Source organism: Streptomyces durocortorensis (assembly GCF_031760065.1).
Lineage (GTDB): Bacteria > Actinomycetota > Actinomycetes > Streptomycetales > Streptomycetaceae > Streptomyces.
On the sequence record NZ_CP134500.1, the window covers coordinates 1,878,527 to 1,936,197 of the forward strand.

At 70.3% G+C, this 57,671-nt stretch carries 47 protein-coding genes and 1 pseudogene (2 of these 48 running past the window's edge); 29 read left to right on the forward strand and 19 right to left on the reverse strand.

The annotated features are described in order from the left end of the window. Positions 1-1,108, reverse strand: the beginning of a protein-coding gene (locus tag RI138_RS08330; protein WP_311119395.1) for an FG-GAP-like repeat-containing protein. It extends 1,961 nt beyond the left edge of the window; the window shows 1,108 of its 3,069 coding nt (coding positions 1-1,108); it begins with the start codon at positions 1,106-1,108; the stop codon falls past the left edge of the window. 586 nt (positions 1,109-1,694) lie between these two features. On the opposite strand from RI138_RS08330, the gene RI138_RS08335 reads away from it, so the two are divergent. The 5 genes and pseudogenes from RI138_RS08335 (at position 1,695) to RI138_RS08355 (ending at position 11,588) form a co-directional block, all read left to right on the forward strand. After that, positions 1,695-7,934: an RHS repeat domain-containing protein gene (locus RI138_RS08335; protein ID WP_311119396.1), complete on the forward strand. Its 6,240-nt coding sequence runs from the start codon at positions 1,695-1,697 to the stop codon at positions 7,932-7,934. Between the two features lie 172 nt (positions 7,935-8,106). Next, on the forward strand, positions 8,107-8,577 hold the full coding sequence (locus RI138_RS08340; protein WP_311119397.1) for a hypothetical protein: 471 nt from the start codon (positions 8,107-8,109) through the stop codon (positions 8,575-8,577). A gap of 160 nt (positions 8,578-8,737) precedes the next feature. After that, a complete protein-coding gene (locus RI138_RS08345; protein WP_311119398.1) occupies positions 8,738-9,058 on the forward strand; it encodes a hypothetical protein in 321 nt (106 codons plus the stop codon). A 114-nt stretch (positions 9,059-9,172) separates the two neighbouring features. Beyond that, a pseudogene (locus RI138_RS08350) lies at positions 9,173-9,861 on the forward strand (serine hydrolase). 197 nt (positions 9,862-10,058) lie between these two features. Continuing rightward, a complete protein-coding gene (locus RI138_RS08355) occupies positions 10,059-11,588 on the forward strand; it encodes an FG-GAP-like repeat-containing protein (protein ID WP_311119399.1) in 1,530 nt (509 codons plus the stop codon). Positions 11,589-11,694: 106 nt separating this feature from the next. Here the strand turns inward: RI138_RS08355 and RI138_RS08360 are convergent, their stop codons facing one another. Further along, entirely contained in the window at positions 11,695-12,156 is a 462-nt protein-coding gene (locus RI138_RS08360; protein WP_311119400.1) for an ATP-binding protein, read from the reverse strand. An 84-nt stretch (positions 12,157-12,240) separates the two neighbouring features. On the opposite strand from RI138_RS08360, the gene RI138_RS08365 reads away from it, so the two are divergent. From RI138_RS08365 to RI138_RS08380, 4 genes are all read left to right on the forward strand, one after another. Then, entirely contained in the window at positions 12,241-13,065 is an 825-nt protein-coding gene (locus tag RI138_RS08365) for a helix-turn-helix domain-containing protein (protein ID WP_311119401.1), read from the forward strand. Further along, positions 13,049-13,318 carry a DUF397 domain-containing protein gene (locus RI138_RS08370; protein WP_311119402.1) on the forward strand — a complete coding sequence of 90 codons (270 nt, stop codon included), beginning with the start codon at positions 13,049-13,051 and terminating at the stop codon, positions 13,316-13,318. Before RI138_RS08365 ends, RI138_RS08370 begins: the two co-directional genes overlap by 17 nt. Positions 13,319-13,388: 70 nt before the next feature. Next, positions 13,389-14,618 carry a hypothetical protein gene (locus RI138_RS08375; protein WP_311119403.1) on the forward strand — a complete coding sequence of 410 codons (1,230 nt, stop codon included), beginning with the start codon at positions 13,389-13,391 and terminating at the stop codon, positions 14,616-14,618. After that, positions 14,602-15,372 (forward strand): hypothetical protein, encoded by a 771-nt coding sequence (locus RI138_RS08380; RefSeq protein WP_311119404.1) that lies wholly within the window; start codon positions 14,602-14,604, stop codon positions 15,370-15,372. Before RI138_RS08375 ends, RI138_RS08380 begins: the two co-directional genes overlap by 17 nt. A 48-nt stretch (positions 15,373-15,420) precedes the next feature. Here RI138_RS08380 and RI138_RS08385 read toward each other — a convergent pair whose 3' ends face one another. Further along, positions 15,421-15,855, reverse strand: a complete 435-nt coding sequence (locus tag RI138_RS08385; protein ID WP_311119405.1) for a VOC family protein — start codon at positions 15,853-15,855, stop codon at positions 15,421-15,423. A gap of 202 nt (positions 15,856-16,057) precedes the next feature. On the opposite strand from RI138_RS08385, the gene RI138_RS08390 reads away from it, so the two are divergent. Then, entirely contained in the window at positions 16,058-16,375 is a 318-nt protein-coding gene (locus tag RI138_RS08390) for a hypothetical protein (RefSeq protein ID WP_311119406.1), read from the forward strand. A gap of 61 nt (positions 16,376-16,436) precedes the next feature. On the opposite strand, the gene RI138_RS08395 is transcribed toward RI138_RS08390, so the two are convergent. Together RI138_RS08395 and RI138_RS08400 are read right to left on the reverse strand one after the other, a co-directional pair. After that, positions 16,437-17,708, reverse strand: a complete 1,272-nt coding sequence (locus RI138_RS08395; RefSeq protein ID WP_096623151.1) for an aminotransferase class I/II-fold pyridoxal phosphate-dependent enzyme — start codon at positions 17,706-17,708, stop codon at positions 16,437-16,439. Between the two features lie 156 nt (positions 17,709-17,864). Further along, a complete protein-coding gene (locus tag RI138_RS08400) occupies positions 17,865-18,521 on the reverse strand; it encodes a pirin family protein (protein WP_311119407.1) in 657 nt (218 codons plus the stop codon). Between the two features lie 188 nt (positions 18,522-18,709). Between RI138_RS08400 and RI138_RS08405 the strand changes: the two genes are divergently transcribed. From RI138_RS08405 to fabF, 5 genes are all read left to right on the forward strand, one after another. Beyond that, entirely contained in the window at positions 18,710-19,909 is a 1,200-nt protein-coding gene (locus RI138_RS08405) for a PucR family transcriptional regulator (protein ID WP_096623153.1), read from the forward strand. 89 nt (positions 19,910-19,998) lie between these two features. Continuing rightward, positions 19,999-20,913: an ACP S-malonyltransferase gene (locus RI138_RS08410; protein ID WP_311119408.1), complete on the forward strand. Its 915-nt coding sequence runs from the start codon at positions 19,999-20,001 to the stop codon at positions 20,911-20,913. 11 nt (positions 20,914-20,924) lie between these two features. After that, positions 20,925-21,956, forward strand: coding sequence for a ketoacyl-ACP synthase III (locus RI138_RS08415; RefSeq protein WP_311119409.1), 1,032 nt, complete (start codon positions 20,925-20,927; stop codon positions 21,954-21,956). Positions 21,957-22,020: 64 nt separating this feature from the next. Next, positions 22,021-22,269 carry an acyl carrier protein gene (locus RI138_RS08420; RefSeq protein ID WP_311119410.1) on the forward strand — a complete coding sequence of 83 codons (249 nt, stop codon included), beginning with the start codon at positions 22,021-22,023 and terminating at the stop codon, positions 22,267-22,269. A 76-nt stretch (positions 22,270-22,345) separates the two neighbouring features. Continuing rightward, positions 22,346-23,611, forward strand: a complete 1,266-nt coding sequence (fabF, locus tag RI138_RS08425) for a beta-ketoacyl-ACP synthase II (RefSeq protein ID WP_096623161.1) — start codon at positions 22,346-22,348, stop codon at positions 23,609-23,611. A gap of 84 nt (positions 23,612-23,695) precedes the next feature. Here fabF and RI138_RS08430 read toward each other — a convergent pair whose 3' ends face one another. After that, positions 23,696-24,190 (reverse strand): DUF3145 domain-containing protein, encoded by a 495-nt coding sequence (locus tag RI138_RS08430; protein WP_015608304.1) that lies wholly within the window; start codon positions 24,188-24,190, stop codon positions 23,696-23,698. A gap of 371 nt (positions 24,191-24,561) precedes the next feature. Here RI138_RS08430 and RI138_RS08435 point away from each other — a divergent pair, with 371 nt between their 5' ends. The 3 genes from RI138_RS08435 (at position 24,562) to RI138_RS08445 (ending at position 26,979) form a co-directional block, all read left to right on the forward strand. Continuing rightward, complete coding sequence (locus RI138_RS08435) at positions 24,562-25,500, forward strand: SGNH/GDSL hydrolase family protein (protein WP_311119411.1); 939 nt, start codon at positions 24,562-24,564, stop codon at positions 25,498-25,500. Positions 25,501-25,621: 121 nt separating this feature from the next. Next, positions 25,622-25,807, forward strand: a complete 186-nt coding sequence (locus RI138_RS08440) for a hypothetical protein (protein WP_311119412.1) — start codon at positions 25,622-25,624, stop codon at positions 25,805-25,807. Positions 25,808-25,809: 2 nt separating this feature from the next. Continuing rightward, positions 25,810-26,979, forward strand: a complete 1,170-nt coding sequence (locus tag RI138_RS08445) for an amidinotransferase (protein ID WP_311119413.1) — start codon at positions 25,810-25,812, stop codon at positions 26,977-26,979. On the opposite strand, the gene RI138_RS08450 is transcribed toward RI138_RS08445, so the two are convergent. Then, positions 26,967-29,450 carry a glycoside hydrolase family 3 protein gene (locus tag RI138_RS08450; RefSeq protein ID WP_311119414.1) on the reverse strand — a complete coding sequence of 828 codons (2,484 nt, stop codon included), beginning with the start codon at positions 29,448-29,450 and terminating at the stop codon, positions 26,967-26,969. The two genes, RI138_RS08445 and RI138_RS08450, sit on opposite strands and share 13 nt — an antisense overlap. A gap of 174 nt (positions 29,451-29,624) precedes the next feature. Between RI138_RS08450 and RI138_RS08455 the strand changes: the two genes are divergently transcribed. After that, positions 29,625-30,245 (forward strand): TetR/AcrR family transcriptional regulator, encoded by a 621-nt coding sequence (locus RI138_RS08455; RefSeq protein WP_311119415.1) that lies wholly within the window; start codon positions 29,625-29,627, stop codon positions 30,243-30,245. A gap of 117 nt (positions 30,246-30,362) precedes the next feature. Next, complete coding sequence (locus tag RI138_RS08460; RefSeq protein ID WP_311119416.1) at positions 30,363-32,285, forward strand: flavin monoamine oxidase family protein; 1,923 nt, start codon at positions 30,363-30,365, stop codon at positions 32,283-32,285. Between the two features lie 59 nt (positions 32,286-32,344). Here the strand turns inward: RI138_RS08460 and RI138_RS08465 are convergent, their stop codons facing one another. From RI138_RS08465 to RI138_RS08475, 3 genes are all read right to left on the reverse strand, one after another. Then, a complete protein-coding gene (locus tag RI138_RS08465; RefSeq protein WP_311119417.1) occupies positions 32,345-33,106 on the reverse strand; it encodes an EI24 domain-containing protein in 762 nt (253 codons plus the stop codon). 84 nt (positions 33,107-33,190) lie between these two features. Further along, positions 33,191-33,619 carry an organic hydroperoxide resistance protein gene (locus RI138_RS08470; RefSeq protein WP_311119418.1) on the reverse strand — a complete coding sequence of 143 codons (429 nt, stop codon included), beginning with the start codon at positions 33,617-33,619 and terminating at the stop codon, positions 33,191-33,193. Between the two features lie 209 nt (positions 33,620-33,828). Next, a complete protein-coding gene (locus RI138_RS08475) occupies positions 33,829-34,848 on the reverse strand; it encodes an NADP-dependent oxidoreductase (RefSeq protein ID WP_311119419.1) in 1,020 nt (339 codons plus the stop codon). 147 nt (positions 34,849-34,995) lie between these two features. On the opposite strand from RI138_RS08475, the gene RI138_RS08480 reads away from it, so the two are divergent. Further along, positions 34,996-35,436, forward strand: a complete 441-nt coding sequence (locus tag RI138_RS08480) for a MarR family winged helix-turn-helix transcriptional regulator (RefSeq protein WP_096623179.1) — start codon at positions 34,996-34,998, stop codon at positions 35,434-35,436. Between the two features lie 46 nt (positions 35,437-35,482). On the opposite strand, the gene RI138_RS08485 is transcribed toward RI138_RS08480, so the two are convergent. Continuing rightward, a complete protein-coding gene (locus tag RI138_RS08485) occupies positions 35,483-36,376 on the reverse strand; it encodes an SCO2400 family protein (protein ID WP_311119420.1) in 894 nt (297 codons plus the stop codon). Between the two features lie 124 nt (positions 36,377-36,500). Between RI138_RS08485 and RI138_RS08490 the strand changes: the two genes are divergently transcribed. From RI138_RS08490 to RI138_RS08500, 3 genes are all read left to right on the forward strand, one after another. Beyond that, positions 36,501-37,067, forward strand: a complete 567-nt coding sequence (locus tag RI138_RS08490; protein ID WP_311119421.1) for a hypothetical protein — start codon at positions 36,501-36,503, stop codon at positions 37,065-37,067. 149 nt (positions 37,068-37,216) lie between these two features. After that, positions 37,217-38,254, forward strand: a complete 1,038-nt coding sequence (locus tag RI138_RS08495; protein WP_096623185.1) for a rod shape-determining protein — start codon at positions 37,217-37,219, stop codon at positions 38,252-38,254. A gap of 40 nt (positions 38,255-38,294) precedes the next feature. Then, positions 38,295-39,896: a GAF domain-containing protein gene (locus RI138_RS08500; RefSeq protein WP_311119422.1), complete on the forward strand. Its 1,602-nt coding sequence runs from the start codon at positions 38,295-38,297 to the stop codon at positions 39,894-39,896. A 17-nt stretch (positions 39,897-39,913) separates the two neighbouring features. Here the strand turns inward: RI138_RS08500 and RI138_RS08505 are convergent, their stop codons facing one another. Continuing rightward, a complete protein-coding gene (locus RI138_RS08505) occupies positions 39,914-40,345 on the reverse strand; it encodes an Lrp/AsnC family transcriptional regulator (protein WP_096623187.1) in 432 nt (143 codons plus the stop codon). A gap of 418 nt (positions 40,346-40,763) precedes the next feature. On the opposite strand from RI138_RS08505, the gene RI138_RS08510 reads away from it, so the two are divergent. Further along, on the forward strand, positions 40,764-42,263 hold the full coding sequence (locus RI138_RS08510) for an acyl-CoA synthetase (protein ID WP_311119423.1): 1,500 nt from the start codon (positions 40,764-40,766) through the stop codon (positions 42,261-42,263). Positions 42,264-42,294: 31 nt separating this feature from the next. Beyond that, positions 42,295-43,716, forward strand: a complete 1,422-nt coding sequence (locus RI138_RS08515; protein ID WP_311122823.1) for a carboxyl transferase domain-containing protein — start codon at positions 42,295-42,297, stop codon at positions 43,714-43,716. Between the two features lie 13 nt (positions 43,717-43,729). Here the strand turns inward: RI138_RS08515 and RI138_RS08520 are convergent, their stop codons facing one another. From RI138_RS08520 to RI138_RS08545, 6 genes are all read right to left on the reverse strand, one after another. Continuing rightward, positions 43,730-44,995 carry an MFS transporter gene (locus tag RI138_RS08520; protein WP_096623193.1) on the reverse strand — a complete coding sequence of 422 codons (1,266 nt, stop codon included), beginning with the start codon at positions 44,993-44,995 and terminating at the stop codon, positions 43,730-43,732. 209 nt (positions 44,996-45,204) lie between these two features. Then, positions 45,205-46,206, reverse strand: a complete 1,002-nt coding sequence (locus RI138_RS08525) for a DUF389 domain-containing protein (RefSeq protein ID WP_311119424.1) — start codon at positions 46,204-46,206, stop codon at positions 45,205-45,207. Between the two features lie 325 nt (positions 46,207-46,531). Continuing rightward, complete coding sequence (locus RI138_RS08530) at positions 46,532-46,669, reverse strand: methionine/alanine import family NSS transporter small subunit (protein ID WP_096623197.1); 138 nt, start codon at positions 46,667-46,669, stop codon at positions 46,532-46,534. Then, entirely contained in the window at positions 46,669-48,201 is a 1,533-nt protein-coding gene (locus RI138_RS08535; RefSeq protein ID WP_311119425.1) for a sodium-dependent transporter, read from the reverse strand. Before RI138_RS08535 ends, RI138_RS08530 begins: the two co-directional genes overlap by 1 nt. Positions 48,202-48,469: 268 nt before the next feature. Further along, positions 48,470-50,593: a choline BCCT transporter BetT gene (gene betT, locus RI138_RS08540; RefSeq protein WP_311119426.1), complete on the reverse strand. Its 2,124-nt coding sequence runs from the start codon at positions 50,591-50,593 to the stop codon at positions 48,470-48,472. Between the two features lie 1,024 nt (positions 50,594-51,617). Continuing rightward, a complete protein-coding gene (locus tag RI138_RS08545; protein ID WP_311119427.1) occupies positions 51,618-53,120 on the reverse strand; it encodes a SulP family inorganic anion transporter in 1,503 nt (500 codons plus the stop codon). 378 nt (positions 53,121-53,498) lie between these two features. Between RI138_RS08545 and RI138_RS08550 the strand changes: the two genes are divergently transcribed. The 3 genes from RI138_RS08550 to RI138_RS08560 all read left to right on the forward strand — a co-directional run bounded on the left by RI138_RS08550 (position 53,499) and on the right by RI138_RS08560 (position 57,038). Continuing rightward, complete coding sequence (locus RI138_RS08550; RefSeq protein ID WP_096623205.1) at positions 53,499-53,900, forward strand: MerR family transcriptional regulator; 402 nt, start codon at positions 53,499-53,501, stop codon at positions 53,898-53,900. Positions 53,901-54,588: 688 nt separating this feature from the next. Then, positions 54,589-56,274, forward strand: a complete 1,686-nt coding sequence (locus RI138_RS08555) for a ribonuclease J (protein ID WP_311119428.1) — start codon at positions 54,589-54,591, stop codon at positions 56,272-56,274. A gap of 32 nt (positions 56,275-56,306) precedes the next feature. Beyond that, positions 56,307-57,038, forward strand: coding sequence for a polyamine aminopropyltransferase (locus RI138_RS08560; protein WP_311119429.1), 732 nt, complete (start codon positions 56,307-56,309; stop codon positions 57,036-57,038). Positions 57,039-57,367: 329 nt separating this feature from the next. Here RI138_RS08560 and RI138_RS08565 read toward each other — a convergent pair whose 3' ends face one another. Beyond that, positions 57,368-57,671: the 3' portion of a DUF3592 domain-containing protein gene (locus tag RI138_RS08565; protein WP_311119430.1), read on the reverse strand. The gene runs 167 nt beyond the window's last position; 304 of the gene's 471 nt are visible here — the last part of the coding sequence; its start codon lies beyond the right edge, outside the window; its stop codon occupies positions 57,368-57,370.

Here is a 57,671-nt window from a genome sequence, read left to right on the forward strand (position 1 = left end):
AGCGGGAAGAGCTGATGACCCGGTTCTTGTCCTGGAGGTTCTTGGTGTTCATGCGGAAGTAGGAGCGGGCCAGGCCGTTGGTGACGTTCTCGTACCCGGCTCGCGCAGTGGTGGTACCGCCGTTGAAGCCCGCACCGTTGAAGAACGAGGCGTTGGGGTGCTTCTTGTAGACGATCCCCCAGGAGTGCCGTGATCCCTGGACGGACGGATCGATGTAGACCGGGTACCGCGTGTCCTCACCCGTCAGCAGTTCCTCGTCCGGGAGGAGTGTGAGGCTGTCGTCCGCCACCTTGACCTCCATGGCGGCGTCGCGGGCTCCGAACCCGGGCTCGAACGCGTCCGCGGCAGGTGGTCCCGTCAGGACCGAGGCCCGGCCGAGGGTGCGGGCCGACGCCTGAGCGAGCGGGGCGGCGCTGTCCCACATCCGGGGCGTGGGTGCGGTGAACACCTCCTGACCCGCGGGGTCCAGCGCCCTGACATTCCCGTGCTCGTCCGCTGTGACCTTCAGCCCCTCGGTACCGAGGGCGAAGTCAAGCCGGTTCAGCTCCGGGTTCCTCGCGGCCTCGGCGGACTTGACGACCAGTACCTGGTTGTAACCGCTGCTGTGGGCCCTGAGCTTCAGGTCGACGTCGTCCAGCACATCCGGATAGGTGACGGTGTCCGCCTCGACGACGGGCTTCGGCAGAGGCCGGGACCAGCCGACCGACATCGACCGGCCGTTCCGTACGACGGTGGCGAGCGGTCCGTCGCCGCCGCCGGAGAAACGGACGCCGATCTCCGTCGCCACGGGGGACAAGGTGCCGTCCTCGTTTTTCATCAGATCGGTGTCGATGGCGACCAGCTTGTTGTCCTTGCGCACCCACTGGGGCACGGCATACGTGTTCTCGGTGAAATCACCATCGGGATTGGCGAACGTCTCTGAGACTTCGGTGCGCTGGGAGAGCACCTCGACCGAATGGCCGGAATCAGCCGCCTCAGCGAGCGCCGCCGTCTGGTCCCCGGTCAGCCCCTCCTCGGTCCTCGGCGGCGCCACGACCGCTGCCTCCGCGTCTGCGGGCAGAGCGGCTACCAGAGGTGCGGCAAGGATGAGCGCAAGGGCGACGCCCATGCATCGGAAAGGCCACCGGAAGGCACTCCGCCTCTCTTCACGAGCTCTCTCCATCGGTCTTCTTTTCACTTTCTCCATGAGGAGATCGTGCCACTAACAACGCGGCATCCGAGTCAATTCAACGACGCCACAGGGAGCTAAGTACGCAAAGTTCACAGATTTTCACTTTTGCAGAGATTAGCCCTCAAGATCACACTTGTCGCGAAGGCGTTCGCACAGCCCAGAGACAGTTCGCACAGAAATTAGACTCCTCTCAAGTCTAAATAGTTCGGTATCCGGCCGTATGTCAAGGCCTGCTCAACAAAAGGGATAACGACTCGAACACTAACGGCCCACCCCCTTTCAAATCCGAAGAGCCTGGTGCTATCTTTACTTTTTCCTTTCCATGTCTTCACTTTATCGAGGGGGATTGGTGTCGGGTTTGCCAGTTTCGGATTTCCGTCGGTCCAGACGTTCGGTCGGCACACGAGCCCGTCCCGTCGCCCTGCTCCTGGCGACCTATCTGGTGGTCGGGCTCCTGGGAGGACCGGTGGCCGCCGCCGCGGAGTTGGATCTGCGAGATCTGAAAAAACCGGACCCCATACCTGTGTCAGAGGTCGCGGGAACCGCCCTCAACAAGACAGATGAGACGGCTTCCAAGACCCGCTCGCCCGACGACGGGACTCGTTGGCCCGAGCCCGGCGTGTCCGTGCTCGATGTGCCCGGGAAGGCGGACGGGCCCAAGTCGGCCGAGGTGGGTTCACTCCCGGTGGCCGTGGGCACGCCGAAGGACGCCAAGCGTGCCGGCACGGTGGCAGATCAGGTGCAGGTACAAGTGCTGGACCGATCGGCCGCCGCGTCAGCCGGAGTCGACGGTCCGCTTCTCGCCGTGCAGGGCCACGGCCAGAAGCAGGGCCGGGGGCGGGTCGGCCTGAAGCTGGACTACTCGGGCTTCTCCGGGCTGTACGGCGGAGACTGGGCCTCCCGGTTGACGTTGCGTGAGGTGCCGGGCTGCGCGCTGGTCACTCCGGACCGGACGGACTGCCAGCCGGGCGAGCAGATCGAAACCGTCAACGACGCCTCGGACTCGATGCTCTCGGCCGAGATTTCCCTCACCGTCACCGATGAGAGCGCCGGAAGCACCGGCCGTCCCGTCAGCGCAACGGCCACCATGGCCCGCTCGGCAACGGGCGTGCAGGCGGCTCCCGCGACGGCACTCTTCGCCGTGACCGCGGCCCCGTCCGGTGCCACCGGCGACTTCACCGCCACCACCCCCTCGGCGTCCGCGAGCTGGGAAGCCGGGGGGGCCTCCGGCGGCTTCTCCTGGTCGTACGACATCGAGACGCCGGGAGTGCCGGGCGGCCTGGAGCCGAGCCTCGGCCTGTCGTACTCTTCCCGCGCGGTCGACGGACGTACAGCCGCGACCAACAACCAGGCCAACTGGATCGGGGACGGCTGGTCCATGTCCCCAGGGTCCATCGAGCGGCGCTACACCTCGTGCGAGAGCGACAGGAAGGATGGCAACAACCCGTCGAACAAAGTGGGCGACCAATGCTGGAAGAAGGACAACGCGACCCTGTCACTCGGCGGATCGTCCAGCCAACTGGTCAAAGACGATGCCACGGGCGAGTGGCGTAAGAAGACCGACGACGGCACGCGGATCGCGCAGTTGAAGAGCACCAGCCGCGCCAACGGCGACGGCGACGGCGAGTACTGGCGTGTCACCGCACCGGACGGTACCCGCTACTACTTCGGCTACAACCGGCTGCCCGGCTGGACCAAGGGCAAGCCCGTGACCAACTCCGTCTGGACGGTTCCGGTCTTCGGCAACCATTCCGGTGAGCCGTGCCACGCCGCCGCGTTCAAGGACTCCTGGTGTCAGCAGGGCTGGCGATGGAACCTGGACTACGCCGTCGACCCGCATGGCAACGCCATGGGCTACTACTGGGCCAAGGAGTCCAACCACTACCAGCGCAACGTCGATGCCTCGTACAACGGCACCCTCACCTCCTACACTCGCGGCGGACACCTCAAACGAATCGACTACGGTCTGCGCCACGGGAACGCGTACACCACAAAGGCTGCCGCCAAGGTCGACTTCACGACGGCCGAACGGTGCCTGAAGACCAGCACCTTCGACTGCGCGGCCGACAAGTTCACCGCGGCCAACGCCGCCAAGTGGCCCGATGTCCCCTTCGACCAAGTGTGCAGCGCGGGCGACGCATGCGCGGGCAAGTCCTCGGCGTCGTACTTCACTCGCAAGCGACTGACCGGCATCACCACGTCCGTGCTGGACGGCGGAGCGTACAAGAAGGCCGATTCCTGGCAGTTGGAGCACCGCTTCCCGTCCACCGGGGATGGCACGGACCCGCCGCTATGGCTCGCATCCATCGAACGCACCGGGCACACTTCCGGTACCCCGGTAACGCTGCCCGCGGTCGAGATGTCCGGGCAACAGCTCCCCAACCGCGTCGCCGGTGCCGTGGACACGATCCCGGCGTACAACCGCTACCGCGTCTACGGCATCAAGAACGAGACCGGCAGCACACTTGGCGTCACCTACTCGGCGCCGGACTGCAAAGCCGGAAGTCTCCCGAACCCGGCGAGCAACACCAAGCGCTGCTACCCGGTGATCTGGTCTCCCCCGGACGCTCCGGCAGCGGGCTACGAGCCGTACCAGGACTGGTTTCACTCCTACGTGGTCACCCAGATCCTGGAGTCCGACAACACCAGCGGCGCACCGGTCAAACGCAACGACTACACCTACCTCGGAGGTCTCGCCTGGGCCAAGGGTGACAACGAGTTCACCGAGGCCAAGCACCGAACCTACGGGCAGTCGAAGGGGTACGGCCGCGTCCAGATGCGCACCGGCGATCCGGCCGAGGGCATGCAGACACTGACCGAGACCCGCTACTTCCGCGGGATAGCCGGGGCGCAGGTCGCCAACGGCGAAGGTATCGAGGTGGCCGACCACGAGGCCTTCGCCGGCATGCCCCGCGAGACGGCCACGTACAACGGTGCGGGCGGAGCCCTGGTCTCCGCCACGAGTTCGGTCCCGTGGCATTCCTCCGCCACGGCCTCCCACTCCCGCTCCCCCGACGGGCTGCCGACCGTGCACGCCTACCGGACGGGGGTGAAGAAGGAGGAGACCCGCACGACCATCACGGGCGGCACACTCCGACGCACCGCCTCGGAGCGCACCTTCGACTCCTATGGCCACGTCCGCACGGAAAGCGAGACCGGAGACACCGCCAAGAGCGGTGACGAGCAGTGCACCACCGTCTCCTACGCCCGGAACACCACCGCCAACATCCTCACCAAAGTCGCCGAGAGCAAGACGGTCGCCACGGCGTGCGATACCACTCCGCAGCTGCCCGCGGACCTGGTTTCCACAGAGCGCCACTACTACGACGGCTCCACCACGCTGGGCGCCGCCCCGGCAAAGGGGAACGAGACCCGCCGTGACGAGAACGACGGTGCAGGCACCGGCTTCATCACCGTGAACACCGCCGAATACGACGTCTACGGACGCCAGACCAGTGCCACCGACGCATCCGGCGCCGAGACCACGGTCGCGTACACTCCGACCACCGGCCAGGCACCCACGAAGACCGTCACCACCAACGCGCTCGGGCACGCCACGACTGTCCACACCGATCCGGTGCGGGGAGCCACCACCACCGCGATCGACCCCAACGGCAAGCGCACCGACATCGAATACGACGCGCTGGGGCGTGTGACCAAGGTCTGGGGTCCCGGCCGCACCAAGGCCGACCACCCCGACGCCCCCGCCACTCAGTACTCCTACAACCTCTCCAGGACCCTGCCCAACGTCGTCACCACCAAGGAACTCAACCATCAGGGTGAGTACGTGACCTCGTACACTTTCTACGACGGTCTCCTGCGACCCCGGCAGACCCAGAGCCCGGCTGTCGGAACTTCCGGACAGGGGCGCGTCGTCACCGAGACGCGCTACGACACCCGGGGGCAGCCCTGGAAGAGCTACGACGCCTACCACGCGACCGGAGCACCGTCAGCAACCTTGGTGGCCGGCGACGACTCGAAAGTGCCGTCCGCAGTGGAATCGGAATTCGACGGCGCCGGGCGTCCGGTAGCCCAGATCTCACTGAAGTACGGCGACGAGACCAAGCGCACCAGCACCGTCCACGGCGGCGACCGGACCACGGTGGTGCCCCCCAAGGGCGGCACCACCGTGACAACCATCGTCAACGCTCAGGGGCAGACGTCCGAGGCCCGCTCCTACACCAACAGCGAGCGCACGGAGTTCCAGGCCACCAGGTACGGGTACAACCAGTACGGCAAGCTGGCCAAGGTGACCGACCCCGCGGGCACGGTCTGGACGTGGACTTACGACAGCCGGGGCAGGCAAACGCGGGCCGACGACCCGGACAAGGGCGTCGGCACCACGACGTACGACGACGCCGACCGCCCCAGCACCGTCACCGACGCCCGGGGCATCACCCTCACCACGCTCTACGACGAGCTGGGACGCCCGGAGAAACTCATGCAGGGCACGACGGTGCGGTCTTCCTGGACCTACGACTCAGTCGCCAAGGGGCAGCCCGCCTCGGACACCCGCCACGTGAACGGCGAGTCCTACACCACGAAAGTCAACGCCTACGACGACCGCTACCAGCCCACTTCCGCAACAACCGTCATTCCCACCTCGGAGCAGGGCCTGGCCGGCACCTACACGTGGACCTACGGCTACAACCAGTACACCGGCGCACAGGAATGGCTGAAGCACCCCGCGATCGGCAACCTTCCCGCCGAGCGGGTCACCACCAACGCCAACTCCTCTGGTCTGCCTGTCTCCACCACGGCGGGCGGAGTGCCCCTCGTCGGCAACGTCTCCTACGACGCCTTGTCCCGGCCCGTGCGGATGGAACTGGGCACGCTGGGACGGAAGGTGTACGACACCCGGGTCCTGGACGAGCACTCCGGGAACCTGGTCCGGCGCACCCTTGACGGCGACCAGGCGCTGAGGATCGAGGACACCCACTACTCCTACGACGCCGCGGGCAACACCGTCCGGATCTCGAGCACATCCGGACAGGACTCGGCCGCCAGCACGGACACCCAGTGCTTCGCCGTCGACGCCCTGCGTCGGATGACGGACGCCTGGACCACCAAGGCCGCCTCGGACGACTGCGCGAACGGCCCTTCGGCCACCGCCGTGGGCGGCCCGGACTCCTACTGGCACTCATACAGCTACGACCTGGCGGGCAACCGCGCCGAAGAGATCCGGCACACCACGGCCCCCGGTGTCCCCGACATCACGCGCACGTACACCCCGGGCAAGAGCGGCGAGCCCAACCCGCACGCACTGCGCTCCATCACCACCACGGGCGGCCCCGACGGCGGCGCCCGGGAAACCTTCGCATACGACCAGGCCGGTAACACGGAGTCCCGCGACGGAGGCTCCCGCGACCAGGGGTACGTCTGGGACCAGGAGGGCAATCTCGCCGAGGTCACGGAGAACGGCAAGTCCACCACGTACCTCTACGATTCGTCCGGCAACCGCATCCTGGCCCGCAACACGAACGCCACCACCGCCTACCTCCCGGGCGGCAACCAGCTGACCGTCGCCACGTCCGGCGCGAGGACCGCGACCCGCTACTACAGCCACGCCGGTGAGACCGTGGCCGTGCGTACAGCGGCGGGCATCAATTTCGTCTTCGCCAACCATCAGGGCACCGGCCTGACGGCCGTCGGATTCACAGACGGCCAAGCCGTAACCCGGCGCAAGCAACTTCCCTTCGGTGAGAGCCGTACCGCCACCGGCACCGAATGGCCAGGCGACCGGGGCTTCGTGGGCGGCACCGCCGACCCGACCGGACTCACCCACCTGGGAGCCCGCGAGTACGACCCCGCCATGGGCCGCTTCCTCTCCGTCGACCCGCTGATACTTCCCGGCGACCCGACCCAGCTCAACCCGTATATCTACGGCAACAACAACGCCGCTACCTTCTCCGACCCGACCGGCGAGGCGTACGAGGAGTGCGTGAGCGGTCAGTACAGCTGCACCTATGGGAAGGGGGGAACCGGCGATCTGAAGAAGGTCGAGTTCGGCAAGAACTACAAAAAGGTGACCAAGACTGTCGGTGGCACCATTTCCCCCAACTACACGATCCAGCAGAACACGGGATATAAGCACGTCTATACGAAGGGAAGCGGAGTATCCGCACCGACCGCAGCCCAACGAGCAGCATCCGCCGAAGTCGAACGCCGCAATCGAATAGAGCGGGAACAAAAAGCAGCCGAGGCTCGACAGAAAAAGAATAACCAGGACGAGGGCTTCTGGTCAGGGCTCAAGAATTCCACAGTAGGCCAATGGGTCGGCGACAACTGGGATGGCATCAAGACCGGGCTGACGGTTGTCGCTTTTGGAGCCTGCATTGTCGCCTCCGCAGGCGCCTGCATCATGGTGGGTGCAGCCGTGGCCACGGCGAAATTTGCCGGTGACGGTTTCAAGACCGGGAACTGGGACGGCCGGGCGTACGCCAAGGACCTGGCCTGGACCGCGGTAGGCGGCGGATCCGCAGCGGCATTCGGACGCGCGTTCGGAGGAGCCAAGACCTGGCGTGAGGCATACCGGGCTTCACCGTGGGCGCGGCATACGGTCATGACGAAAGTCAGACCGTCGTCGGCGACCAAGCACGCGGTCGTACGACCGACCTCCCGGATCGACAAGGGCGCCACGTACGGAAACTTGAGCGTGAACGCCGGATTCAACGCCGGATTCTGCGGTGCAAATACCACGAGCATCGGCTCCTACCCCGGGAACCTCGGCACGAGCTTCGGATCCTATAGTGGAGTCTGCTAGTAGCATGTGAGGCCGACGCGGCAACGGAGTTGCCCTCCGCTGCCGCGTCGGCCTTCCACCTTTTCAGGACGATGCCCCATCAAGAGGTGAAGAGATGAATCAAGCGACTCGGGATTCGATCGTCCTACGTAGAATATCGTTCGTCGTCCTGTCCTGGACCATCGTGACCGCAATGGCTTTCATCGCAGCGGCTGCGGCCGACTTGGCTTCTTCCGGAGACGCTCGCGGCCCGCTCTCCGGAGTCGCCGCAGCCCTGGGGACGATCGCGCTGACCCGACGCATCGGGGCTGCACGGGTTGTGCTCGGGAAATCCGAACTGAAGATCGTGAATCCGATCTTCACCTACCGGGTCCCTTACCGCCTGGTCACGGAAGTGAACACGTCAGAGGACGGCACCCTGACCGTGCACACCTCCGATGGCGTCGAGATCAATGCGACGGCGTTCGGAGGGTCGCTACTGGACCACTACTTCCGAACGTCGGACCGAGCCGTCACGCGCGTACAGGAGATCGTCCGACAGCGCAGGGGCCCCCGCAAGGACGACGACCGCTCGCGACGGGCCATCACCGTGTCGTGGATCGCGGACATCTGCCTTCTGGGCACCGTCTGCGTCGCCGTCGCGGCTCTCCTAACACCCGGCTGAGGCGCGTCCTGCGTCTCAGCCGGGTGCCAGGAGACACGGCCGCGCTCGGGCGCGCTGCTAGATTCATGCGCCACGCGATCACGAGAGTACGACCGCGAATTCCGGGAACAATCCACCCGCATACGCAACTTGCGGGGCCGGTCTGCTGCTCCTGGCGGCATTGCTGTGGAGCTGGTGCGCGATTCCGCTTCTCACGAGCTACTCGGTCGAAACGCGCGGCGGCCACACCGACGAGTGCGCGGCGCGCCTGTTCACCGAGGGCGTCACGGCCAACGAGGCGCTGTGGAAGGGTGATTACTGCGAGGACGAGCGCGAGTGGCCGGAGGCGATTCCCGTCCTGGGGCTCTCCCTTCCCGTATCGCTCGCGGGAACGGCGCTGTTCATGACCGGCGGTGTGAGCCGCCGGATGAGCGGGCACTCCCAGGCGATGCGCGAGCTGGACCTGATCGCGAGTGAGCGCGAGAAGCACTCCGAGACCTGACCGGATCCCCGACCGGCCCCGCCCGTCCGGGAATTCGGTCGCGCCCGGCGAAGCGAGCCATTGGCTTCCCTCCGGGCGCCTGGATCGCGTGGCGCGACGACGAGGGAGCCACGTATGAGCGGCCAGGGTCCGCGGACCGACCGACTGGGCATCCTGATCGAGCAGTTCGATCAGGCGCGGGAGATGGCCCAGGTCCGGCTGTGGGGCCTCGGGGACGAGGAGTACCTGTGGGAGCCGGCGCCCGGCAGCTGGTCGATCCGGCGCCGGGAGGCGGCGGTGACGCCCTGGGCGTACGGGCCGGGCGCGTGGGCACTCGACAAGGGGCGCCGGATATTCCGGCGAGCGAGTTCGCGGAGTACCTGCGCCAGGCGGTCCTGGAGCCGCTGGCCATGACGTCGACAGCGCTGAACGGCTCCCCCGCCCGCGACGGCGTCTCCACCGTCGACGACCTGGTCCGCTTCGCCGCCGAGGTGCAGGCGCCCCGCCTCCTCGACCCGCGTACGGTCCTGGCGGCCCAGAGCGTCGTCCACCCGGGCCTCAAGGGCGTCCTGCCGGGCTACGGCCACCAGAACCCGAACGACTGGGGCCTCGGCTTCGAGATCCGGGACTCCAAGTCCCCGCACTGGACGGGCAACACGTCCTCCCCGGCGACCTTCGGCCACTTCGGCCAGTCGGGTACGTTCCTGTGGATCGACCCGGTGGCGGGGGCCGCCTGTGTCGCGCTGGCGGACCGCGCGTTCGGGCCGTGGGCCGCGGAGGCCTGGACGCCGTTCACGGACGCGGTTCTGGCCGAACTGTCCTGACCGGCTGCCGCCCCTCGGCCCCTTCCGCGTCCTCGCGGAGGGGCAATGGTTGTAGTGACATACTCCACAGAACCTCCGGTGAAGTATGCGCCTTGTGCCCGATCCAGGCGTATCACTGATGATCAAGTCGTGCTTGAATCCCGTAACTTGCGGGCTTTTCAGCCTACAGACGACGAACATCAGTGGGGGAACACAGCATGTCCCGAACGCACAGGCACAGATTCTGGATCAGCGGCGTCGCGGTCGCCGCGACCATGGCGGGGGGCCTTGTCAGCTCGCCCGCCATGGCCTTGCAGGGGGCCCCGGCCGACGCCGCCTCCTTCGGCCACAGCGCGAGGATCGTCATCGGTGAGTCCGACCGCTCCTGCACCGGAACGCTCGTGGACCCGCGGTGGGTCCTCTCGGCCGCGAGCTGTTTCGCGGACGCGACGGGCGTCGTCCAGCCCGGCAAGCCCAAGGCCACGACCACCGTCACGGTCGGCCGCACCGATCTGTCCCAGACCACGGGCGGGGCCGTCCGTACCGCGATCGAGCTGGTCCCGCACCCGGACCGGGACCTGGTCATGGTGAAGCTGAACGTCGGCGTCGCCACCGTGAAGCCGGTGGCCTTGGCGGCCACCCCCACGGCGGCCGACGAGACCGTGAAGGCAGCCGGATTCGGACGGACGAAGACGACCTGGGTGCCCGACCGGCTGCACACCGGCTCGTTCACCGCGAACGGCGACGCCTCGGCGGACATCGCGCTGACGGCCGTCGGCGACGCCGTCATCTGCCACGGGGACTCCGGCGGCCCGGTGCTGCGCGAGACGGACGGCAAGCAGGAACTGGTCGCCGTCGCCAGCAGGTCCTGGATGGGCGGCTGCTTCGGCATGCCGGACACGGAGACCCGTACGGGCGCCGTCGCGACCCGCGTGGACGACGTACGGTCCTGGATCACCGGCACCGCGTTCGCCGCCCCGGGCGACATGACGGGCGACAACAAGCCCGACCTCGTCGCGGTCGACGACACGGGCAAGCTGCGCCTGTACGCCGGCAGGGGCACGGGCGCGATCGACAACCACACCCTCATCGGTACCCGCGGCTGGACGGGGGCGTCCGTGACGCACCGCGGCGACTGGACCGGGGACGCCATGGAGGACGTCGTCGCCCGCGTCGGCAGCGAACTGCGCGTCTACCCCAACCGCGGTAACGGCACGCTCGGCTCCCCGATCAGGATCGGCACCGGCCTGCCCACCGACGCCCAGGTCGTGGGCGCCGGGGACGTCAACCGGGACGGTCACCCCGACCTCGTCGTCCAGCACAGCAACAAGCTGTACCTGTACAAGGGCAAGTCCGCCCCCACCCCGTCCGTCGCAGCGCCCGTGCTCATCGGCACCAGCGGCTGGGACGTCATGAGCGTGACCGCACCGGGCGACGCCGACCGGGACGGCCTGGTGGACCTGCTCGCCCGGGACACCCGCGACGGCGTCCTGTGGCTCTACCGCGGCCGGACCGACGGCACGTTCAGCGGCCGGACCCAGTACGGGAAGTCGTACACCGTCACCAACCGCCCCCTGATCGCCGGGGCTTCCGACGCCAACGGCGACGGCGTGGCCGACATGTGGGCCACGGCGGGCGACCGCACCCTGAAGTTCTACAAGGGCGCCAGCTCGGCGAACGGCCCGGTCGACGGCCCGAGCACGCAGGTCGGCAACAGCGGCTGGCACGGCATCAAGTCCATCAGCTGACCCGCACTCCGCCCCCGCCCGACCCGCGTCGGGCGACGCGGGTCGGGCGGGGGCGGGGCTTTCGCGGCACCAGGCGCCAAGGCTTTCGCGGCAGTCGGTTCCGGCCTCACGGCCCCACGGTCCGAAACCGGCTGCCGCCCTCCTCCAGCGGCGTCAGGCACTCGAACCAGACGGTCTTCCCGCTGCCGTCCCACCGCTTCTCGATGCCCCAGTCGTCGGTCACGGCGTTGACCAGGATCAGCCCCCGCCCCCCGTCGTCCAGCGGGTCGCCTTTGATGGCGAGGGGCACGACCGGACTGCTGTCCACCACCTCCACGCGTACGCCCTCGTGGCGCGGCAGCCGGTAGATGAAGGTCTGGCCGCGCCGGTCGGGCACATGCCGCACGACGTTGGAGACCAGCTCGGTGAGCGCCAGTTCCGCCGCGTCGGCCAGATACGGCAGCTCCCAGGCGACGAGGTAGAGCCGCAGGACGCGGCGCAGATGCCGGGCCGAGTGCTCGCCCAGGGCGAAGTCGGCGCGGTAGACGGGCTCCCCGGGGCCCCTCCGGGGGATGAGTACGTGATTCATGTCACCAGGCTGCGATGCAGTGGCTACGCTCGGCTACGTACGGAAACGAACGCCGCGAGGCGTTGCACACCGGAGGTCCGCGCCGTGGCCAACATCCAGACCCTCGATCCCGACGCCTCCCCACTCGCCTACTACGGCTCCGAGTTACGCCGCCAGCGCGAGGCCCACGGCCTGACACAGCCGCAGTTGGGCACCATCATCTTCTGCACGGGCTCGCTGATCGGCCAGATCGAGACGACGAAGAAGATCCCCACCCGTGACTTCTCGGAGCGCGTGGACGCGGCGCTGGGCACGGACGGGGTGTTCTCCCGCCTGGTGGGCCTGGTGCTGCGGAGCCAGCTGCCGACGTGGTTCCAGCCGTACGCGGACATGGAGGCCAAGGCCGCGTACATCTCCACGTACCAGGCGCAGGTGGTGTACGGGCTGTTGCAGACGGAGGAGTACGCGCGGGCGTTGCTCGCCCCCGGTATGCCCGACGACCCGGACCACTTGGTGGCGGCTCGCATGGAACGCCAGCGCATCCTGGAGCGGGAGAGGCCGCCGCTGGCCTGGGCGATCCTGGACGAGGCGGTGCTGTACCGGACGATCGGCGGCCCTGCGGTGATGCGGGCTCAACTCCAGAAGCTGTTGGATTACTCGGCGCACCGTTGGATGCGGATCCAGGTGCTGCCGTTCGAGGCCGGCGAACACGCCAGTTTGGATGGCTCGTTCAACCTCCTGCGCTTCGAGGACGACCTGGACATCGTCTACACCGAGGACCTCATCTCCGGCCATATGACGGCCAATCCCGAGACGGTCAGGGAGGCCTCGCTCCGATACGCTCACCTGCAAGCCGCCGCCCTCTCCGTGGGGGAATCGGCGGCGCGGATCAGCCGCGTGATGGAGGAGCGTTATGCAGACCAGCACTGACCTGAAGAGCGCGGAATGGCGTAAGTCCAGCTACAGCGGCACCACCGGCGGCGACTGCGTCGAGTGCACCGTGACCGGCGGGGCCGCCTGGCGTACGGCCTCGTACAGCGGGAACACCGGCGGCGAGTGCGTCGAGGTCGCCGCCGCCTCCCCCTGCGGGTCCGTCCCCGTCCGCGACAGCAAGAACCCTGCCGGTCCCGCCATCGTCCTCGGGGCCCCCGCCTGGCAGGCGTTCGTGGACGGGCTGCGCTGACGCACCACGCCGGGTGACCGTCGAGAGGGCGTTCCGAGCCCAGGATCTGCGAAGGGCAGGGCACCGTCCGATGCACAAGACAGAGCCGGAAGAAGCCCGCATCGAGGATGCGGGCAACATCCTGGTCGCGCCGTCGATGCTGCAAGACAAAGACGCGGTCAGGGACTTCTTCGGGTCCACGGTCACGCCGGAGGAGCTGGCTTCCGGTTCGCCCGACCTCGCGCGCAAGACCGTCTACCTGTGTGGCGACATATCCGGGATCAGCGACCGCCAACTGCGTTCGGCTGCCCGGGTATGCGTCATCCGGGAGCTGTCACAGGTCGATCCCGAGGGCATCGCAGAACCGTGGGCCCTCGTCGGCCTCGGCCAAGTCCCTCTCCACGTACACGGCGTGGGCGTGTACTACCGCCGCTTCTTCGAGCTGGATGCCGATCACTTCGGACGGATTCGTACGGAGCATGCGTTTCAGTCCCTGACGGAGTCCACCAAGCCGGGAACAGCTCATCGCAGCGGAATCTATCTGACGCCCGTCACGCGGGACGGGGACGAACTGCATTTCCGCCTGCTCCGGTGTTCGACGAATTTCTCGGGGCCGACCGAGACATTCCGCCCGACCGACACACACATCGTCGAGGCTCTGAACCGTGAGGCCGCCGCCGTCTTCCGGAACCAGGCACCGCTCAATCACGTCCTCGCCCAGATCTACCACAACACCCTTGCCACACCTGAGCGCAAGCAGTCCAAGGCCAGGATCTCGTCCCATGCGGACAAGACCAAGGACATGCCCGTCAACGGCATCATGGCCTTCTGCACCTTCTATGAGGGGCTCGACAAGCTACAGCCCCTGACCGACGACGCCTTCGACTACGGCGTAAAGGGCGTCAGCGGGCTGACCCGACTCCACTTCCGCCTCAAGGAACCGGCCGGGGAAGGCAGCGGGCCCGCTCTGCCCTCCCGGTTCAGCGTGACTCTCCACCCCGGGTCGGTGTTCTTCATGCCACTGTCCACCAACCGTCTGTACACGCACGAGATCCGGCCCTCGTCCCTGGACGCCGCATTGCTCCCGACCCGCCTGGGGTACGTGGTGCGCTGCTCGAACGCCGAAGCGGTTCACAAGAACGGCGACACGTTCCTCAAGGCGGCCGGAGGCCTGGTGAAGTTGGGGCCGCCCACACCGGACGGCATGGACGAGCTGCGCAGGCTGTACGCGGAGGAGAACAAGACCTCGTCCTTCATCGACTACGGCGATGATTTCCGCTTCAGCATGAACTCGGGAGACTATCTTGCCCCCCGCGTCTGAGATCTCGGACGAGATCCTTTCGTACGATCTGCCGGCCCAGGAGAACCTCTTTGCGGAGCTGTCCGCGTCGGCTCGCCTGGAAGACGTGGGGAAAGGCCGGAGGGGTGCCACGCTCACCAGGATCGGTGAAGCGGGCGGGGTGCCTCTCGTGCGTACCACCACTCGGTACAGCAGCCCGGCGCAGCGTTTCCGTGCCGTGCATGAACGGCTGGCGCAGCAGATCCAGGAACGCGCGGCACTTCCCGTCGGCTTCAACAACGCTCTCATCGAGAGCTACACGAACGCCTACCGGACCATGGGCAGCCACTCCGACCAGGCCCTCGATCTGGCCGACGAGTCGTTTATCGCCGTCTTCTCCTGCTACCGGCATCCCGAAGCGGGCCCGCCGAGGAAGCTGATCGTCGAGTCGAAGGAAGCGAATGGCGGGACGTTCGAGGTCCCTCTCGCCCACCACGGAATCGTCGCGTTCTCCGTCGAATCGAACCGGCGGCTCAAGCACAGAATCGTTCTGGACGCGCCCGCTCAAACGGCGGACAACCAGTGGCTGGGCGTCACGTTCCGAACCTCGAAGACCTTCGTCCGGTTTCGCGACGGCCATGCGTACCTCCCGCAGGGGGCGCGCCTCATGGCGGCCGACGATGAGCAGAGGCACGAGTTCTACCGACTGCGGCGCCGCGAGAACACGGAAGTCGACTTCAGCTATCCCCTGCTGACGTACACCGTCAGCGAGAGTGATCTGATGCCGCCCGTCTGACCCCGCCCGTCGGTTTCCTCACGGTCCCGGAAGAGACCCGGAAGAAAGTCAGTCGAGGCAGAACTCGTTGCCCTCAAGGTCCTGCATCACAATGCAGGACTCGTTCTCGCCGTCGGCACGCATCGTTCGCACATGTACCGCGCCGAGCGCGACCAGTCGTGCGCACTCGGCCTCAAGTGTGGCGAGGCGCTCCTCACCCACGAGCCCGATACCGGCCCGCACATCGAGATGCAGCCGGTTCTTGACGACCTTGCCTTCGGGAACTCGCTGGAAGAGAACGCGCGGACCCACACCCGAGGGGTCAGTGCACGCGAAGTAGACCACCTGTTCCTCGGACGGCAGCGAGCGGTGGTACTCCTCCCACGTGGCGAATCCCTCCGGGACCGCCGGCAGGACGTACCCCAGCACCTCACACCAGAAGGCGGCGAGGCGCGCAGGTTCAGCGCAGTCGAAAGTCACTTGAATCTGCTTGATCGTTGGCATCGGCGCACCCTACCAAGAGTGCTCCGCTGCCCCTTTCCCCAGGTGAATCCCCATGCCGTCGAGATGCCGACCCGCCCCCGCCGAGACCTGGTCCCGATCGGACACCAGGTGATCAAACCGAACAGGCCACGCGAACGGCGCAACCCTGGCGCGTGGTTGCGTGCCGAAGGCCGGGTTACGTGGCAGCCCTTAGATTCATCCGATGCGATCACGAGAGTACGACCTCGAATTCCGGGAGCGGTCCGCCCGTATACGTGGCTGGGGGACCGGTCTCCTGCTCCTGGCGACCCTGCTGTGGGGCTGGTGCGCGGTCCTGCTGCTGACCGACGACACGGTCGGGACGCGCACCCCCGAGGCGCTGGCCGCTCTGGTGCTGTCCCTTCCCGTGGCGCTCGTGGGTACGGCGCTGTTCACGACCGGCAGCGTGAGCCGGCGGATGAGCGCGCACTCGCAGGCGATGCGTGAGCTGGACCGGCTGGCGGTCGAGCGGGAGAAGGAGAAGCGGCCGGAACACTCCTGACGGGCTCAGGGAGCCCTGCGGGTCAGGCTGCTGCCCCGCGGGGCAGCAGCCTGACCGGTGGTCAGCTCGCCGTTTCCGTCAGCAGCTTCTCGTAGCCGACGAGGCGCACGCAGGCCGTGACGCCCGCGATGGCCTTCTCCAGCTCCTCGGGGGTGGGGTAGCTGGGCGCGATCCGGATCACCGCGTCGTCCGGGTCCTGGCCGTGGGGGTGGGTGGCGCCCGCGGGCGTGAGGACGATGCCCGCCTCGGCGGCCCGGCGCACCACCTCGCGGGCGCAGCCGTCGAGGACCTTCAGGGTGATGAAGTAGCCGCCCTTGGGCTCGGTCCAGGTGGCGAGGCCGGTGCCGCCCAGTTCGGCTTCGAGGAGGCGCAGGACGGCGTCGAACTTCGGGCGCAGCTTGGCGCGGTGGAGGTCCATGTGGGCGTGTACGCCCGCCTCGTCCTTGAGGAAGAGCGCGTGCCGCAGCTGGTTGACCTTGTCCGGGCCGATGGTGCGCTTGGCGAGGTTGCCGAGCAGCCAGGTGACGTTGTCGGGTGAGGCGCCGAAGAAGCCGACGCCGCTTCCGGCGAAGGTGATCTTGGAGGTGGAGCCGAAGACGAAGGCCCGGTCGGGGTGGCCCTGGTCGGCGCAGGCGGCGAGCAGGTCGGCGATCTCGACCCGCTCGTCGGTCAGGTGGTGCACCGCGTAGGCGTTGTCCCAGAAGATCCTGAAGTCCGGGGCGGCGGTGGGCATGGCGGCGAGCCGGGCGACGACCTCGTCGCTGTAGCTGATCCCGTCCGGGTTGCTGTACTTCGGGACGCACCAGATGCCCTTGACCGAGGCGTCCTCGGCCACGAGCCGCTCCACGGTGTCCATGTCCGGGCCCTGGTCGGTCATCGGGACCGGGATCATCTCGATACCGAGGCGTTCGCACACGCCGAAGTGGCGGTCGTACCCGGGTACGGGACAGAGGAAGGCGATGCGCTCCTCGTCCACCCAGCGCGAGGCGGCCCCCGGCATCACGCTCAGCATCGCGTGCACCAGGCTGTCGTGCATCAGCTCCAGGCTGGAGTTGCCCGCGGCCACCAGCTGCTCGACGGGGACCTGGAGCGGGCCGCTGAAGATCTCCCGCAGTTCGCGCAGGCCGTGGAGACCGCCGTAGTTGCGGGTGTCCACGGAATCGGCGTCGGTGTACGTGTCGCCCGGCAGGGAGAGCAGCGGTCCGGAGAGGTCGAGCTGGTCCGCGGCCGGCTTCCCGCGCGTGAGGTCGAGGGAGAGACCCCGCTTCACCAGCTCGGCATAGTCCTGCTGCGCGCGGTCTCGGTGGGCGGCCAGGGCGTCGGGGCTGGGCACGATGGGATTGATGGGGATCTCCTTCGCAGGCGAATACGCGGCGTACGGAAAGCGACATACGAAAATATGACGTTGCCAGCACCTTACAAAGGTCCCACCGGCGACCCGCCCGCCACCGGGTCGGCCCGCCTCGACTCCCCTTTCGCGGTGGCGCGGTCAGCCCGCCAGCTCCCAGACCAGCAGCTCCGCCGCCGTCACCGCGACCGCTTCCAGGCCCGCCGCGTCGGTGATCCGGGCCGCGTCGCCGGGCCCCAGCTCCTCGCCGCCCAGGGCGACCCGGCCCCGCACCACGTGGACGTAACAGCGCACCGCGTCCGGGACGGCCGTGCGCTCGCCCCCGGTCAGGCGGCGGATGTGGAGCATCGCGCCCGCGGCGGGCAGCGCGTACGGAGTGGAGTCCGCGATACCGGGGACGACGGTGTACGAGGGTTCGCCGCCGGGTTCCAGGGGGGCCAGCCACATCTGGAGGAAGGTCAGCAGGTCCGTGCCGTCGTTGCGTTCGACGTGGCGGACCCCGGAGGCGGCGCTCAGGTGGGCCACGTCCCCGGCACGGACGACCGTGGAGTGACCGGCCGAGTCGCGGTGGGTCAGCTCGCCCTCGACGACCCAGGTGACGATCTCCGTATGGCTGTGCGGGTGCTCCTCGAAGCCCGCGCCCGGGGCGAGGCGCTCCTCGTTGCAGGCCAGGACCGGGCCGAAGCGGAGGTTGTCCGGGTCGTAGAAGGGGCCGAAGGAGAGGGCGTGCCGGGTGTCGATGCCGGCGGCCGCGTCGCCGCCCCGGTAGCGGTCCTCGGACCGGTGCACGGATATCACCCGGCCACGGTAGCCCGGGCAGCGCCCGCGCGGCTCCGGGCGGCGGGATCGGGAGGGCGGCGCGGTGCGGCACGGGGCGCGGGGCACCCTGCCCGGGATGCCCCGCCAGGTGTTCCCCTACCCACCGGTACGGAGCACCCTCGCCCCACCCCACCGATCCACCGGCCCGATAAGGCAGTCTTGTCCTCGTGCCCCGACCCGATCCTGAGCAGTCCGCCGCCCACGACGCCCACCTGCATGCCGCGACCCTGAAACGGCTGGAGCAGTCCTCCGGCCGGCTGGCCGCGAACGCGATTGCCCGTATGGACGAATCGCTGCCGTGGTACCGGGCGATGCCCCCGGAGAACCGGTCCTGGATCGGCCTGGTCGCCCAGGCCGGTATCGCCGCGTTCACCGAGTGGTTCCGGCATCCCGAGACTCCGCAGGCGATCTCGACCGATGTGTTCGGCACCGCCCCGCGCGAGCTGACCCGGGCGATCACGCTGCGGCAGACCGTGGAGATGGTGCGCACCACGATCGAGGTCATGGAGGCCGCGATCGAGGAGGTGGCCGCCCCCGGCGACGAGTCGGTGCTGCGGGAGGCGCTGCTCGTCTACGCGCGGGAGATCGCCTTCGCCACCGCCCAGGTCTACGCCCAGGCCGCCGAGGCCCGGGGCGCGTGGGACGCCCGGCTGGAGTCACTCGTGGTGAACGCGGTGCTGTCCGGCGAGGCCGACGAGGGGGCCGTGTCCCGGGCCGCCGCGCTCGGCTGGAATTCGCCCGAGCACGTCTGCGTCGTCCTCGGCACCGCGCCCGACGGGGACAGCGAGCTGACCGTGGAGGCGATCCGGCGCGCCGCCCGGCACGCCAAGCTCCAGGTCCTCACCGGGGTCCTCGGTAACCGCCTGGTCGTCATCGCGGGCGGCAGCGACAACCCGCTCCAGGTCGCCAAGGGCCTGATCGGCCCGTACGCCGCCGGGCCGGTCGTCGCGGGGCCCGTCGTACCGGACCTGCTGGCGGCCACCCGGTCCGCGCAGGCCGCGGCCGCCGGGCTGAAGGCGTGCTCGGCGTGGCAGGACGCGCCGCGCCCGGTGCTGGCGGACGATCTTCTCCCCGAGCGCGCGATGGCCGGGGACCCGGCCGCGCGGGACCAGTTGGTGGAGGAGATCTACAGACCGCTGGAGGAGGCCGGTTCTGCTCTTCTGGAAACGCTGAGTGTCTATCTGGAGCAGGCGAGCAGTCTGGAGGGGGCGGCACGCATGCTGTTCGTGCACCCCAACACCGTGCGCTACCGGCTGCGACGTGTGACCGACGTCACCGGATGGTCACCTTCCGATGTGCGCTCCGCGTTCACGCTGCGGATCGCCCTGATCCTGGGGCGCTTGGCCGCGGCGGATCCTCAGTCCTAGACTTTTGTCGTACTCCAACAATTCCCCCGACGGTTCTTCGTCCCTGTCCCCACGGGCGTACGGAGCCGTCCACAAGAGAGAGTGTGAGGGTGCTCGTACTCGTCGCTCCCGGCCAAGGCGCTCAGACGCCCGGCTTCCTGACTCCCTGGCTCGACCTCCCCGGTGCCGCCGACCGCATCGCGGCCTGGTCCGATGCCATCGGGCTCGACCTTGCCCACTACGGCACGCGGGCCGACGCGGACGAGATCCGCGACACGGCCGTGGCCCAGCCGCTCCTCGTGGCCGCCGGACTGCTGTCGGCAGCCGCCCTGGACGCCTCCCCGTCCGTCGTCGCGGGCCACAGCGTCGGTGAGATCACCGCCGCCTCGATCGCCGGCGTCATCGAGGCCGAGGCCGCACTCCGCTTCGTCCGCACCCGGGGGCTCGGCATGGCCGAGGCCGCCGCGGTCACCGAGACCGGTATGGCGGCCCTCCTCGGCGGCGACCCCGCCGTGACCGTCCCGCACCTGGAAAAGCTCGGGCTGACCCCCGCCAACGTCAACGGCGGCGGCCAGATCGTCGCCGCGGGCACCGCGGCCCAGATCGCCGCCCTGGAGGCCGACAAGCCCGAGGGCGTGCGCCGGGTCGTCGCGCTGAAGGTGGCCGGTGCCTTCCACACGCACCACATGGCCCCGGCCGTGGAGAAGCTGCGCGCGGCCGTCGGCGACCTCACGGTCTCCGATCCGACCGTGACGTACGTCTCGAACGCCGACGGCCACACCGTGGCCACCGGCACCGAGGTCATCGCCCGGCTGGTCGGGCAGGTCGCCAACCCGGTCCGCTGGGACCTGTGCATGGAGACCTTCCAGGAGCTCGGCGTCACGGCGCTGGTCGAACTGAGCCCCGGCGGCACCCTCACCGGGCTCGCCAAGCGGGCACTGCCCGGTGTCAAGACGCTCGCGCTCAAGACCCCCGACGACCTCGACGCCGCCCGCGCGCTCATCTCCGAGCACGCAGGCGCCTAAGGAGCCCGAGCATGTCGAAGATCAAGCCCAGCAAGGGCGCCCCGTACGCACGGATCCTCGGGGTCGGCGGCTACCGCCCGACCCGGGTCGTGCCGAACGAGGTGATCCTCGAAACGATCGACTCCTCCGACGAGTGGATCCGCTCCCGCTCCGGCATCGTCACCCGCCACTGGGCCTCCGAGGAGGAGACCGTGGCCGCGATGTCCATCGAGGCGTCGGGCAAGGCCATCGCCGACGCGGGCATCGATCCCGAGCAGATCGGCGCGGTCGTCGTCTCGACCGTCTCGCACTTCAAGCAGACCCCGGCCGTCGCCACGGAGATCGCCCACAGGATCGGCGCGGGCAAGCCCGCCGCCTTCGACATCTCGGCCGGCTGCGCGGGCTTCGGCTACGGCCTCACGCTCGCCAAGGGCATGGTCGTCGAGGGGTCGGCGGAGTACGTCCTCGTCATCGGCGTGGAGCGGCTCAGCGACCTGACCGACCTGGAGGACCGCGCGACGGCCTTCCTGTTCGGTGACGGCGCGGGCGCGGTCGTCGTCGGCCCCTCGCAGGAACCGGCCATCGGCCCGACCGTGTGGGGCTCCGAGGGCGACAAGTCCGAGACCATCAAGCAGACGGTGGGCTGGAACGACTTCCGCCTCGGCGATGTCTCTCAGCTCCCGCTCGACTCGAAGGGCGAGGTCAAGTTCCCCGCCATCACACAGGAGGGCCAGGCGGTCTTCCGCTGGGCCGTCTACGAGATGGCGAAGGTCGCCCAGCAGGCGCTGGACGCGGCCGGGATCGCCCCGGAAGACCTGGACGTCTTCATTCCGCACCAGGCCAACATGCGGATCATCGACTCGATGGTGAAGACCCTGAAGCTGCCGGAACACGTCACGGTCGCGCGTGACATCGAGTCCACCGGCAACACGTCCGCCGCCTCGATCCCGCTCGCGATGGAGCGGCTCCTGGCGACCGGTCAGGCGAAGAGCGGCGACACCGCGCTCGTCATCGGCTTCGGGGCGGGTCTCGTCTACGCCGCGACGGTCGTTACCCTCCCCTAGGCACACCGGACCGTATCGGTCCGTATGCACGAACCCTGAAGAAACCCACCGAAGGAGCGCCAAGATGGCCGCCACGCAGGAAGAGATCGTCAACGGTCTCGCCGAGATCGTCAACGAGATCGCCGGTATCCCGGTCGAGGACGTCCAGCTGGACAAGTCCTTCACCGACGACCTGGACGTCGACTCGCTGTCCATGGTCGAGGTCGTCGTCGCCGCCGAGGAGCGCTTCGACGTGAAGATCCCCGACGAGGACGTCAAGAACCTCAAGACGGTCGGCGACGCCGCCACCTACATCCTGAAGCACCAGGGCTGATCCCAGCCCGGCTGTGTCGCCACCCGGCGGTGGCGCCGCTGATTCACGACCCTCTACACGTGGAGAAGATTTTCCAGTGAACTCGACCAATCGCACCGTGGTCGTCACCGGTATCGGCGCAACCACTCCGCTGGGTGGCGACTCCGCATCGACCTGGGAAGGTCTGATGGCCGGCCGGTCCGGCGTCAAGCCTCTCGAAGGTGAGCGCTTCGCCGAACTGCCTGTCCGGATCGCCGCCCTCGCGGCCGTCGACCCGGGCGACGTACTTCCCCGTCCGCTGGCCCGCAAGCTGGACCGCTCGGCGCAGTTCGCGCTGATCGCGGCCCGCGAGGCATGGGCGGACGCGGGCTACACCGGCAAGGCCGGTGACGAGGACGAGACCATCCGCCCCGAGCGTCTCGGCTCGGTCATCGCCTCCGGCATCGGCGGCGTGACCACCCTGCTCGACCAGTACGACGTGCTCAAGGAGAAGGGCGTACGCCGCGTCTCCCCGCACACCGTTCCCATGCTCATGCCCAACAGCCCGGCGGCCAACGTCGGCCTGGAGGTCAACGCCCAGGCCGGTGTCCACACCCCGGTCTCCGCGTGCGCCTCGGGCGCCGAGGCCATCGGCTACGCCGTCGAGATGATCCGTACCGGCCGGGCCGACGTGGTCGTCGCCGGAGGTACCGAAGCGGCCATCCACCCGCTGCCGATCGCCGCGTTCGCCAACATGATGGCGATGTCCAAGAGCAACGACGAGCCCGAGAAGGCCTCGCGCCCGTACGACACCGGCCGGGACGGCTTCGTCCTCGGCGAGGGCGCGGGCGTCGTCGTCCTGGAGTCCGCCGAGCACGCGGCCAAGCGTGGCGCGAGGGTCTACTGCGAGGTGCTGGGCCAGGGCCTGTCGGCCGACGCCCACCACATCGCGCAGCCCGAGCCCACCGGGCGGGGCATCGCCGCCGCGATGCAGAACCTGCTGGACTCCAGCGACCTCAAGCCGTCCGAGGTGGTCCACCTCAACGCCCACGCCACGTCGACGCCGCAGGGTGACGTCGCGGAGATCAAGGCGCTGCGCAGGGTGCTGGGCGACGACCTCGACCATGTCGCCATCTCCGCGACGAAGTCGATGACGGGTCATCTGCTCGGCGGCGCGGGCGGCATCGAGACGGTGGCCACCGTGCTCGCGCTGCACCACCGGGTGGCTCCGCCGACGATCAACGTCGACGAGCTGGACGAGGAGGTCGACGCGGACATCGTGCGCGGGGAGCCGCGGGCACTGCCCGAGGGGCCGATCGCGGCGATCAACAACTCGTTCGGGTTCGGCGGTCACAACGTGGTGCTGGCGTTCCGGTCCGTCTGAAGCCTTACACAGTGAAGACAGAGTGAAGCCCGCCTCCCGGGGTCCCGGGAGGCGGGCTTCGTCGTTCTTCGGGGCTCCGGGAAACTAGACGACCTGGTGGAGCCAGCGGACCGGGGCTCCCTCGCCCGCGTGGCGGAAGGACTCCAGCTCGTCGTCCCACGGCTTGCCCAGGAGGGAGGCGATCTCCACCTCCAGGTCGCTCTCGCCGCGCGTCGAGCGGGCCAGGGCGGCGCGCAGCCGGTCCTCGGGGATCAGGATGTCGCCGTGCATACCGGTGACGGCGTGGAAGATGCCGAGGCCGGGGGTGGAGCTGTAGCGCTCGCCCTCGGCGGTGGGGCAGGGCTCCGCGGTCACCTCGAAGCGCAGCAGATCCCAGCCGCGCAGGGCGGAGGCGAGCTGCGAGGCGGTGCCTGCCCGGCCCTTCCAGGAGAATTCGGACCGCCAGGTGCCGGGCGCGGCCGGCTGTCTGATCCAGTCCAGCTGGACCCGCACACCGAGGACGCCCGCCACTGCCCACTCGACATGTGGGCACAGCGCGCGCGGTGCGGAGTGAACGTACAGGACTCCACGTGTCGTCACCGGAACCTCCCGTGTGGGACGAGGTACGCCTTCCCCAGCGGCCTCGCGCCCGTACCGCCTCTTTCCGGCCGGCTCCCGAGGTTGTCATCAGTAAACAGCATCGGGAGTTAATCTCCTGAAAAGGGACAGTATGTGACGTGACGTAATGTACCGGAGCCACCCGTGTGTACGCGGGCGGGCGGAGCACCACTGGTTCGACGGGGAAAAGCTACCGTGCGCCGGGGCCGTCCGTGTGACGTACCGTCGGTCCTGGGCCCCTGATTCGCCCAGCTTCACCCGGCAGGGCGCGCACGCCTCCGACCTGGGGACGCGGAGCGTGCCGGGGGCATGTCCAGAGGCATAAGCCAGGGGTGACCGGAGGGGAAGTGCGAATGGCGGAGCGTGCGACACACCCTCGGACGCGCAGGACCGCCGCCGCGCTGACGGCGCTCTCGTGCGTCGGCGTGGCCGCGCTGGCCGGGTGCGGCGGTGGCGGCCAGGACCACGGCGTGTCACGGAACGCGCCCGCCGCCCCGCGCAGTGCCGCACCGTCCCCCTCCCCCACGCCCACCACACCGGACTGGAATCCGCGGCCTGGGTCGGTCGCGGCGGTCGGGGACTCCATCACCCGGGGGTTCGACGCCTGTTCGGTGCTGGCGGACTGCCCCGAGGTGTCGTGGGCGACCGGGAGCGACAGTTCGGTGCGGAGTCTCGCGGTCCGGCTGCTCGGGGCGTCGAAGGCGGCGGACCGCAGCTGGAACCACGCCGTTTCGGGGGCCCGGATGGTGCAGCTGCCCGAACAGATGGCGCTGGCGGCGAAGGAGCGGCCGGAGCTGGTCACGGTGATGATGGGCGCGAACGACGCCTGCCGCGAATCGGTGCGGCTGATGACACCGGTGGCGGACTTCCGGGCCTCGTTCGAGGCGTCGATGCGTCAGCTGCGGGCCGGGGCGCCGAAGGCGCGGGTGTACGTCTCCAGCGTGCCGGATCTGAAGCGGCTCTGGTCGACCGGGCGGACGAACGAGACGGGCAAGAAGATCTGGGACCTCGGGATCTGCCAGTCCATGCTGGCCGACGCGGACGACCTGGGGCCCGCGGCGGTGGCCCGGCGGGACGCGGTGCGGAAGCGGGTGGTGGCGTACAACGAGGTGCTGCGGGAGGTCTGCGCCAAGGACCGGTACTGCCGGTACGACGGCGGGGCGGTGTTCGGCTTCCGCTTCACGCCTACGCAGCTCAGCCCGTGGGACTGGTTCCACCCGAGCCGCGACGGTCAGGCCCGGCTGGCGGAGATGGCCTACCGCAACATCACGGCCGCGGAACCGCCCGCGTAGGGCCGTTCACCATGACCACCGGCACCGGAACAGCCACCTCCGCCGAAGGCTTCGGCGCTCTCGCGGACGGGTAGCCCGTGCTCCGGTGGACGCGGCCTCGGTGCCGGCGGGGGGCACCCCGGTGGCCGGTACGACCGCGCCGGGGCTCCAGCTGTACACGGCCGACCACTTCGACGGGCGGCCGTCACGACGTACGGGTTCGGCGTACGCCGACGACCGCGAGACGGCGCCGACCGGTGGCGCGAACCCGCACTCCGCCTTCACCATGGGTAGCGTGACGTGCCCGTCGGCGACCGAAGGTGGTTGATCATGGCCGTGGAGCGGAGGCCCTGCGATACGGCGGTGGACGCGGACCCTGCCCCGATCCGCAGGACGCCGCCCGCCCCGGACCCGGCCACTCCCGTCTCACCGGTCAATTCCCACAACGAGTGGGACCCGCTGGAGGAGATCATCGTCGGGCGTCTCGACGATGCGACGATCCCTTCCAGCCATCCCGTGGTGTCCTGCAACATCCCGCCCTGGGCGGCCCGCCTCCAGGGGCTCGCCGCCGGTCGGAAGTACCCGCGCCGGCTGATCGAGCCGGCGCGGCAGGAGCTGGACGGCTTCGTCGAACTCCTTCGGACACTCGGCATCACCGTCGTCCGCCCCGACCCGGTCGACCACCGACGGCGCTTCGCGACTCCCGACTGGTCCTCGCGCGGCTTCTGCAACACCTGCCCGCGCGACAGCATGCTGGTCATCGGCGACGAGATCATCGAGACCCCGATGGCGTGGCCGTGCCGCTATTTCGAGACGCACTCCTATCGCCGGATCCTCAAGGACTACTTCCGGCGCGGGGCCCGCTGGACGGCCGCGCCGAAGCCGGAGCTGACGGACGAGCTGTTCGAGAAGGAGTTCCGGACCCCCACGGCCGACGAGCCCATGCGCTACATCCTCACCGAGTTCGAGCCGGTGTTCGACGCGGCGGACTTCGTCCGGGCGGGGCGCGATCTGTTCGTGACGCGCAGCAACGTCACCAACGCCATGGGCATCGAGTGGCTGCGCCGCCACCTCGGTCCCGGTTACCGCATCCACGAGATCGAGAGCCGCTGCCGTACGCCCATGCACATCGACACGACGTTCCTCGTGCTCGCTCCCGGCAAGGCGCTGGTCAATCCGGAGTACATCGACGTCGACCGGCTGCCCGCCGTGCTGGACTCCTGGGACATCCTGGTGGCGCCCGAGCCCGATCCCATCGACGAGCGGCTGCTGAGGACGACCTCGCTGTGCGGCCGGTGGCTCAGCATGAACATCCTCATGGTCGACGAGACGCGGGTCATCGCGGAGCGGCACCACACCGGGATGCTGCGGGCGCTCGAAGGGTGGGGCTTCGAGCCGATCCCCTGCGACCTGCTGCACTACGCGCCGTTCGGCGGCTCCTTCCACTGCGCGACGCTCGATGTGCGGCGGCGCGGGACGCTGGAGTGCTACTTCGACTGATCCGCCGGGACCTCGACCGTGGTGGTCGTACGGACGTCGGTGAGGGATCGGGCCGCCTGGACCTCGTAGGTCCCGGGGACCGCCCTCCAGCCGTTCTCGGACTCCTCCCAGGTCTCGTACGCGCGGGGCTCTACGGGGATCGTGACCTCGACGCTCTCGCCGGGGGCGGCGGTGACCCGGGCGAATCCGGCCAGCCAGCGGGCGGGGCGTTCGGGGGCGTCGTCGGCGGCGGCTCCGGGGGCCAGGTAGATCTGGACGGTGTCGCTGCCGGGGCGGGGGCCGGTGTTGCGGACGCGGACGGTGACCGCCTCGGGGGCGGCCGAGACGGCGTCGTACTCCCAGGTGGTGTAGCCGAGTCCGTGGCCGAAGGCGTACGCGGGGGCCGTGCCCGCCTTCTCCCAGGCTCGGTAGCCAATGAAGACGCCCTCGCTGTAAGGGAGTTCGCCGTTCACCGGGGTGGTGGCGGTGACCGGGGCGTCGGCCAGGCTGACGGGCCAGGTGGTGGGCAGGCGGCCGCCGGGCTCGTGCGCGCCGAGCAGCACGTCGGCGAGCGCGTGGCCCGCCTCCTGCCCGGGGAACCAGCTGAGCAGGACGGCGGCGACCTCGTTCCGCCAGGGCAGCTCCACCGGGGAACCGGAGTTGACGACGACGACCGTACGGGGGTTGGCGGCGGCCACCGCGTGGACGAGGGCGTCCTGGTGACCGGGGAGCTTCAGGTCGGTGCGGTCGAAGCCCTCGGACTCGACGTGCTCCGTGGTGCCGACGACCACGATCGCGGTGTCGGCGGCGCGGGCCGCCCCGACGGCCTCGGCGATCAGTTCGTCGGGGTGGCGCTGGGGGCCGAGGTGGACGAGGCAGCAGGAGACGCCCTTGAACGCGTGGCCGGGGACCGGGACCGGGTGGTGGGTCAGGGAGACCTCGACGGGCTCGCCGGCAATCAGGGCGATGCGGCCGCGCTCGACGGGTTCGCTGAAGAACGCGCCCAGCGGGTCGGTGCCGGGGGCGCGGTCCTGGGTGCCATCGTGGAGGGTGCGGCCCGCGACGGTGAGCGTGAACCCTCCGAAGCCCCGCGTGCCGAAGGTGTGCTCGCCGCTCTCTCGCGGGGTGAACGTGCCGGTGATCTCGACGCTGTGCAGGGTCTCGTGGGTGACCCCGTCGGGCAGGTCGGCCCCGATCCACTGGATCTGTCCGGTGGGCAGGGGGACGGTGGCGAGGACGGCTCCCAAGGCGTCGCGGCAGACGGCTCCGAGGTCGAACCCGGCCTCGGCGATGGAGAGTTCACTGCTGGGGTCGGCGCCGAGGGCGTAGGTCAGGGCACCCTCGGGGAGGGCGGCGGTGAGGCCGTCGAGCGGGGAGACCACGTGGTCGGGGAAGACGAGCGCGGAGCCGCCGCCGAGCACCCGGGCGTCCCGGGCGAGCGCCCCGATCAGCGCGACGGAGCCGCCGGGTGCGAGCGGCAGGGCCCCGGCCTCGTTGCGGGCGAGCACGAAGGAGCGGCGGGCGATCTCGCGGGCCAGCTCCGCGCCGTCGAGGGGCGCGGGCAGCTCGGCGGGGGCCACGGCGGGCGGGGCGGAGTCCAGGGCGCCGACGCGGGCGGCGAGCAGCAGGATGTTGCGTACGGCGAGGTCGACGATCTTCTCGTCCACCTCCCCGGCGTGGACGGCGGTGGCGAGCGCCTCGCCGTAGACCGTGCGCGGGCCGGGCATGGCCGCGTCCAGCCCGCCGGTGATGGCCCCGGCGGTGGAACGGGCGGCGAGCCAGTCGGAGACGATGAAGCCGTCGAAGCCCCATTCGCCGCGCAGGACGGCGTTCTGGAGGTAGCGGTGCTCGGTCATGGTCGAGCCGTTGACCTGGTTGTAGGCGGCCATGATGCCCCAGGGGTGGGCGTTTCTGACGATCCGCTCGAAGGGGGCGAGGTAGAGCTCGCGCAGGGGGCGCGGGGCGACGACGTTGTTGACGGTGAAGCGGTCGGTCTCGGCGTCGTTGGCGACGAAGTGCTTGACGGTGGTGCCGACTCCGCCGTCCTGGACGCCCCGGACGTAACCGGTGCCGATCTCGCCGGTGAGGTACGGGTCCTCGCTGTACGCCTCGAAGTGGCGGCCGCCGAGCGGGCTGCGGTGCAGGTTGACGGTCGGGGCGAGCAGCACGTGGACGCCCTTGCGGCGGGCCTCCTGGGCGAGCAGCCGACCGGCGCGGCGGGCCAGCTCCGGGTCCCAGGCGGCGGCGAGCGCGGTGGGCGAGGGCAGCGCGACCGAGGGGTCGGCGGCGGTCCAGCGCACGCCCCGGACTCCGATCGGGCCGTCCGACATCACCAGCGAGCGCAGGCCGATCGCGGGCAGGGCGGGCAGCGACCACAGGTCCTGACCGGCCAGGAGGCGGGCCTTGTCGTCGAGGGAGAGGGCGGCGAGCGCCGCATCGACGGCTTCCCGGCGGAGGGCATCGGAGTTGCTGGTGCTGGACGCGGCTGCCACGGCCGTACCTCCTGGTCGAGCCCGATGGTGGTCTCCATGGTGACTCGGCAACCGGTAGCACGGTAGGTTTCGTTATAGTCTCGTTACGATACCGGGGTGCGGGGGCCCGGTGATGACGTACGGTCCTGCTGACGGGCTCCGGCGTGGGGCCGGGCAGCACGGAAGGGGCCTGCGATGGCACGGGCCAGGAGCGAGGAGCGGCGGGCCGGCATCCTGAACGCCACCCTCGAAGTGATCGCCGAGCGCGGCTACCGGGGTGCGACGCTGAGCGCGGTCGCCGAGCGGGTGGGCCTGAGCCAGCAGGGGCTGCTGCACTACTTCCCGACCAAGGAGGCGCTGCTGGTCGCGGTGCTGGCGGACCGGGACCGCTGGGACACCGGCGGCGGCTCCCGCGAGGAGGGTTCCTGGCGGCTGGACCTGCTGGGCTCGCTGGTGGAGTACAACGCGATGCGCCCCGGGATCGTTCAGACCTTCTCGGCGCTGCTGGGCGAGAGCGTGACGGAGGACCACCCGGCCCGGGACTTCTTTACCCGCCGCTACACCCAGGTCCGGGCCGCCATGGCGGCGACACTGCGCGCGGAGTACGGCGAGACGCTGCCGGGCGGGCTGAGCCCGGAGCGGGCGGCGGTGCTGCTGGTGGCCGTGATGGACGGGCTCCAGTACCAGTGGCTGCTGGACCCGGAGGCGGTGGACATGCCGGAGGCGTTCGCGGACTTCCTGGCGCTGTTGCGCGCTCAGCCGCCTGAGTCACCCAAATCACCCAAGTCACCGGGGAAGAAAGCCGACTTGAGCTGACCAGGGTACCGCAGATCCGCCACGGCAAGATCATCAAGTGCCCCCTGAGAGTGATTCATCGGGGTCCTGGCGCGTTCGGTGCGACGGCACTGCCCGCTGGGGGCCAGGGTGATCACCATGCACTTCACCCCTGCCGAACCCTCCCCTGCTCTGCCGTCCCGCCGTTCGGTGATCGCCGGGACCGCCGCCGGCGCCGCTGCCCTCACCGCGGCCGCGGTGAGCGCCGCACCGGCCCGTGCGGCCGCGGCGGCCCCCGCGCCCGCACCCGTCTCGGACTGGGACGCCTGTCTGGCCGTTGCCCGCGCCATCCTCGTGTACGACGACAACGACGAGCCGCTGGTGCCCGGTTACCGCGATGTCCTGCTCGGCTCGGGCCTGCCGCGTACCGCCAAGGACCGCAAGAGGGTCCTCGTCGTCGGAGCGGGGCCGGCCGGACTGACCGCCGCGCACCTGCTGCGCCGGGCCGGGCACACGGTCACCGTGATCGAGGCCAACGGCAACCGGGTCGGCGGCCGGATCAAGACCTTCCGCAAGGGCGGCCACGAGAACGCCGAGGCTGCCTTCGCCGACCCGAAGCAGTACGCCGAGGCCGGCGCCATGCGCATCCCGGACAGCCATCCGCTGGTCACGGAGCTGATCGACAGCTTCGGCCTGAAGCGCCGCCGCTTCCACCTGGTCGATGTGGACGCCGACGGCAAGCCCGCGGGCCGCACCTGGATCCACGTCAACGGCGTCCGGGTCCGCCGCGCCGACTACGCGCAGAAGCCGCAGGCGGTCAACCGGTCCTTCGGTGTACCGGCGGAGTTCGAGGACAAGCCCGCCTCACAGATCGTCCGGGAGGCCCTCGCCCCCGCACGCGCGAAGATCACGGGCAAGGAGGGCTCCGAGCTGGTCAAGGGCTGGGCGGAGGTGATCCGGGACTACGGGCACTGGTCGATGTTCCGCTTCCTGACCGAGGAGGCCGGGCTCGACGAACGTACCGTCGACCTCATCGGCACGGTCGAGAACATGACCTCACGGCTCCATCTCGCCTTTGTGCACAGCTTCATCGGGGCCTCGCTGATCAGCCCCGACACCGCGTTCTTCGAGCTGCCCGACGGTACGGCCACCCTGGTGGACGCGATGTACGAGCGGGTCGAGGACCTGGTGCGGCTGGACCGCCGGGCCACCCGGATCAGCCACGGGCCGGACGGGGTCAGCATCGAGACCGTCTCCGAGGGGCGCGGCGCCCCGGTGGTGCGGGAGACGTTCACCGGGGACCGGGCCATCGTCACGGTCCCCTTCTCGGGGCTGCGCCACATCCCGGTCCAGCCCGCCATGTCGTACGGCAAGCGCCGGGCGGTCACCGAGATCCACTACGACGCGGCGACCAAGGTGCTGCTCGAATTCGGCCTGCGCTGGTGGGAGTTGTCCGAGGAGGAGTGGAAGGAGCAGCTCGACGCCGTACGCCCCGGGCTCTACGACGACTACCGGCTCGGCCGCGCCCCGGCGGACGGTTCGCTGCTCGGCTCGCACCCCTCCGTCCCGGACGGGCACATCCCGGCCGACCAGCGTGTGCACTACGCGGCCTGCCGGGCGACGGCCCGGGACCAGCCGGAGGCCGCCCGGGTCATCGGCGGCGGTTCGGTGACCGACAACGCCAACCGCTTCATGTTCCAGCCCTCCTACCCGGTCGAGGGCAGCACGGGCGGTGTCGTGCTCGCCTCGTACAGCTGGGCCGACGACGCGCTGAAGTGGGACTCCCTGGACGACGACGAGCGCTACCCGCGGGCTCTGGGCGGGATGCAGGACGTGTACGGGCAGCGCATCGAGGTCTTCTACACGGGTGTCGGGCGTACCCAGTCCTGGATGCGTGACCCGTACGCGTACGGCGAGGCGTCCGTCCTCCTGCCCGGTCAGCACACCGAGCTGTTCCCCGATGTCCGCACGGTCGAGGGGCCGTTGCACTTCGGGGGCTGCCACACCTCGATCAAGCCCGCCTGGATCGAGGGGGCGCTGGAGTCGGCGGTCCGTACCGCGCTGGAGGTCCACAGCGCCTGAGCGCGGGCCCGGACCCGCCCGGACCCGCCCGCTCACGCACGTTGCGGCGTCTCGGCGGGTCAGTGGGCGGGAGCCGGCTCCGTCGCCGGGTCGACCAGGTCGCGGACGAGGAGGGTGGCCCCGGCGACGGCCCCCGGCATGAGGAACACCGCGACGAACGGGACCAGGAACGAGAGGGTGAGCGGGACCCCGAAGCCCAGGACCAGCAGCCGGCGGGTGCGCAGCAGCCCGAGCCGCTCCTTCAGGGCGAACCCCCGGCGCTGGAGGGCCACTCCGGTCAGCTCCTGGGCCAGGAAGTATCCGGAGACGCAGAAGCCGATCGCGGGCACGACGGTCTGCCCGACGACCGGGATGAAACCGCAGGCGAAGAGGGCGATCCCGTACAGGGCGACGCGCAGCAGGATGCGGACGGAGTCACGGGCGGAGACCAACAGCTCGCGCCAGAGCGGCAGCTCGGACTCTGGGACCTCGCCGCCCTCGCTGCGGTCGACCTCCTCGGACAGCGAGTCGTAGAAGGGCTGGCCGAGCAGGAGCGTGACGGCGGTGAACGTGATCACCGCGAGGAACAGGCCGAGGACGAAGACGAGCGCGGTCAGCCCGGTGCGCAGCAGTCCCTGCCAGGGCGAGGACCAGGCGTCGGCGAACGGGGTGGCCCAGGCGACGAAGTCGTCGGCGCCGTGACCGAGTCCGATGAGGGCCCCGGCGTAGATGACCAGGGTGATGAGTCCGGGCAACAGGCCGAATCCGAGCCAGCGCCCGTTCTGAACAGCCCAGCGCTGCCCCTTCATCAGATAACCGAAACCCGCCCCCAGATCACTCATGGGTGTCAGCGTACTGGCGTGCGGGAACGGGACGAGGACCGCACTCCGGGACGGAGCGCGGTCCTCGTGCGAAGCTCCTGCCGGTCAGGCGACCGCGAGCCCGACCTCGATGTTTCCGCGGGTGGCGGACGAGTAGGGGCAGACCTGGTGGGCCTTCTCCACGAGCGCCTGGGCGGTGGCCCGGTCGACGTTCGGTATGGCGGCGGTGATCGCGACCTCCAGGCCGAAGCCGCCCGCCTCGTTCTTGCCGATGCCGACCGAGGCGGTCACCGTCGAGCCGGAGATGTCGGCGTTCTCCTGGCGGGCGACGACGCCCAGCGCTCCCTGGAAGCAGGCGCTGTAACCGGCCGCAAAGAGCTGTTCCGGGTTGGTGCCCGCGCCGCTGCCGCCGAGGGCCTTCGGCGGGTTGACGACGACGTCGAGCTGACCGTCGTCCGAGGAGACGCGGCCGTCGCGGCCGTTCTCGGCGGTGGCGACGGCGGTGTAGGCGACGTCGATCTTCTGGATGGCCATGATGTGAGGATTCCTCCGGTTGGTGCGCCGCGACTCGCGCCCACGATCGCGACGGCCTGGGGATGAGCCTAACGGGTGACATCCCCGGGCCGGGCGCGGGCCGGATCGCACCGGACGTGGGCCGGACCGCACGGGGCGTGGATCGGGCCGCACCGGACGTAGGCCGGACCGGACCGCAACGGCCGTGAGCCGGACCGTACCGGCGTGGGTCAGGCGAGCGAGACGATCATCTTGCCGGTGTTCTCGCCGCGCAGCAGGCCGACGAAGGCGTCGTAGCCGTTCTCGATGCCCTCGACCGTCGTCTCGCGGTACTTCAGCTCGCCCGAGGCCAGCCAGCCCGCGACCTCCTGGACGAACCGCCCCTGGAGGTCGGCGTGGTCGCTGACGAGCAGGCCCTGGATGCGCAGTCGCTTGCCGATGATCAGCGCCATGTTGCGCGGGCCGGGGGTCGGCTCGGTGGCGTTGTACTGGGCGATCATGCCGCAGATGGCGGCGCGGCCGTGCACGTTGAGCGCGCCGATCGCGGCTTCGAGGTGGTCGCCGCCGACGTTGTCGAAGTAGACGTCGATGCCGTCGGGGGCGGCTTCCGCGAGCTGGTCGCGGACGGGCCCGTTCTTGTAGTTGAACGCGGCGTCGAAGCCGTACTCCTCCACGAGGAGCTTGACCTTCTCGTCGGAGCCCGCCGAGCCGATGACCCGGGAGGCGCCCTTGATCTTCGCGAGCTGGCCGACCTGGCTGCCGACGGCCCCGGCGGCGCCGGAGACGAAGACCGCGTCGCCCTCCTTGAAGGAGGCCACCTCGAACAGGCCCGCGTAGGCGGTGAGTCCGGGCATGCCGAGCACGCCGAGGTAGGCGGAGAGCGGGGCGAGGCCGGCGTCGACCTTCACCGCGTGCTTCGCGGGCAGGTCGGCGATCTCGCGCCAGCCGAGGCCGTGCAGGACGTGGTCGCCGACGGCGAAGCCCTCGGCGTTGGAGGCGATGACCTCACCGACCGCGCCGCCGTCCATGGGGTGGTCGAGCTTGAAGGGCGGGGTGTACGACTTCACGTCGTTCATCCGGCCGCGCATGTACGGGTCGACCGAGAAGTGCTTGTTGCGGACGAGGATGCGCCCTTCGGCCGGAGCGGCGACCGCGGCCTCACGCAGCGCGAAGTCCTCGGCCTTGGGCCAGCCGTGCGGGCGGGCGACGAGGTGCCATTCGCGGCTGGTCGTGGGAAGTGCAGCAGACATGGGCTCGGGTTCTCCTCAATGTCCTACGGGGAAACTACGGGGAAGGTCTACCGGTACGGGGAAGGCCCACCGGAAAAGGTTCATTACCTAAAACAACCATGCTCCCGGATATTTCATGTTGTCAAGTAACTCGGTAGGCTGTTCTCCATGACCAACCGCACAGACACCGTGACCCTTGAGGTCGTCGAGCTCATCGGCACCGTCGTGGCGCGCTACCACGAGGAGTACGACCGGGCCGCCGCCGAGCACGCCCTCACGGGGGCGCAGGCACGGGTGCTCGGGCTGCTCTCCCTGGAGCCCCTGCCGATGCGGAAGATCGCCCTCAAGCTGAAGTGCGAGCCGTCGAACGTGACCGGGATCATCGACCGGCTGGAGACCCGGGGACTGGTCGAGCGCAGGCCCGATCCGGCCGACCGGCGGGTGAAGCTGGCCGCCGCGACGGATCAGGGCAGGCGTACGGCCCGGGAGCTGCGGGACGCGCTGGACTTCGCCCGGGAGCCGCTGGCCGGGCTCTCCGGCACCGAGCGCACGGTGCTGCGGGACCTGCTGCGCCGGATGCTGGGCGAGGAGCCGGGCCCCGGCGCCTGATCACGCCCGCCCGGCCCCGCCCACCGGCTGTCGGCGCCCGGCGCCGCTACACGCACCACCAGAGGAACCGGGTGCAGGTCGGGGACGGCGTGGGGGCGGGCGTCGGCTCAGCCGGCGGGGGCGCGGGGGCCGTCGTCGGCTGCTCCGGGTCGCCGGGGGCGGGCGAGTCGGCGGGCGGGCTGTCGGACGGCTCGGGCGCACCGGACTCCTCGGGGTCCTCGGGGTCCGGGGAGGCGGCGGGCGGAGTCGTCCGGGACGCTTCGGGGATCGGCGGCTTCGCGGGGGCGCCACCGGAGGCGCCCGTCGGCGAGGCGTCCGCAGCGGGATTCTCGGTCGCCCCCGTGGGGGTGCCGACCGGGCCCGGGTCCCGGGGCTCTTCGGTGGCCGGGGGCTCGGGCACCGGCTCGGTGGGACCGCCCGGCGCCTCGCGTACGTAGTCGGCGGCGGTGTTGTCGCGCCCGGGCTCCCGGGCCAGTTCGGCCAGGCTCAGCACGCCCGCCGCGAGCAGCAGCCCGAGGGCCGCGAGCAGCACGGCCCGGCCGCGTCGGCGGTGGCTGCCCCGGCCCCCCCGACCGGACCCGGCGCGGCGCTGCCCGCGCCGCTCCTCGCGGCGCCGTCCGCGTACGGGGTCGGCAGGGCGGTGAGCGACCTCGGCATGACCGGCCTCGTCGGACGGGTGCCACGCGGTGGCGGCCGTATCGCGCACGGACTCGCGTCCGCGCTCGGGCTCGGGCTCGTGTCCGCGCTCGTGCTCGCGTCCGCGCGTGCGGGTGCGTCTGCGGCGGCCGACGGGCGCGGACGACGGCGCAGCCGTTTCGTCCGGTACGTACGCGGTGGGCCCGGGCACGGCGTAGGGGCCCAGCGCCTCGGCGGGAGTCCCGCACCCGGCGCAGGCCAGGGCTCCGTTGAGATGCCGTCGGCACGGGTGGCAGTAATCCATGGCGCCCGCAGGTTAGACGTGCGCGGATCAACGAAGGAAGCCGCGCAGGTGAGGATCCTGTGAGGAAGGCCGGATTCCGGGGACGGGCGGTCCGATACGCCTGACACGCGGGAGGATGGGCCACATGACCGCTCCCACCCCCTTCGGCCCCCTCCAGTTCCAGCTGGTCCTGCTCCGCCGGATGGCCGATCACCAGCCCGGCCTGGTCGAGGACGCCCGGCAGGAGCTGAGCGCCTCGCTCGCCGAGATGCGGGAGGCCAACCGCCGCTGGCAGGCGATGGTGCGCGCACCGCGGGGGCGGGGCTCGCTGCGGCGCTACCGCTCGGCTCTCGGGGAGCCGGAGCTGACGCTGCGGCGCCGGGTCGGGGACCTGGAATGCGAGGCGCTGCTGTGGCCGGTGCCGCTCTGGCCGGAGCTGCGGTTCGAGGTGACGGCCGGGCCGGGCGGAGCCGTGTGGAACGAGTGGCTGGTACGGGCCCCGGGCACGGCGGGCCCGGAACTCACCTCCGTAACGGCACTGCGCCCCTGGTCGTGCACCGCGGACGAGGTGGCCCGGGCCTTTCCCCCGGCACGGCCGATGGAGGGCAGCGCGCCGACCCGGTGGGCGCTGGCCGTCACCGACCCGGGCAGCGGGGAACGTTACGTCGCCGAGTTCACCTGGGGCCTGTTCCAGCGGCTGCTTCCGGGCTGAGCCGACCGGACGCCCCCGAATCTGGCGGGCCGTCAGCCCCTGCACCTCCGACGGCGCATCCCAGCGCGCGCGACGGGCCGGACGGCGGGACCATGCAGGGAGAAGCCGGCGGCCGCCGGCACCCGTCCGCGCTCTCGGGAGAACTCGCCGTGACCGTCAGCCTTGAGCAGTTGCAGCGTTGCCATGTCGCCGTCGACCTCGGGGCCGCGAGGACCCGTGTGTACGTCAAGGGCCTCGGACTCGTCGTCGACGAGCCGAGCGTCGCCGCTGTCAACACCCGTACCGGTTCGCTCATCGCCGTCGGCGCGCTCGCCGAGCAGATGACCGGCCGCACCCCCGAGTACATCCGGGTGGCCCGCCCGGTGTCCGGCGGGACCGTCGTCGACATCGAGATGGCCCAGCGGATGCTGCGCCATCTGCTCGGCGACAAGCTCCGCCGCCAGCTGCGCCGCAAGCCCCGGCTGCGCGCCGCCGCCTGCACCCCGCACGACGCCGATCCGCTGGCCCAGCGCGCGACGGTGGAGACTCTGGTCGGGCTCGGCGCCCGCCGGGTCGAGCTGGTGGACACCCTGATCGCGGGGGCCGTGGGCTGCGGGCTTCCGGTCGAGCAGCCCACCGCCACCATGATCATGGTGTGCGGTGCGGCCACCACCCAGATCGCGGTGCTCTCGCTCGGCTCGATCGTGACCGCCGTCCGCATTCCGGTGGGCGGCAACGCGATCGACGAGGCGGTGATCCAGCATCTGCGCCAGCGCCACGCCCTGATCCTCCCGAGCCAGTCCGTGCGCCCGCTGCAACTGGCGCTGCACGGCAACGGCCTCCAGCTCACCGGCCCGGCCCTCGCCGACATCCACGGCCGCGACGTGGCGACCGGCCTCGCCCGCACGGTGCAGGTCGACACCGCCGCCGTACGGCAGGCCATCAACACCCCGCTCACCGCGATGCTCGACGGGGTCGGCAAGGTCCTCCGCGACTGCCCGCCCGACCTGGTCGCCGACCTGGCGGAGCGCGGGGTCATGATGGTCGGCGGCACCGCGCTGCTCCCGGGCCTCGACCAGATGCTGCGCGACGCGACCGGCATGCCGGTGCACATCGCGGAGCGCCCCGACGTCTGCTCGGTCCTGGGCCTCGGCGCGATGCTCGACGGCAAGATCCAGCCGATGGTCCTCAATCCGCTGGCGGGCTGAGCCCTTGGGCGGAAGCCGGGCGGTGGGACGGACGATGCGGATGACCGACGAGGCGGAGCGGCCCGTGGCCGAAGAGGGCGGCCCGCCCGCGGCCGGTCGGCTGCCGATGCTCCTGGAGTCCGTCCTCAGCATCGGCAGCGACCTCGAACTGGGCGCCACCCTCCAGCAGATCGTGGACACCGCCACCGCCCTGACCGGGGCCCGTCAGGGGGCGCTCAGTGTGCTGGAGCCGGAGCGGGACGGGGTCGGCCAGCTGTACACCGCCGGGATGACGGCGGCGGAGCGGCAGCGCCTCGACCGCTTCCCGCTCGGTACGCCGGGCGCGCTGGGCGTCCTGACCGAGGACCCGCGCCCGCTGCCCCCCGACGCCCTGCCCGCCGGGGCCGGGGCCGCGCCGGGCCGTCCGCCGGTGCGCGGTTGTCTCCGGGCCCCGATCCGGGTGCACACCGAGGTGTTCGGCCATCTCCACCTCTCCGGGGAGCGGTCGGGGCCCTTCGCCGACACGGACATGGCCCTGCTGCGGGTCCTCGCCGCCCAGGCGGGCATCGCGATCGGCAACGCCCGGCTCTACGAGAGCGCCCGGCAGCGCGAACGCTGGATCGAGGGGGCGGCCGCGGTCACCACGGCCCTGCTGACCGGCACCGACGCCGCCGACGCGCTGATGACGGTCGCCGAGCGGGCCCGGGTGCTCGCGGGCGCCTCGGCCGGGGTGATCCTCCAGCCGACGGAGGCGGGCGGGATGGAGATCGTCACCGCCTCGACCCCGGACGATCCGGCGGGCATCGTCGGTACGGTGATCGAGCCCGGCTCTCCCGTACTGGTCCAGCTGCTCGGCGGCGAACCGGTCTTCATCGACGACTCAGCCACCGATCCCCGGATGACCACCGGCGTACGCTCCCGCTTCGGGCCCAGCATGATGCTGCCGCTCCAGAGCGGCGGGCGGCTCATCGGTACCCTCGCCCTCCCCCGGCGGCGCGGTGACACCCCCTACACGGACGTGGACCGGCTGCTGGCGACCCAGTTCGCTTCGCAGGCCGCGCTGGCGCTGGTGCTGGCGGACGCACAGTCGGACCGGGAGCAGCTCGCGGTGTACGAGGACCGTGACCGGATCGCCCGTGACCTGCACGATCTCGTGGTCCAGCGGCTCTTCGCCACCGAGATGATGCTGGAGTCGACCCGTCGTCGGGCCACACCGGAGGAGACCGGCGACCCGGCGGCCGACGGGACGGGCGAGCTGCTGGGCCGGGCCGTGGACGAGCTGGACTCCACCATCCAGGAGGTCCGCACCGCGATCTTCGCCCTCCAGCAGCCGCCCGCCGAGGCCCCGAGCACCTTCCGGGGCCGGGTGCTGCGGGAGACCGGGGGCGCGGCGGCGCTGCTGGGCTTTCCGCCGTCGGTGCAGTTCAGCGGGGCGGTGGACGCGCTGGTGGGCGAGGAGACGGGGCGGGAGCTGCTGGCGGCGCTGCGCGGGGCGCTGGCCGCCGCGCACCGCAGGCCCGGCGTCTCGGCCATCGAGGTGGAGGTGGACGCCACGGTCCGGCTGCCGGACGGGCGGAGCGGGGTGCGGCTGGTGGTCGCGGACGACGGGCGCGGCGAGGACGGCGGCCGGTCGACGACGGTGACCTGGCAGGCGCCGCTCTGAGACGAGGAGCCCGGCGGTCAGTGCTTCGGGGCCGCCCGCAGCGCGATCCGGGTGGTGGAGTGGGCGACGCCCGCCTCCCGCTTCAGCCGGCGCAGCAGGGAGTCCAGCGCTCCGGGGTCGGCGGCGGTGGCCCGTACGAGGTAGTCGTGGCCGCCCGTCACATGCACCACTTCGGTGATCCCGGGCAGCATCAGCACCGAGCGTTCGAACTCCTCGTTCGTCGTGTCGAGGCGCAGCGTCACATCGATGAAGACCACCAGGCCCGATCGGGTGTCGGCGGCCGGGTCGACGATGACGGTGAAGCCGCGGATCACCCCGTCGCGGCGCATCCGGCGGACACGGTCGCCCGCCGCGTTGGCGCTGAGCCCCACCCGTACGCCCAGATCCCGGTACGAGATCCGCGCGTCCTCCTGGAGAATGCCGAGGATTTCCCTGTCCAGCCGATCCATACCCACGATTGTCCCAGCTTGCGGCGATATCGGCCGAGGGAGCCTGGCGCGCCCCGATGGCATACCGGTGCCGGTCGGGCCGCCCGGCCGGACCCCGGCGGGCGCGCTGACGACACGTACGGGCCGAAGCCGATGTTCGTCCGCAGACAGCGGATGTGCGGGCGTGCGGGCACGCGATGACTGCGACGACTGCGACGACTGCGACGACTGCGACGAAGCACGGGCTCACGAATGCACAGGCGCAGGCACCTCTCCCCTCCAGGGGCAACTCAACTCCCTTGTCAAGCAAGCCTTCTGCGCACCGGCGACGCAGAACCAGTTGTCCAGGCCGTGCCGCCACCGCGACTTCGGCGCCCCGTGCGGCAATGAGGCGAGCATCACCCGGCGGGCCCCGCCCCGAAGCCCTAGGCTTCCCGGCGTGACCCCCCTTCTTCCCGCACTCCAGTCCCCCACCGGCCCGGCGGCCTCCCGGGAGGCCGTCCGCTTCGGTGACCTCTCCCTGACGTACGGCCGACTGGCCGAGGCCTCCACCGCCCTCGCCGCCCGGATCGCGGACGCGGGCCGGGTCGCCGTCTGGGCCACACCGACGCCGGAGACGGTGATCGCGGTGGTGGCCGCGCTGCGGGCCGGGGTACCGGCCGTTCCGCTCAACCCTCGTACGGGCGAGCGCGAGTTGGCGCACATCCTGGCCGACAGCGAGCCCACGGCGGTGCTGGCGGGACCGGACGACGAGCTGCCGCCCGCGCTGGAGAAGCCGCGACGGGTGACGGTCGACGCGCGGGCGTCCGAGCGGGCGTCCGAGGGGACGGACGAGGGCACGGACGGCTACGCGCCGGGCGAGGGCGCGCCCGAGGCACCCGCCCTGATCGTGTACACCTCCGGGACCACCGGCCCGCCCAAGGGCGCCGTCCTCCCCCGCCGGGCGATCGCCGCGTCACTCGACGCGCTGGAGGACGCCTGGGGCTGGACCGGCGACGACGTCCTGGTCCACGCGCTGCCGCTGTTCCACGTCCACGGGCTGATCCTGGGCGTTCTGGGCCCGCTGCGGCGCGGCGGCTCCGTGCGCCACCTGGGGAAGTTCTCACCCGGCGGCGTGGCCCGTGAGCTGGGCTCCGGGGGCACGATGCTCTTCGGCGTACCGACGATGTACCACCGGCTCGCGGAGACGCTGGACGCCCCTACGGGCAGCGGCGAGCGGGACACGCTGGCCGAAGCCCTGTCGGGGGCGCGGCTGCTGGTCTCCGGTTCGGCGGCGCTGCCCGTGCACGACCACGAACGCATCGCGGCGGCGACCGGGCGGCGGGTGATCGAGCGGTACGGCATGACGGAGACCCTGATGAACACGGGAATCCGGGCGGACGGCGCCCCGCGCCCCGGCACGGTCGGCCCGCCGCTCGCCGGGGTGGAGCTGCGCCTGGTGGAGGACGACGGCACGGTACTGGAGGGGCCGGAGGCGATCGGCGAGATCCAGGTCCGGGGCCCGAACCTGTTCACCGGCTATCTGAACCGGCCCGACGCCACGGCCGCCGCGCACACGGCGGACGGCTGGTTCCGCACGGGTGACGTCGGCACGGTGGACGAGGACGGGTACGTGCGCATCGTCGGGCGCATGGCCACCGACCTGATCAAGAGCGGCGGCTACAAGATCGGCGCGGGCGAGATCGAGAACGCGCTCCTCGCCCACCCCGGGGTCCGCGAGGCCGCCGTCACCGGCGAGGCGGACCCGGACCTCGGCGAGCGGGTCGTGGCGTGGGTGGTGACGACGAGCCCCGGATCCCCGCCCACCACAGAGGAGTTGGCGAACCACGTGGCCGCCCAGCTGGCCCCCCACAAGCGCCCGCGTACCGTGCACTACCTGGACGCCCTGCCCCGCAACGACCTGGGGAAGATCATGAAGAGGTCGCTCCATGTCCAGTGACTCCGCCGACACCACCCCCAGCCCCGCCCGGATGACGGCCCGGGAGACGATCGCCCTGCTGACCGGCGCGACGGGCTTCACCGAGCACCGCCCGGCGCCACGCGCCCTGCCCGCCGACGGACCGCTCGGCTGGGCGGGGTACGACGCGGCACGGGAGCGGGCGGCGGAACGGACCGGCGAGAGCGAGTCCGTGGTGTACGGGACCGGGGCCGTCGGCGGCTGGCGGTGCGTGCTCCTCTCCTTCGAGTTCGGCTTCCTGGGCGGCTCGTTGGGCCGGCTGACGGGAGACCGCCTGGAGGCCGCGTACGACCTGGCCCTGACCCGGCGCCTCCCGCTGGTCTCACTGGTCGCCACCGGAGGCAGCCGGATGCAGGAGGGCATGGTCGCGCTCACCCAGCTCCAGCGGGTGGCCGCCGCAGCCACCCGGCTGCGCGCGTCCGGCCTCCCGCAGGTCGCGGTGGTCCGCGACCCGACGACCGGCGGCGGCTGGGCCACCGTGGGAGCGGGCTCGGACGTGATCCTGGCGCTGCCCGGCGCGCAGGTCGGCTTCGCGGGTTCCCGGGTACGGCCGCCGGACGCGGAGCCGTACGCGTACAGCGCCGAGGGGCAGTTCGCGGCGGGCCAGGTGGACGCGGTGGTCCCTGCCGCGGAGCTGGCGCGCACGGTGGCGCAGTGGCTGACCGCGCTGGGCCCGCACGGGGCGCCCGGTTCACTTCCGGCGCCAGGCGCGTCGGGTGCACCCAGCGCACCCCGGCCGTCCAGCGCACCCCGGCCGTCCGGCACCGGCCCGCACGGGGCGCTGCCCGTCGCCCCAGTGCCTCGCGCGCTGTCGGCGACCCGGCTTCCGGAGACCGGCCGGGAGGCGGTGGAGCGGGCCCGCGCCACACAGCGCCCGCGCGCGGAGGCGTACTTGGCGGACTACTTCACCGTACGGCTCCCCCTGCACGGGGACCGGTGCGGCGGCAGCGACCCGGGGCTGCTGTGCGGCTTCGGGCTGCGCGCGGACGGGCAGCCGGTCGCGTACGTCGCCCAGTGCGGGACCCCGACCCGCCCGGCCGGATACCGTACGGCGGCCCGGACGATCCGGCTCGCGGACCGGCTCGGCGTCCCCGTCCTCACGCTGGTCGACACCCCGGGCGCAGCCAACGACGCGGAGGCGGAACGGGCGGGTGCGGGCGCGGCCATCGCGGACACCTTCGCGGCGATCGCGGCGGCCCGCGTCCCGGTGACGACGCTGGTGATCGGCGAGGGCGGCTCGGGCGGGGCGCTGGCGCTCGCGGCGCCGGACAACACCCACGTCACGGCGGACAGTTACTTCTCCGTCATCGCCCCGGAGCTGGCGGCGGCGATCCTCAAGCGGCCGCCGTCGGAGACGGGCGCCACGGCCGACCAGCTGTGGCTGCGCCCGCAGGACCTGCTGGAGCTGGGGGTGGCCCGCTCGGTCGTCGGCTGAGGGAAGGCCTCGGTCACGGCTTCGGGTCGCGGGCGTCGTAACGGGCGAAGGCGCGCCACTTCGACGCGAGCAGGGCCACGGCGACCACGCACGCGATGCCGCCGCCGGTGACGGCGACGGCGGGCGAGGCGAGGTCGGCGACCGAACCGGCCAGGAAGTCCCCGAGCCGGGGCCCGCCCGCGACGACGACGATGAACACGCCCTGGAGGCGGCCGCGCATCTCGTCGGGGACGGCCGCCTGGAGCATCGTGTTGCGGAAGACCATGGAGACGGTGTCGGCGCACCCGGCGAGCGCCAGGAAGAGCAACCCGAGCCAGAGGTTCCGGGTGAGGCCGAAGACGGCGATGGCTGTGCCCCAGGAGGCGACGGCCAGCAGGACCGCGAGCCCGTGCCGCCGGATGCGGCCGAGCCAGCCGGAGAACACCCCGCCGAGGAGCGCACCGAGGGCCGGGGCGGCGACGAGCATTCCGGTGGTCCGCGCGTCACCCCCGTACCAGAGAACGGCGATGACCGGGAAGAGGGCGCGGGGGTGGGCGAGGACCATGGCGCACAGGTCGGTGAAGAAGGTCATCCGCAGGTTCGGCCGGGTCCCGAGGAACCGCAGCCCGTCCCGTACGGAGGCCCGCTTGCCCGTCCCGCCCTCCTGCCGGTCGGGCAGCATCGAGGGAAGCCTCCACATGGCGTACAGGGAGGCGGTGAAGCAGACGGCTTCCACGGTGTACGCGGCGTGGTACCCCCACCAGCCGACGATGAGCCCGCCCAGCATCGGCCCGACGAGCGCGCCCGTGGTGCTGGTCATGGAGTTCAGCGCGTTGGCGGCGGGCAGCTGTTCGGCCGGGAGCAGCCGGGCGATCATCGAGGAGCGGGCGGGCGCGTTGAGCGCGAAGCACACGGCCTGGAGGGCGACCACCGCGTACAGCAGGCCGACGTTCTCGACCCCGGCGGCCGTGGCACCCACCAGCACGAGGGCCAGGACGAACGACCCGGCGGCACTGAGAAGACCCAGCTTGCGCCGGTCCACGGTGTCGGCGACGGCCCCGCCGTACAGCCCGAACACGATGAGCGGCACCAGCGAGCAGAACCCGATGAGCCCGACGGAGAACGCGGACCCGGTGATGTCGTAGACCTGGAGCGAGACCGCAAGCGCCGTCATGCCCTGCCCGACCCAGGAGACGGTGTTCCCGAACCAGAGCCGCCGGTAGTCCGGCGAGACCCGCAGCGGGGTGAGGTCGGCGAGTATCCGGGTGCGGCGTACAGGCGGTTCGGTTGTTTCGGTCACAGGGGATGGTAGCCGCGCCCCTCCCCTGACGACCCGACCGGCCTCTCCGCCCCGCCCCCTCCGTACCGTCAGCCGCGAAACGTCCGTACCGCAGCCACCGCGGCGGCCGGGCCGGGGGCGTCGTCACCGACGACGTCGAACGGCCGAGGCTCCGCGCCCCAAGACTTCAGCGTCCTCACCGCGTCCAGGACCACGCGGCTTCAGAGTCCTCAGCCCCCGACCTTCCCCGCGGTGATCTGTCGGCCTCGTGTGGTGTCGACCACGATGGCGATGCCATCGGGGATTCTCCCTTCGAGGTCGCTGAGCAGATTCTCGATCGGAGGTAGGTCGCTGGGGCCCCGGACATGGACGTACAGAGTTCTGGACCGGGCGTCGACGCTGGTGACCATCGCGCCAGGGCTCTCCGACAGCCACCGCTCCGCGGATTCCTTGGTCCGGGCCGTCCAGGTGCTGAGCAGCACAGTGGTAACGGTGTTGGCTCCCAGGGGGAGCAGGACGGCCAGGAAGAGCAGGCCGAGCATGAGGTAGGCGCGGCGCGGCGCCCGCTCTGCGCGCTGCCCGGCCGCCCGGGCGTATCCCAGGGAGGCGAAGACGATCATGCCGGCGAAGACGAGGGCGAGAAGGTTGGACATGAAGAGCACCAGTGCGCCCAGGGAGAGCCACCACTCCGCCTGGCCTGCGCAGACACCGGTGACCACGAGGGGCGGAACGAGGGAGATGGCGATGGCCACTCCCGGCAGGACGGCGGCGACGTCCTTGCGGGACAGCGCCACGGCGCCGGCGAAGCCGGTTGCCACTGCGGCGATCAGGTCCAGGAGCCCTGGAGATGTCCGGCCGGAGATCTGGCTGTTCGTCAGGAGGTCGTACGATTGGGGTACGACGAGCGAGGCCAACGCGCCTGTCAGGATCACCAGCAGACACCCGAGCGTGACGAAGGTGACGGCCGTGGTGCGACGGCGCTGCACGGCGCCGAGGGCGATACCCATGATCGGCGTGGACAGCGGTGCGATGATCATCGCACCGATGACGGTGGCCGTGGAGTCCGTCAGGATCCCGCCCGCGGCGATGACGGACGACAGCGTGAGCATGGTCCAGAAGGCCGAACGCTTCGCCTGGACGTCTCCCGACGACAGATCCAGGTCCTGCTGGAGGTCTTCCAGGCCGCGGCGCTGCCGGGCCGGCAGGACCCTGTCGCGGAGTTGGCTGGGCATGTGCCCAGTATCCGGACCCGCCCCTGTGGGTACGGCAAGGACACGGCCCCGGGGGGGCTGATGTCGCTGCCGGCGGGTTCGGCGGCGGGCGACGTGCAGCGGCACCTCCGGGGGCCTCCGTTCGAGATTCACGCCCACCGCGACGACGACAAGTGGCCCTGTCGCCCACCGCGATCCCGCTGCCCGCATCCGCCTCTACCGGAACGCAAGGGCGCCAGTCCCTCCTGCCCACCGGGGCCAGGAGGGACTGGCGAACGGACCGGCCGCCGGGGCGACGACGGGTCGCAGCCGGTCCACTGCGGAATCAGGCGGGGACCGGGCTCGCTCACTCGGCCGGGTGGGTACCGGGCGGCATCGGTTCCGGGGGCTCCGGGTGGCTCCGCAGCCGGAGGATGGCGGTGATCAGCCCACCCCAGACGATGAGCATGGCGATGACCATCATGACGATCGCGCTGGCAGACATCAGCGGTCCTTCCGGTCGGCGGGCGACTCCATGTCCAGGTCGATGTCCTCACCACCGGCCGGCCACGGCATCAGAGAGAGGATCACCCCGACCAGCAGTGCTCCGATGGCGACGCTCCAGCCCGCGGTGAGCAGGAACCCGGTCGAATAGCCCTCGTAGTTCTCTTCGAACTCGGTCCGTAGGCTGTCGACCATCATCCAGCCGAGCACGAGCGGCGTGATGACACCGAGGCAGATGCGCCACCAGTGGCCGAGCCGGATGGCGGAGGTGGCGTCGGCGTCCCGCTGCAGGCTGGGCAGCTGCCGCAGCACCCAGACGATCACGATCAGCCCGACCAGAGCTGCCAGCGCGATGCCGTACTGGTTGATGAAGTGGTCGGACGCGTCGAGCAGATAGATGCCGGACTCGGTCGGGAACAGCAGGATCGACACCAGCGCGACCAGACCGCCGATGCCCAGGACCGCGGGCATGCGCCGCATGCCGGTCCGGTCCTGCACGGCCGAGACGACCACCTGCACGATGGAGATCAGCGAGGAGAGTCCCGCGATCACCAGGGAGCTGAAGAACAGCACACCGAAGAGGCCACCGAGCGGCATCTCCGAGATCACCGCGGGGAAGGCGACGAACGCCAGACCGATGCCCGCGCCTGCGACTTCGTCGACGCCGACCCCCGAGGCGACCGCCAGATAGCCCAAGGTCGAGAAGACGCCGATGCCCGCGAGGATCTCGAACGAGCTGTTGGCGAAGCCCGCCACCATCGCGGAGCCCGTCAGGTCGGCCCGACGGCCCAGGTACGACGCGTACGTCACCATGATGCCGAAGCCGATGGACAGGGAGAAGAAGATCTGCCCGTATGCGGCGACCCAGACACTGCCGTTGCCGAGCTCCGACCAGTTCGGCGTGAAGAGTGCGTCCAGTCCGGTGGCCGCACCGTCCAGCGTGAGCGCCCTGATCACCAGCGCGGCGAACAGGACGAACAGCAACGGAATGAAGATCTTGTTGGCGCGTTCGATGCCTCGCCGGATACCGAACGCCAGGACGACCAGCACCACCACCCAAACGATGATCAGCGGCCAGAACACGCCCGGTACATAGCCGTCCAGGAATCCCGGTGAATCCGGTGCCCGCAGGAAATCACCGAAGAGGAATGCCTCCGGGTCATCACCCCACTGCTGACCGGCGGAGAATCCCACATAGCGCACGGCCCAGGCGATGATGACGGCGTAGTAGGTGGCGATCACGAAGGAGATCACGACCTGCCACCATCCGATGACCTCGGCCGGCCGGGCCATCCTGCGCAGAGCGGCGGGGGGTGACATGCGGTACTTGCGCCCGATGGCGTACTCCATGATCAGCAGGGGGATACCCGCCGAAAGGAGCGCGATGAGGTACGGCAGCAGAAAGGCGCCACCACCGTTCTCGTAGGCGATGGCGGGGAACCGCCAGATATTGCCGAGCCCGACGGCCGAACCAATGGCGGCCAGCAGGAAACCAGCGCGTGTGCCCCATTGCTCACGTGGCTGCTCTGCCATATGCAATTCCTCGGGTCTTCTCTTGGCACTACGAACGAAACTGATGGCACGTTAGCGTGAAGTGCCCTCGAAATCGCCGTGACAGGGCCCGGCAGATGACAGGCACAACACACTGCTCTTCGGTCAGCAGGACAGGGTGAGCCCTGAGGCAGGGGGCCGGACAGGGCCTCGGCAGTGGTTCACCTCGTAGAGACGGCCATCCATCCACCGAGACCGACCGGGCACCGACCCCGGCCACCGGGCCGAGGTCCGACTGCTGCACCGACCGCTACACCGACTGGTCAGCGTCCGGGGCGTCAGGGCGGTGATCGGGGAGAGCCGACCCCGACGTCGCCTCGTGGTGCAGCCGCAGGAACTCCAGATGCCGCTCGTACTGGTCGAGGGTGTCGCCGATGAGCTGCTCTCTGGTGTAGCCCATGACGTCGTACCCCTGGTTGCCCTCGGCCAGCTGGACCTCGAAGCGCACGTAGTTGTCGTGGGTGCTGACCGACCGGGTGGCGAAGCCCGGTGTCGGCCGTTCGACGGGCCAGACCCGATAGACGAACTGGTCCTTCGGGCCGATCGGTACGGCGAGGCCGACGTGCGGGAGGCCGTTCTCCTCGTCGGTGCCGGAGAGGATTTCCGCCTCCACACCCTGCTCCCGCAGCTCCTGGGCGACTTCCTCGAACGCCGGCCGGCAGACGTCCTCCACGAATCTGGTGGCTGCCCGCCTGCCCGGGAACGACATCGCCCGCGACAGCCGCTGCCGCCAGTTTCGCGCCCCGGAAGGCCCCTGTTGCGTTGTCCGGCCGGAGAGGGACCCCGGCAGGGTGGTGGTCAGCGCCTCCTCGCGCATCCGGTCGGAGCGTAGCGCGAGGTAGAGCCCCGCCATGATCAGAAACATCACGAACGAGAAGGGCAGCCCCATGATGATCGTGGCGTCGGTGAGAGCCTGCACTCCGCCCACCAGGAGCATGGCGAGGGTGAGCAGGCCTGTCGTCACCGCCCATACGACGCGGAGCCAGGTCCGCGCGTCGGTCACCGGTGTGGGGAGGTGAGAGCTGAGGTTGCCCATGACGAGGGCTCCGGAGTCGGCGGAGGTGACGTAGAGAAGCAGCCCTACGAAGGTCGCGAGTCCCGCGCTGAACATCTCCCCGGGATACTGCTCCAGCAGTCCGTAGAAGGCCTGCTCGGGGGAGTTGAGTGCGGTCTCCCCGAAAGCGGAGTTGCCGTCGCGCACCACGAACAGTGCGCTGTTGCCGAAGACGGCCAGGAAGAGGCCGGTGAAGAGAAACGGGATGATCAGGGTCGCGGCGACGAACTGGCGCAACGTGCGGCCTCGCGAGATCCGAGCGAGGAACAGCCCGACGAACGGCGCCCAGGCGATCCACCAGGCCCAGAAGAACAGCGTCCAGGCGTCCAGCCATTCGGTCGGCTGGTCGTAGGCGAAGGTGTTCAGCGTCATCGACGGAAATCCGCTGAGGTAGTCGCCGACGTTCTGAACCAGGGCGTTGAGCAGCCGGAACGGTTCGCCGACCACCAGGATGTAGAACATCAGCAGGACGGCGAGGAGCACGTTGAGCTGCGACAGCCGACGGATGCCCTTGTCGACCCCGGCGGCCGCTGAAACGGTGGCCATCACCACGGCGAGGGCGATGAGCCCGATCTGCGCGGGCAGACCCTCAGGCACGCCGAAGAGGACCTTGAGCCCGTAGTTCAGCTGCACCACGCCGATGCCGAGGGACACGGAGATTCCGAAGACGGTACCGATGATGGCCGCCAGGTCGACGGCGTCACCGATCCTCCCGTGGATCCGGCGGCCGATGATCGGGTAGATCGCGGACCGGATGGCCAGCGGCAGCTTGTAACGGAAGGCGAAGTAGGCGAGCGCCATGCCCATCAGCGCGTACATGGCCCAGCCGGTGATGCCGTAGTGGAACAGCGTCCACACCACGGCCTGCCGGGCCGCCTCCAGTGACTCGGGGTCCCCTTCCGGCGGCACCAGGTAGTGGCTCACCGGTCCGGCGACGGAGAAGAACATCAGGTCGATGCCGATGCCCGCGGCGAACAGCATCGCCGCCCAGGCGAAAAGCCCGTAGTCGGGCTTGTAGTGCTTGGGGCCGAGCTTGATCGTGCCGTACTTCGACACCCCGATGAAGACGACGAACACGAGGTACAGGGTCGCGGCGAGGAAGTAGTACCAGCCGAACCAGCCGGAGATCTTGTCGACCACCACGCCGATGACCTTCTCGGCGCCGGAGGGGGTGACAATCGCCCAGATCGAGATGGCCAGGATGAGCGTCGCGGACCCGTAGAAGACCATCGGCTTGAGCGAGCCCGCCCCTTCCGTACCGGGCTCAACCTGCGGATCGTCCGTGTCGGGCACAGGGCCCTTGCCTCCTACGGCCGACATGGTCGGCTCCTTTCCTGCCAGGACGGTAACGGTGCGGCCTCCGGTGCGCCGGAGGCCGGGTCATTCTTCGATCAGGGCGGCGGCCCGACGGCGGCCAGGCGCGTGGTCACGCCGGGTCCGAGGGGTGGCGGCGCGCACGCCCAGGCGACGGCGGGACCCACGACCAGGGCCCGGCACTCCCCCGACGGACTCGGTGCGAGCGCCTCCTCCTTGCCGCTCAGCAGGAACGTGCACACGCGGATCGGGAGACGGGCGGCACCGGGCGCGCCCGCCCGCTCTTCGTCGGCAAGGCCCGCCAGGCGCCGCGCACAGCACGGTCCCCCTCGGAGGCCGCCTCGACGGCGGCGTCACCGCAGGGGCCTGCCACCTCACGCCGCCGATGGCCACTCACCGCGGATGCACAGCCCACCCACCATCGCGGGTCTCCTTCACCTCCAGCCGGTGCCGCGCGGATCGACTCGGTGTCAGCAACATGGCCGTACGGGGGCCGTCGGTCCACGGGGCGCACCGCCGCAGCGCCGAGCTCGTGCCCCAGGCACCCCGGGCGGGCTAACGACCATCGCGTGACACCACCGCTGCGGTGCGGCGGCCGCGGTCCCGGGGACGGTGGAGTGCTGGAGGCCCGGGGCGCATCGGCCGGTACGGTGTCGGCGGGGTTCCGGCCCGGCCGGAAGGAGTGGAGGCTCGTCCACCCCGACACCGCGCCGCGCGACAACGCGACCGTGCTACGGGAAGTGGCCACAGGGCTCGTCGAACGGTACGGCTGCCCTGTCCGGCCGGTCAGGCAGCGCAGCCCCGCCTCGGCCTCGACGGCGGGTGGGCCGGGCGCGCTGTGCCCGGGCAGCCGCCCGCCGGTGGCCGTGGCGACGGCACGCCCTGCGATGCCCGGGGCCGGCGACTGCCTCACGGAGGCCGCGTGCGGTTCGCGTACGGCGCGGCGCGCCTGGCACAAGTCCTCGCACGGCAAAGCCGCCCCTGCCCGCGGTCCGTTGCCGGGGCGGTCAGGGGCGGCTCGTCGGTCTTCTCAGTGGCCGGCGGTGAGCTGGCCGGCGAGCTTGCCGTGCATTTCGGCGCTGGCCTTGTTGAGGCCGATGATCGTGACCTTCTTGCCGCGCTGGGCGTATTTGGTCTCGATGGCGTCGAGGGCTGCGACGGAGGAGGCGTCCCAGATGTGGGCATCGGTGAGGTCGATGATCACGTCGTCGGGGTCGTCCTTGTAGTTGAACTGGTAGACGAGGTCGTTGGAGGAGGCGAAGAACAGCTCGCCGGTGACCGCGTAGACGACCTGGTTGCCGTCCGGGTCGACGACCCCGGAGACCTCGGCGATGTGGGCGACCCGCTTCGCGAAGATCACCATCGCGGTGATGCAGCCGAGAACGACGCCGATGGCGAGGTTGTGGGTGGCGACCACCGCGGCGACGGTGACGACCATGACGGTGGTCTCGCCGACCGGCATGCGCTGGAGCGTCTTGGGCTGGATGGAATGCCAGTCGAAGGTGGCGAAGGAGACCAGGATCATCACCGCGACGAGAGCGGCCATCGGGATGTCCGAGACGACCGGGCCGAACGCGATGCACAGGACCATCAGGAAGGTACCGGCGAGGAAGGTGGACAGGCGGGTCCGCGCTCCGGAGGTCTTCACGTTGATCATGGTCTGGCCGATCATGGCGCAGCCGCCCATGCCGCCGAAGAACCCGGTCACGACGTTGGCGATGCCCTGGCCGATGGACTCGCGGGTCTTGTTCGAGTGGGTGTCGGTGATGTCGTCGACGAGCTTCGCGGTCATCAGCGACTCCATCAGCCCCACCAGCGCGAACGCGAAGGCATAGGGGGCGATGGTGGTCAGGGTGTCCATGGTGAACGGCACGTCGGGCAGACCGGGGACCGGCAGCGAGGACGGGAGATCGCCCTTGTCGCCGACGTTGGGAACGGCGATGCCGGCGGCGACGGTGATCACGGTCAGCGTGACGATGGCGACCAGGGGTGCGGGAATCACCGTGGTGATCTTCGGGAAGAACACCATGAGGGCCAGACCGCCGATGATCAGCGGGTAGACGGCCCACGGAACGTCCCGCATCTCCGGGACCTGCGCCATGAAGATCAGGATGGCGAGGGCGTTGACGAAGCCGACCATCACGCTGCGCGGCACGAACCGCATCAGCTTGGCGACCCCGAGCGCGCCCAGAGCCACCTGCATCAGGCCGCCGAGGATGACGGCGGCGATCAGGTAACCGAGCCCGTACTGGTGGTTCAAGGGTGCGATGACCAGGGCTATGGCGCCGGTGGCGGCGGAGATCATGGCCTTGCGGCCGCCCACGATCGAGATGACCACGGCCATCGTGAAGGAGGCGAAGAGGCCGATTGCCGGGTCGACACCCGCGATGATCGAGAAGGAGATCGCCTCGGGGATCAGCGCCAGAGCCACCACGAGGCCCGCCAGCACCTCGGTACGGAAGACCTTCGGGGAGGCGAGCCAGTCCGGCTTGGACATACGCAGCTTGGGAGCCGCGGACAGCGGTGTAGACATGCAACCGTTTCTGTTCGGGCGCACACATCCACCAGTCTGGACACGCACGCATCGTTCTCGAATCCGCACAGAGGGCGGAATCCCGGCAGCCCAGCGTCGATGGGGCTCTGCCGGATCGGGTGGCAGCCTTCGTGGCTGACAGTCGGGCATCATTGCCCGATAAGCCTGTGAGGCCCTGGCCGGGGCTCAAGCGACAGCGAGGTCTGCCCAGCGGTCTCAGCTCTCTGCAAATCGTACCCTGACGTGAGGGCAGAGTGCGAGTTGCGGCTTGTGAAATGCAGGTAAATACGTCTGAGGATCATGTGATTCCGGACACGTATGCTGACTGCTCTTCGAACGTTCGAAGAGCAGCCGGTTACAGAGGAGGCAGGCGCGGAGATGGCAGAGCGGCAGATGCAGATCGGCGAGGTTGCTGAGCGGACCGGCTTGTCGCTCCGCACGATCCGGCACTACGAGGAAGTCGGTCTGGTCATCCCCTCCGCCCGCAGCAAGGGAGGTTTCCGTCTGTACACCGAGACGGACATCGGCCGCCTGATGGTGATTCGCCGCATGAAGCCGCTGGACTTCTCGCTGGAGGAGATGCGGGACCTCCTGGAGATCGTCGACCGCATCGCAGCGGACGACGCGCCTACAGCCGAGGAGCGGGAACGTCTGCACGAGCGGCTGGACTCGTACCGCAAGGTGGCCGACGCACGCTGCGAGACGCTGCGCGCCCAGCTCATGGCCGCGGAGGACTTCGCCGCCACACTGCGCCGCAGGCTCGATGCCCAGAGTTCCTGACGGTACGGCCCTCGGGGCCGGATGCAGTTCCCCGCACTGATTCCTGCCGTTCGCCCCCTACGGGCATGTGACCGGCATCGATGACGCCGAGGGATGCCACTCACCCCACGCCCACCTCCGCCTCGAACGCAGCTCCCCTGGCGGAACCAGTCGCGTAGGCCGCCGCCGACCCCACAGTACCCTCTCGTGAGAGTAGATTTGCGTGTCCGATGTGGATGGCGCGCATTGACGACAGCCGGCCGCGTAGCGATCGCCGGCGTGCGTTCGTCTCTGCTGAACAGCAGAGGCATCACCCTGGACAGCACCGTGCTCGCACACTCCCGAGCACGTATCCCCGTGGTACGAACCCAGGGGATACGTGCTGTCGAGGTGGAGAAAGCCCTCCATCGGCTCAAGCCCCGCGACGGCCGCAGCCAGGCTCTGAGCGAGACGTTGCGAGGTGCTGGCGCGCGGAGCTGACAGCGGGCGTTACCGCGATCGACGTCGACCTGGCCGCACAGGGTCACGCGCCCGGGCCCGAGTGCTGAGGCCTGTCGTGATGCCTCGGCCGAGCGCGCCACCAGCGCCTCATCACCATCGGCTTCGAAGTGGACGGTCCCGAGCCCTCGTCCCCTCGCGTGGGTCGTCAGGAGGCCGGAGTCCCGCACTGCAATGGATCATCCCCGTAACTCTCCGGTAGCGTCAGCGTATGAGCCATCCACATCCTGATCTGAAACCCGCCCCTCCTCTCGTCTCAGGAGGGCTGAGGGTCGTCGCCCTGGGCGGTCTGGGAGAGATCGGCCGCAACATGACCGTCTTCGAGTACGCCGGCAAGCTGCTGATCGTCGACTGCGGTGTGCTGTTCCCCGAGGAGACCCAGCCCGGCGTCGACGTGATCCTGCCCGACTTCACGTCGATCCGGGACCGTCTGGACGACGTCGTCGGCGTGGTCCTCACCCATGGACACGAGGACCACATCGGTGGCGTGCCCTACCTGCTGCGAGAACGCCGGGACATCCCCGTCATCGGCTCGAAGCTGACGCTCGCCTTCCTTGAGGCCAAGCTCAAGGAGCACCACATCAAGCCCACGACGGTGCGGGTGAAGGAAGGGGAGCGGCGCGACTTCGGGCCTTTCGGCTGTGAGTTCGTGGCGGTCAACCACTCCATCCCCGACGGTCTCGCGGTCGCCATCCGCACCGGTGCCGGGATGGTCCTGCACACCGGTGACTTCAAGATGGACCAGTTCCCGCTGGACGACCGCATCACCGACCTGCGCGCGTTCGCCCGGCTCGGTGAGGAGGGTGTCGACCTGTTCCTGACCGACTCCACCAATGCCGAGGTGCCCGGTTTCACCACGTCCGAGCGCGAGCTGAACCCCGCGATCGAACACGTGATGCGGACCGCCCCGCGCCGGGTCATCGTCTCCAGCTTCGCCAGCCACGTCCACCGTATCCAGCAGGTCCTCGACGCCGCGCATCAGCACGGGCGGAAGGTCGCCTTCGTGGGCCGGTCCATGGTCCGCAACATGGGCATCGCCCGCGAGCTGGGCTATCTGAGGACGCCGCCGGGCCTCGTGGTCGAGGCAAGGGAGCTGGAGAAGCTGCCCGACCACAAGATCACCCTGGTCTGCACGGGCTCGCAGGGCGAGCCGATGGCCGCCCTCTCCCGCATGGCCAACCGTGATCACTCGATCCGCATCGGGCAGGGCGACACCGTCCTGCTCGCCAGCTCCCTCATCCCGGGCAACGAGAACGCCATCTACCGGGTGATCAACGGGCTGACCCGCTGGGGCGCCAACGTCGTCCACAAGGGCAATGCCAAGGTCCACGTCTCCGGCCACGCCAGCGCGGGGGAACTGGTCTACTGCTACAACATCGTCAAGCCCCGCCATGTCATGCCCGTCCACGGCGAGTGGAAGCACATGCGGGCCAACGCCGACCTCGCCATCCGCACCGGCGTCGCACCGGACCGCGTGATCATCGCCGAGGACGGTGTCGTCGTCGACCTCGTCGACGGGCGCGCCTCGATCACCGGAAAGGTCCCGGCCGGCTATGTGTACGTCGACGGGATGACCGTCGGAGGCGCGACCGAGGCGTCCCTGAAGGACCGCCGCGTCCTGGCGGAGGAGGGCGTGGTCACCATCGTGGCGATCGTCGACGCCGACACCGGGCGGCTCGCCGAGGCGCCCGACTTCCTCGCCCGCGGATTCGAGCACGACGACACCACCTTCGAGCCCGTGATCCCGCTCATCGAGAAGACCCTGGCCGCGGCGGCCGAAGAGGGCATCGGCGACCACCACCAGCTCGAACAGCGCATCGCTCGCGCCGTCGCCTCCTGGGCCTTCCGCAGCCACCGCCGCAAGCCCCTGATCATCCCCGTCGTCATCGACGCCTGACACCGCGTCGCCGACCGGAGGAGACCCCCACCATGACCACCCGCTTCGAGGAACTCGACTGGAAGCCGACACCGATCGGCGACATCAGCCTGCGGCGCCGACGCGACCCCTCGTCGGGAGACGACGTGTACGAGGTGAAGCTCGGGGACGAGTTCCTGATGTCCAGCCTCTTCACCGAGGGCGAGATCGCCCTCGCCCGACTGGGCCTCGCCCCGCTCGCGCACCACCCCGGCCTCGATGTCGCCGTCGGCGGCCTCGGCCTCGGGTACACCGCACACGCCGCGCTACAGGAGCCGGGCGTCCGCTCGCTGATCGTCGTCGACACCCTCGGCGAGGTCATCGACTGGCACCGACGCGGTCTGGTACCGCTCGGCACGGCGCTCGGCTCGGACGACCGCTGCCGACTGGTGCGGGGCGACTTCTTCGCCATGGTGCGTGAGGGCCGTGGGCTGGACCCGCAAGCGGAGGGACGCCTCTTCCACGCCATCCTGCTGGACGTCGACCACTCCCCCCGCCATGTGCTGCACCCGAGCCATGCCGCTCTCTACCGGCCGGAGGGCCTGAGCGCCCTCTCCCGCCTCCTCCACCCCGGAGGCGTCTTCGCCCTGTGGTCCAACGACCCGCCCGACGACGACTTCGTCTCCCTCCTCGCCAACGCCTTCCAGAACACCGCCGCCCACGTGGTGGAGTTCCCCAACCCGCTGCGAGGCGGCACCTCGACCAACACCGTCTACGTGGCCGTCAAGGGCAGCGCCGGTCGATGAGGGCGCTCACTGCTCGGCCTCCTGGTCGCAGGTGGGGTCACCGGTATGTCCGGCCTTCCGAACGGCCGGTCCGGGAACTCCGACGTCGTCCATAGCCTCTCGCGCCCTGTCACTGCGCCGGGTATCCCCTGTGCGCTTCCGCGCCCACTCGGTCGAGCTGCCCTTCATCCGCCCGTCCGCGCTACTGGGGGCTTTCGACGAGTCCTCACGGTTGAATCGGATGCAGGGGCAGGAGGGGCGGTCAGAGGCTGTGATGAACTCCTTCACGATGCGTCCCGTCGCATGCGCCGCCCCGCTGCGCGCGGCGGGGCGGCCCCTGCCCCGGTCGGTCAGAGGCCTCCTCCGGTCAAGAGGAGGAGAGCCCCTCCGCCGAGCATGGCGAGGGCGAAGAGGGAGCAGAGGACGACACCCGTGATGCGTGATGCGTTGCTCGGCGGTTCGGACTCGGCGTAGGCGACGGTGTACGGGCGATCGGGCCGTTCGGAGTCGTAGGCCACCTCCACGGTGTCCCCGACCTCGCCGCCCGAACTGCCGCGTCTGAGCGTGGAGGTGTAGCGCTTGTCTCCGAGCTCGTACCTGACCAGGGTGTCCGTCCGGGTGCCGCCGTTCGGTCCGCCGCCCTCGTTCACCACG

Bases quoted from the DNA above. Each gene is read 5' to 3' on its own strand.
- RI138_RS08445 (WP_311119413.1), top strand. From the start codon at position 25,810: ATGGCCGTGGAGCGGAGGCCCTGCGATACGGCGGTGGACGCGGACCCT.
- RI138_RS08420 (WP_311119410.1), top strand. From the start codon at position 22,021: ATGGCCGCCACGCAGGAAGAGATCGTCAACGGTCTCGCCGAGATCGTC.
- RI138_RS08535 (WP_311119425.1), bottom strand. From the start codon at position 48,201: ATGGCAGAGCAGCCACGTGAGCAATGGGGCACACGCGCTGGTTTCCTG.
- RI138_RS08415 (WP_311119409.1), top strand. From the start codon at position 20,925: ATGTCGAAGATCAAGCCCAGCAAGGGCGCCCCGTACGCACGGATCCTC.
- RI138_RS08555 (WP_311119428.1), top strand. From the start codon at position 54,589: ATGAGCCATCCACATCCTGATCTGAAACCCGCCCCTCCTCTCGTCTCA.
- RI138_RS08490 (WP_311119421.1), top strand. From the start codon at position 36,501: ATGACCGCTCCCACCCCCTTCGGCCCCCTCCAGTTCCAGCTGGTCCTG.
- RI138_RS08485 (WP_311119420.1), bottom strand. From the start codon at position 36,376: ATGGATTACTGCCACCCGTGCCGACGGCATCTCAACGGAGCCCTGGCC.
- RI138_RS08460 (WP_311119416.1), top strand. From the start codon at position 30,363: ATGCACTTCACCCCTGCCGAACCCTCCCCTGCTCTGCCGTCCCGCCGT.
- RI138_RS08375 (WP_311119403.1), top strand. From the start codon at position 13,389: ATGCACAAGACAGAGCCGGAAGAAGCCCGCATCGAGGATGCGGGCAAC.
- RI138_RS08525 (WP_311119424.1), bottom strand. From the start codon at position 46,206: ATGCCCAGCCAACTCCGCGACAGGGTCCTGCCGGCCCGGCAGCGCCGC.
- RI138_RS08470 (WP_311119418.1), bottom strand. From the start codon at position 33,619: ATGGCCATCCAGAAGATCGACGTCGCCTACACCGCCGTCGCCACCGCC.
- RI138_RS08340 (WP_311119397.1), top strand. From the start codon at position 8,107: ATGGCTTTCATCGCAGCGGCTGCGGCCGACTTGGCTTCTTCCGGAGAC.
- RI138_RS08355 (WP_311119399.1), top strand. From the start codon at position 10,059: ATGTCCCGAACGCACAGGCACAGATTCTGGATCAGCGGCGTCGCGGTC.
- RI138_RS08530 (WP_096623197.1), bottom strand. From the start codon at position 46,669: ATGTCTGCCAGCGCGATCGTCATGATGGTCATCGCCATGCTCATCGTC.
- RI138_RS08545 (WP_311119427.1), bottom strand. From the start codon at position 53,120: ATGTCTACACCGCTGTCCGCGGCTCCCAAGCTGCGTATGTCCAAGCCG.
- RI138_RS08550 (WP_096623205.1), top strand. From the start codon at position 53,499: ATGGCAGAGCGGCAGATGCAGATCGGCGAGGTTGCTGAGCGGACCGGC.
- RI138_RS08390 (WP_311119406.1), top strand. From the start codon at position 16,058: ATGCGATCACGAGAGTACGACCTCGAATTCCGGGAGCGGTCCGCCCGT.
- RI138_RS08435 (WP_311119411.1), top strand. From the start codon at position 24,562: ATGGCGGAGCGTGCGACACACCCTCGGACGCGCAGGACCGCCGCCGCG.
- RI138_RS08465 (WP_311119417.1), bottom strand. From the start codon at position 33,106: ATGAGTGATCTGGGGGCGGGTTTCGGTTATCTGATGAAGGGGCAGCGC.
- RI138_RS08515 (WP_311122823.1), top strand. From the start codon at position 42,295: ATGACGGCCCGGGAGACGATCGCCCTGCTGACCGGCGCGACGGGCTTC.
- RI138_RS08500 (WP_311119422.1), top strand. From the start codon at position 38,295: ATGACCGACGAGGCGGAGCGGCCCGTGGCCGAAGAGGGCGGCCCGCCC.
- betT (WP_311119426.1), bottom strand. From the start codon at position 50,593: ATGTCGGCCGTAGGAGGCAAGGGCCCTGTGCCCGACACGGACGATCCG.
- RI138_RS08560 (WP_311119429.1), top strand. From the start codon at position 56,307: ATGACCACCCGCTTCGAGGAACTCGACTGGAAGCCGACACCGATCGGC.
- RI138_RS08370 (WP_311119402.1), top strand. From the start codon at position 13,049: ATGCAGACCAGCACTGACCTGAAGAGCGCGGAATGGCGTAAGTCCAGC.
- RI138_RS08455 (WP_311119415.1), top strand. From the start codon at position 29,625: ATGGCACGGGCCAGGAGCGAGGAGCGGCGGGCCGGCATCCTGAACGCC.
- RI138_RS08505 (WP_096623187.1), bottom strand. From the start codon at position 40,345: ATGGATCGGCTGGACAGGGAAATCCTCGGCATTCTCCAGGAGGACGCG.
- RI138_RS08360 (WP_311119400.1), bottom strand. From the start codon at position 12,156: ATGAATCACGTACTCATCCCCCGGAGGGGCCCCGGGGAGCCCGTCTAC.
- RI138_RS08480 (WP_096623179.1), top strand. From the start codon at position 34,996: ATGACCAACCGCACAGACACCGTGACCCTTGAGGTCGTCGAGCTCATC.
- RI138_RS08385 (WP_311119405.1), bottom strand. From the start codon at position 15,855: ATGCCAACGATCAAGCAGATTCAAGTGACTTTCGACTGCGCTGAACCT.
- RI138_RS08475 (WP_311119419.1), bottom strand. From the start codon at position 34,848: ATGTCTGCTGCACTTCCCACGACCAGCCGCGAATGGCACCTCGTCGCC.